40 protein-coding genes (2 of these 40 running past the window's edge) are annotated in these 57671 nt (G+C 32.6%); 14 read left to right on the forward strand and 26 right to left on the reverse strand.

The window, feature by feature from the left end:
* From ABD715_RS08265 to uvrC, 10 genes are all read right to left on the reverse strand, one after another.
* Positions 1 to 149: the beginning of a hypothetical protein gene (locus ABD715_RS08265; RefSeq protein WP_344787685.1), read on the reverse strand. The gene continues 985 nt to the left of window position 1, outside the view; the window shows 149 of its 1134 coding nt (coding positions 1-149); it begins with the start codon at positions 147 to 149; its stop codon lies off the left edge, out of view.
* Positions 150 to 161: 12 nt separating this feature from the next.
* Positions 162 to 2705: a TonB-dependent receptor gene (locus ABD715_RS08270; protein WP_344787686.1), complete on the reverse strand. Its 2544-nt coding sequence runs from the start codon at positions 2703 to 2705 to the stop codon at positions 162 to 164.
* Positions 2706 to 2861: 156 nt separating this feature from the next.
* Entirely contained in the window at positions 2862 to 4481 is a 1620-nt protein-coding gene (gene pgi, locus ABD715_RS08275; protein ID WP_344787687.1) for a glucose-6-phosphate isomerase, read from the reverse strand.
* Positions 4482 to 4485: 4 nt separating this feature from the next.
* Positions 4486 to 5778 (reverse strand): M23 family metallopeptidase, encoded by a 1293-nt coding sequence (locus ABD715_RS08280; RefSeq protein ID WP_344787688.1) that lies wholly within the window; start codon positions 5776 to 5778, stop codon positions 4486 to 4488.
* Positions 5760 to 6683: a tryptophan 2,3-dioxygenase family protein gene (locus ABD715_RS08285; RefSeq protein ID WP_344787689.1), complete on the reverse strand. Its 924-nt coding sequence runs from the start codon at positions 6681 to 6683 to the stop codon at positions 5760 to 5762. Before ABD715_RS08285 ends, ABD715_RS08280 begins: the two co-directional genes overlap by 19 nt.
* Positions 6684 to 6686: 3 nt before the next feature.
* Positions 6687 to 7466, reverse strand: coding sequence for a DUF3108 domain-containing protein (locus tag ABD715_RS08290; protein WP_344787691.1), 780 nt, complete (start codon positions 7464 to 7466; stop codon positions 6687 to 6689).
* Positions 7467 to 7851: 385 nt separating this feature from the next.
* Positions 7852 to 9012: a 4-hydroxyphenylpyruvate dioxygenase gene (gene hppD / locus ABD715_RS08295; protein ID WP_344787693.1), complete on the reverse strand. Its 1161-nt coding sequence runs from the start codon at positions 9010 to 9012 to the stop codon at positions 7852 to 7854.
* 234 nt (positions 9013 to 9246) lie between these two features.
* Positions 9247 to 10404, reverse strand: a complete 1158-nt coding sequence (locus ABD715_RS08300; RefSeq protein WP_344787694.1) for a homogentisate 1,2-dioxygenase — start codon at positions 10402 to 10404, stop codon at positions 9247 to 9249.
* Between the two features lie 201 nt (positions 10405 to 10605).
* Positions 10606 to 12840, reverse strand: a complete 2235-nt coding sequence (locus ABD715_RS08305; protein ID WP_344787695.1) for a patatin-like phospholipase family protein — start codon at positions 12838 to 12840, stop codon at positions 10606 to 10608.
* 48 nt (positions 12841 to 12888) lie between these two features.
* On the reverse strand, positions 12889 to 14685 hold the full coding sequence (uvrC, locus tag ABD715_RS08310) for an excinuclease ABC subunit UvrC (RefSeq protein WP_344787696.1): 1797 nt from the start codon (positions 14683 to 14685) through the stop codon (positions 12889 to 12891).
* 132 nt (positions 14686 to 14817) lie between these two features.
* Here uvrC and ABD715_RS08315 point away from each other — a divergent pair, with 132 nt between their 5' ends.
* Genes ABD715_RS08315 through ABD715_RS08330 form a run of 4 tightly spaced genes read left to right on the forward strand, consistent with a single transcriptional unit; the run spans position 14818 to position 17659 of the window.
* On the forward strand, positions 14818 to 15243 hold the full coding sequence (locus ABD715_RS08315) for an ATP-dependent zinc protease family protein (protein WP_344787697.1): 426 nt from the start codon (positions 14818 to 14820) through the stop codon (positions 15241 to 15243).
* Complete coding sequence (gene rimK, locus ABD715_RS08320) at positions 15240 to 16115, forward strand: 30S ribosomal protein S6--L-glutamate ligase (RefSeq protein ID WP_344787698.1); 876 nt, start codon at positions 15240 to 15242, stop codon at positions 16113 to 16115. The genes ABD715_RS08315 and rimK overlap by 4 nt, the downstream gene beginning before the upstream one ends.
* Positions 16116 to 17096, forward strand: coding sequence for a succinylglutamate desuccinylase/aspartoacylase family protein (locus tag ABD715_RS08325; RefSeq protein WP_344787699.1), 981 nt, complete (start codon positions 16116 to 16118; stop codon positions 17094 to 17096).
* Positions 17096 to 17659, forward strand: coding sequence for a 5-formyltetrahydrofolate cyclo-ligase (locus tag ABD715_RS08330; protein WP_344787700.1), 564 nt, complete (start codon positions 17096 to 17098; stop codon positions 17657 to 17659). The genes ABD715_RS08325 and ABD715_RS08330 overlap by 1 nt, the downstream gene beginning before the upstream one ends.
* On the opposite strand, the gene ABD715_RS08335 is transcribed toward ABD715_RS08330, so the two are convergent.
* From ABD715_RS08335 to panC, 14 genes are all read right to left on the reverse strand, one after another.
* Positions 17656 to 18180, reverse strand: a complete 525-nt coding sequence (locus ABD715_RS08335) for a hypothetical protein (RefSeq protein WP_344787701.1) — start codon at positions 18178 to 18180, stop codon at positions 17656 to 17658. The genes ABD715_RS08330 and ABD715_RS08335 overlap by 4 nt on opposite strands.
* 127 nt (positions 18181 to 18307) lie before the next feature.
* Positions 18308 to 19231: a PD-(D/E)XK nuclease family protein gene (locus ABD715_RS08340; RefSeq protein WP_344787702.1), complete on the reverse strand. Its 924-nt coding sequence runs from the start codon at positions 19229 to 19231 to the stop codon at positions 18308 to 18310.
* A gap of 219 nt (positions 19232 to 19450) precedes the next feature.
* On the reverse strand, positions 19451 to 20224 hold the full coding sequence (locus tag ABD715_RS08345; RefSeq protein WP_344787703.1) for a hypothetical protein: 774 nt from the start codon (positions 20222 to 20224) through the stop codon (positions 19451 to 19453).
* A 145-nt stretch (positions 20225 to 20369) separates the two neighbouring features.
* Positions 20370 to 22259: a hypothetical protein gene (locus ABD715_RS08350; RefSeq protein WP_344787704.1), complete on the reverse strand. Its 1890-nt coding sequence runs from the start codon at positions 22257 to 22259 to the stop codon at positions 20370 to 20372.
* 95 nt (positions 22260 to 22354) lie between these two features.
* Entirely contained in the window at positions 22355 to 22975 is a 621-nt protein-coding gene (locus ABD715_RS08355; protein WP_344787705.1) for a lipoprotein signal peptidase, read from the reverse strand.
* Between the two features lie 105 nt (positions 22976 to 23080).
* On the reverse strand, positions 23081 to 23461 hold the full coding sequence (locus ABD715_RS08360) for a TraR/DksA family transcriptional regulator (protein ID WP_344787706.1): 381 nt from the start codon (positions 23459 to 23461) through the stop codon (positions 23081 to 23083).
* 4 nt (positions 23462 to 23465) lie between these two features.
* Entirely contained in the window at positions 23466 to 26873 is a 3408-nt protein-coding gene (gene ileS / locus ABD715_RS08365) for an isoleucine--tRNA ligase (protein WP_344787707.1), read from the reverse strand.
* A gap of 99 nt (positions 26874 to 26972) precedes the next feature.
* Positions 26973 to 31313 carry a LamG-like jellyroll fold domain-containing protein gene (locus ABD715_RS08370; RefSeq protein ID WP_344787708.1) on the reverse strand — a complete coding sequence of 1447 codons (4341 nt, stop codon included), beginning with the start codon at positions 31311 to 31313 and terminating at the stop codon, positions 26973 to 26975.
* A 384-nt stretch (positions 31314 to 31697) separates the two neighbouring features.
* A complete protein-coding gene (locus ABD715_RS08375; RefSeq protein WP_344787709.1) occupies positions 31698 to 36278 on the reverse strand; it encodes a LamG domain-containing protein in 4581 nt (1526 codons plus the stop codon).
* 357 nt (positions 36279 to 36635) lie between these two features.
* Positions 36636 to 37994: a DNA repair protein RadA gene (gene radA / locus ABD715_RS08380; RefSeq protein WP_344787710.1), complete on the reverse strand. Its 1359-nt coding sequence runs from the start codon at positions 37992 to 37994 to the stop codon at positions 36636 to 36638.
* 44 nt (positions 37995 to 38038) lie between these two features.
* Positions 38039 to 39187 (reverse strand): alpha/beta hydrolase, encoded by a 1149-nt coding sequence (locus ABD715_RS08385; protein ID WP_344787711.1) that lies wholly within the window; start codon positions 39185 to 39187, stop codon positions 38039 to 38041.
* Between the two features lie 95 nt (positions 39188 to 39282).
* Positions 39283 to 40239 carry a lysylphosphatidylglycerol synthase transmembrane domain-containing protein gene (locus tag ABD715_RS08390; protein ID WP_344787712.1) on the reverse strand — a complete coding sequence of 319 codons (957 nt, stop codon included), beginning with the start codon at positions 40237 to 40239 and terminating at the stop codon, positions 39283 to 39285.
* Between the two features lie 6 nt (positions 40240 to 40245).
* Complete coding sequence (gene panD / locus ABD715_RS08395; protein ID WP_344787713.1) at positions 40246 to 40596, reverse strand: aspartate 1-decarboxylase; 351 nt, start codon at positions 40594 to 40596, stop codon at positions 40246 to 40248.
* Positions 40597 to 40609: 13 nt separating this feature from the next.
* Complete coding sequence (gene panC / locus ABD715_RS08400) at positions 40610 to 41464, reverse strand: pantoate--beta-alanine ligase (protein WP_344787714.1); 855 nt, start codon at positions 41462 to 41464, stop codon at positions 40610 to 40612.
* A 185-nt stretch (positions 41465 to 41649) separates the two neighbouring features.
* On the opposite strand from panC, the gene ABD715_RS08405 reads away from it, so the two are divergent.
* From ABD715_RS08405 to ABD715_RS08445, 9 genes are all read left to right on the forward strand, one after another.
* Complete coding sequence (locus tag ABD715_RS08405) at positions 41650 to 42459, forward strand: glycogen/starch synthase (protein WP_344787715.1); 810 nt, start codon at positions 41650 to 41652, stop codon at positions 42457 to 42459.
* 23 nt (positions 42460 to 42482) lie between these two features.
* Positions 42483 to 44243 (forward strand): BamH family beta-barrel-assembly machinery protein, encoded by a 1761-nt coding sequence (bamH, locus tag ABD715_RS08410; protein ID WP_344787716.1) that lies wholly within the window; start codon positions 42483 to 42485, stop codon positions 44241 to 44243.
* 169 nt (positions 44244 to 44412) lie between these two features.
* Positions 44413 to 46260, forward strand: coding sequence for a glutamine--fructose-6-phosphate transaminase (isomerizing) (glmS, locus tag ABD715_RS08415; RefSeq protein WP_344787717.1), 1848 nt, complete (start codon positions 44413 to 44415; stop codon positions 46258 to 46260).
* A gap of 213 nt (positions 46261 to 46473) precedes the next feature.
* A complete protein-coding gene (locus ABD715_RS08420) occupies positions 46474 to 49221 on the forward strand; it encodes a TonB-dependent receptor (RefSeq protein ID WP_344787718.1) in 2748 nt (915 codons plus the stop codon).
* Position 49222: 1 nt separating this feature from the next.
* Positions 49223 to 50800 carry a G-D-S-L family lipolytic protein gene (locus tag ABD715_RS08425; protein WP_344787719.1) on the forward strand — a complete coding sequence of 526 codons (1578 nt, stop codon included), beginning with the start codon at positions 49223 to 49225 and terminating at the stop codon, positions 50798 to 50800.
* Positions 50801 to 50969: 169 nt separating this feature from the next.
* Positions 50970 to 52478, forward strand: coding sequence for a F0F1 ATP synthase subunit beta (gene atpD / locus ABD715_RS08430; protein ID WP_344787720.1), 1509 nt, complete (start codon positions 50970 to 50972; stop codon positions 52476 to 52478).
* Positions 52479 to 52556: 78 nt separating this feature from the next.
* On the forward strand, positions 52557 to 52850 hold the full coding sequence (locus ABD715_RS08435; protein ID WP_344787721.1) for a F0F1 ATP synthase subunit delta/epsilon: 294 nt from the start codon (positions 52557 to 52559) through the stop codon (positions 52848 to 52850).
* A gap of 199 nt (positions 52851 to 53049) precedes the next feature.
* A complete protein-coding gene (locus tag ABD715_RS08440) occupies positions 53050 to 53766 on the forward strand; it encodes a phosphatase PAP2 family protein (protein WP_344787722.1) in 717 nt (238 codons plus the stop codon).
* 31 nt (positions 53767 to 53797) lie between these two features.
* The gene (locus ABD715_RS08445; RefSeq protein WP_344787723.1) at positions 53798 to 55387 is read left to right on the forward strand and encodes an ArnT family glycosyltransferase; all 1590 of its coding nucleotides are present in this window, start codon (positions 53798 to 53800) and stop codon (positions 55385 to 55387) included.
* A gap of 6 nt (positions 55388 to 55393) precedes the next feature.
* Here the strand turns inward: ABD715_RS08445 and ABD715_RS08450 are convergent, their stop codons facing one another.
* Both ABD715_RS08450 and ABD715_RS08455 read right to left on the reverse strand, forming a co-directional pair.
* Positions 55394 to 56275: a lysylphosphatidylglycerol synthase transmembrane domain-containing protein gene (locus ABD715_RS08450; protein WP_344787724.1), complete on the reverse strand. Its 882-nt coding sequence runs from the start codon at positions 56273 to 56275 to the stop codon at positions 55394 to 55396.
* Positions 56235 to 57209 carry a glycosyltransferase family 2 protein gene (locus tag ABD715_RS08455; protein ID WP_344787725.1) on the reverse strand — a complete coding sequence of 325 codons (975 nt, stop codon included), beginning with the start codon at positions 57207 to 57209 and terminating at the stop codon, positions 56235 to 56237. Before ABD715_RS08455 ends, ABD715_RS08450 begins: the two co-directional genes overlap by 41 nt.
* 204 nt (positions 57210 to 57413) lie before the next feature.
* Here ABD715_RS08455 and ABD715_RS08460 point away from each other — a divergent pair, with 204 nt between their 5' ends.
* Positions 57414 to 57671, forward strand: the 5' portion of a protein-coding gene (locus ABD715_RS08460) for an ArnT family glycosyltransferase (RefSeq protein ID WP_344787726.1). It continues 1413 nt past the right edge of the window; only the first 258 of its 1671 coding nucleotides appear in the window; its start codon is at positions 57414 to 57416; the stop codon falls past the right edge of the window.

Genomic DNA, 57671 nt, shown 5'->3' on the forward strand with positions numbered 1-57671 from the left:
TAATCATCTTCAACTAATGTATAGTCAAAATTAGCAACAACCCCCTCTAAAGCCAATTTAGAATCAATATTTTCGTAAATATCATCCATTGGGTTACATGATGTAAACACAAACCCAATTGCTATAAATAAATAAATAAATTTTTTCATGTTTTCTTTTTTTTAAAAATTAACTTTTAATGATACACTATAAGTTCTACCTGAACCAAAATATACTGCAGCATCAGACTCAAGTCCTCCGCTATCTTGAGCATCAGAAATATATTCTGTATTAAACAAGTTATTAATTTTAGTATTTATGTTTGCTTCAAAGTCTCCTACATTAAATGAATGGCTAAATCCAACATCGAAAAGACCAAAACCTGGTGCTTCCCAAACGTCTGGTAAATCTGCAGAGCTTCTACTAGTTACATCAAAATCGGCATACATGTTAGTTGCATAGTTATAATCTACATAAGCCTTAGTTTTAGTTGTAACATCATAAGTTGTACCTAAAGCAAATGTTGTTTGAGCAGAGTTACCTACTTTAATTCCGTCAGCAAAAACTTCTACAGTATCAAATAACTCACCATCTTGAGTAAAGATATCTGCACTTACATCACTTTTCCATTGCCAATCACCAAGAGAAGCCATACCTGTAACAGTTAACTTATTATTTGGTTTATATTTAAAATCTATTTCAATACCTTGGTGTAATGCATCAATACCTAAAATGTTAGCATATAATCTATCTCCATCTGTAGTAGCTGGTAATTCTCTAGATTCTGCTTTATCTAACCATTTAGTATGATATAAGTTTACATTAGCAGATAATTTCTCACTTCTGTAACCATAGCCAATTTCTGCACTAAATACTTTTTCGTTTACAGCATCTTCATTGTAAGTTAACTCATCTTCTTGAAGAAAAACATTAGTTAAAAATGGTGCTTTAGAAAAATAACCAACATTTACAAACACATTATTGTTCATATCTAAGTTGTAGTTACCTCCACCTTTAATACCATAACCAACGAAGTTTACATGATCTGACTCACGATCGTTATCAGGAATGTCTGAACTCATAAATTCCTTTTTGAAATAGTTTGTATTAGACACGTCAGCAGCCATAAACACGTTAATATCATCGTTTACTTGATACTCTGCTTGTCCAAAGAATCCTGTTCTTATGTTGTACCCATCATAATCTTTATTATAACGATCTCCTACTTGTAATGCTTTACCAAAGGCTTTTGTATCGTCTTCATTATCTAAGAAAAACTGTCCTCCTAATAAATCTTCTACTTCGTAATAATGAGATCCTATATAGTATCTTCCATCGAAACCACCAGAAATAACTAATTTATCAGAAATATCATTTTTATAAGTGGTTAATAAACCATACCATTTATGTGAATTAATTGTAGATGAAATGATATCTGTAGATCCTCCAACTCCATTAGCTATATTTTCTTCAACTATAGTGTCAAAATCTATTGGTTGATCTGGACCTCCAAATCTATAATCGTTAGATCCAATTTTAGAACCTTCATCTCTACGACCTCCTCCAGATCCAAAAGAAGCGTATAATGCTGTTGATAATACTGATTGATCGTTTATATTCCATAAATGATTTAAAGACATTTGTGGTTTATGATAAAAGTTATAAGATTGGTGATAAACCTCTCCATTCTTGTAACCCCAATCTTTATTAGCTTTTTGTGGACCTTGTTCTGTTTGGCGTAATTCTCCTATTGTAGAACGGTTAAACCTTTGTCCGTGTTCTTGTTGTGCTCCAAAAGCAGAAAAAGAGATGGTATGTGCATCATTAATTTCTTGAGATAAGTTAATAAAATAGTTATAACCTTCAAACTGCGTACCATCTACATAACCATCACCAGAAATTTTAGAAGCACTTACAGTAGCAGCAAAACCTTTATCAGATAAACCTGTTGAGTAAGTCATTCCGTATTTTAAATAACCATTATTACCAATACTTGTAAAGAAGTTACCACCTTCTTCAACATCAGTAGTTTTTGTAATAATGTTAATTGTACCACCAATAGAAGGCACAGCTACTTTAGAAGCACCTAAACCTCTTTGTACTTGCATTGTAGATGTTACGTCTCCTAAACCAGCCCAGTTAGACCAGTATACACGTCCATTTTCCATATCATTAACTGGGATACCATTAATCATTACCGCAACATTCTCAGAAGAAAATCCACGGATGTTAACCCTTGCATCACCATAACCACCACCCTGTTTAGTAGCATAAATACCAGGTGTAGATTTTAAAATTTCAGGAAATTCTTGTGTACTCAACTTTAAAGCGATATCGGCAGCTTTTACAGTAGAAACCGCAACAGGTGTTTTTCTATCTACAGCTACAGAAGCAATAATTTGAACAGTCTCTAAACCTACTTGGCTAGTCTCTAAAGTTACATTACCTAAAGTTGCATTTCCTGTAAAAGCAATTGTTTTTGTAGTATAACCTACATAAGTTATAACAAGCTCTCCAGAAGTACTCTTAGTTGTTAAAGAAAAGTTACCATCAAAATCTGTAACAACACCATTAGTTGTACCTTTTTCGATAACATTAGCTCCTGGTAATGGCATATTTACACCAGCTTCCATTATAGTACCTGTAATAGTACTTTGAGCCATAATAACCGTGGTAAACAAAAATGCCACAGCTAAGAATAGAAAATTCGTAATTTTTTTCATCATTTATTATTTGAAATTAGTCGGGGCAAAATTACGTATAATCCAAGTTTAAATATTAAGAAAACGTTAACAAATAGGTTAGTTGCTAACAAAAAAAAAGGCATCAGCATTAAAAATACTGAAGCCTTTTTGCTTTTTTACGAAAAATATCACATCGTTTTAAGACATTTTCCTATAATAATTCAATAAGTTATGAGTAGAAGAATCATGTTCATTTACTGCACTATTGTTAAATTCTTGTAAAATTTTAGATGCTAATTGCTTTCCTAATTCAACTCCAAATTGGTCGTAACTATAAATATTCCAAATAATACCTTGCACAAATATTTTATGCTCGTACATTGCTATTAATTTCCCTAAGCTCTCTGGCGACAATTTATTTATAAAAATAGTGTTTGTTGGTTTATTACCTTTAAATACTTTAAAAGGAACAATATCTTCTTTAGTACCTTCTGCGACAACTTCTGCTTCGGTTTTACCATTTAATAACGCTTCGGTTTGCGCTAAAAAGTTAGAAATTAGCTTATCTTGATGATCTTGATTGCCATGTAACGATTTAGTAAACCCAATAAAATCGGCTGGAATTAATTTTGTTCCTTGGTGTATTAATTGAAAAAATGCATGTTGAGAGTTTGTTCCTGGCTCTCCCCAAATTAAAGTTCCTGTTTCGTAATTTACAGGGTTTCCATTTCTATCAATACTTTTACCATTACTTTCCATAATACCTTGTTGCAAATATGTTGCAAATTGATTTAGGTATTGAGAATAAGGAATTACTGCTTCACTTTCGGCTTTAAAAAAGTTATTATACCAAATACTTATTAATGCTAAAACAACTGGTATATTATTTTTAAAATCTTCATTTTTAAAATGGTTATCCATTTTATTGGCTCCATCTAACAAACTAGCAAAATTATTATAACCTACAGCCAAACTAATAGTTAAACCAACCGCACTCCAAAGCGAGAAACGACCACCAACCCAGTCCCACATAGGGAATATATTATTTTCGTCTATTCCAAAATTCTTAACACTTTCTAAATTTGTAGAAACAGCTACAAAATGTTTAGCAATTGCTGTCTCGTTTGCCGATTTTAAAAACCAAGATTTAATAGTATTAGCGTTAGATAGTGTTTCTTGCGTAGTAAACGTTTTAGAAACCACAACAAAAAGTGTTGTTTCTGGATCTAGTTTTTTAATAACCTCGTTAACATGGTCGCCATCTACATTACTTACAAAATGTGTTGTTAAATGATTTTTATAATACTGTAGTGAATCTACAACCATGGCTGGCCCAAGATCCGACCCGCCAATACCAATATTAACTACATCTGTAAATACTTTACCAGTATATCCTTTTCTTTCTCCGTTTATAACCTCGTTAGCAAAGCCTTCTATTTTTTGTTTAGCTTTATATACTTCTGGCATTACATTTTGACCTTCAACATTAAATGTTGCCGATTCTGGTGCACGTAAAGCTGCATGTAAAACTGCACGCCCTTCGGTTTTATTTATTATTTCTCCAGAAAACTGACTCTGTATTGCTTCTTTAAGCTTAACATCGTCTGCCAACTCTAGCAAATAACCTAGTGTTTCTTCGGTTATTCTATTTTTAGAAAAGTCTACATAAAAATCGTCCCATTTAATGGTCATTTTATCTGCTCGGTCTGCATCGTTAGCAAACAAATCTTTCATATGCACATCTTTTACTGCTTCAAAATGAGACTGTAGTTTTTTCCAAGATGGCGTAGTTGTTGGGTTTACGTTTGGTAATGCCATAAAATTAATTTTGTAGTGTAATTTGATTAGTATCTAATGTTTGGTCTAAATTATTATTGTTGTACGGAATAGCATCTAATTTTGTTTTTACAGGCTTAATAAAATCTAAGTATTTCACCTTTAAACTATCTGAAATAGGCTCTGCTTCAGGCAATTTTTGTTTAAACGGATCTACTTGTTTTCCATTTTTCCAGAAACGATAACATACGTGTGGTCCTCCTGTATTTCCTGTCATACCAACCCAACCAATAACATCGCCTTGCTTAACAAATTGTCCAACTTTTACATTACGTTTTTTCATGTGTAAATATTGCGTATCGTAAGTTGCATTATGCCTAATCTTTACATAATTACCATTTCCTCTTGTATAACTAGATTTAGAAACCGTACCATTGGCAGTAGCCATAATTGGTGTACCTATAGCTGCAGCAAAGTCGGTGCCTCTATGCGGTCTTACTTTATAACCATAAACAGCAATGCGTCTTTTTAGGTTATATCTTGACGATATACGCTTAAATTTTACTGGCGCCTTTAAAAAGGCACGACGTAAATTTTTAGCATCTTCTGCAAAATAATCTACAATACCTTTAGTGCTATCTGTTTCAAATTGAAAAGCATAAAAAGGCTCTTTATTATGCTCAAAAAGTGCTGCTTTTACTTCGTGAACACCGGTATAAATAGTATCGTCAATATATTTATCTGTATACAAAACCTTAAACCGGTCTCCTTTTTGTAGCCTTCTAAAATCTATGGTCCAAGCATAAATCTCGTCTGCCATAATGTGTGCTAAACGCTGACTTAAACCTTGCTCTTCTAGGGTTACAGATATATTATTATTAATAACACCGGTGGCTGTTTTTTCTATATATTTAATTGTTTTTTTACTCCTGTAAGCCTTTGTTATAGAGTCTTGAAAGTTAATTACAACATACTCTTCCATGTTTGGCTGGTATATAAAACACTTTGCAACCTCTGTGGTATCTTTAGCGCATAGCACCGTATAAGGCTTACCAACTTGAAGTCTTCTAATATCAAAAGTATCTTTAGCTTTTTCTGCAATATTAAATATAGCAGGATAGCCAACTTTATGGCGCTCTAAAATAACACCAAAACTGTCGCCACTTTTAACAGTATCTCTTTTAACAATATAATCACTTAATTTAAAACCGAATTCGTAGTGTTCTTTTGGCGCAACAATTGCCACCTCTTCTTCTATAATCTCTGGCTGTTTTTCGTCATTTTTACAACCAATAAAACTTAATACTACTAATAATGCTATTAAATATTTCGTCCCCAATCTTCTATTTCTTTATCTGTCCATAATTCTGGGAAAAATATCCTTTTTTGATATTTAGGATGCATGTATTTAACCCATTCGCTTCCCCCTGTTGCCTCGGCAGTTTTTCCATTTATATTTAAATAATGGTTGGCTGTATTATAATGAGCCATTACCCATTTTACGTTTACAGTATAATCGTAATGGCGCATAGCCTCTTTTAAATTTTTATTTTCTTGCGCATCTAAAGGCAACTCTTTGTATTTAGACCACAAATTATTTTTTCCATAAAACTTAGTAAATCTTAAAAACTCATCTTTATACCTATCCTCAAAATCAGAAAGTGTAAATGTTTTTTTACCTGTTTTATAATCTTTACCCGCAGCTTGCCAATATAAATGCTCAAAAGCCTCTTCGTAAGATGCCTCTTTGTTAAAAGAGTCTCTAAAGCGTTTATCTATTAAATTAATAAGCTCTGTAGATGCAAATTCTATTTTTCTGTATTGCGCACTCTGGAAACCACTTGCAGGCGTTAACGTAGTTCTAAACTCGTTGTATTGTTTTACATCCATACCGTCTTTCATAATACTAAAAGACGATGTTAACACATCAAAATAACGACTTATTCTCATTATTTTAGTAGTAAACATCTCTGCACTAACCTCATCGCTTTTTGCTACTTGATCTATCTCGGTAAGTACCATTTTAAAAAGCAACTCGTTTACTTGATGGTACATAATAAAAACCATCTCGTCTGGAAAAACAGTACGCTGCACCTGAAGATTTAATAGAGCATCTGTTTTAATATAGTCCCAATAATTAATGGGTTTACTGTGTAATAACCCTTCTAAATGAACATCTAAATCTTGATCTATTTTTTCGTATTTTTCCTTTAACTGTTTGGTTATGTTAGGATCTAAACTCATTAATTAATTTACTACTATTTTAAACGGATGCTTTAATCCTTTAAAAGACTCTAAGTCTGCTCTTAGTGAGCCTACAGCCAAATCTGCCTTGATTCGCAAAGGTAATTTATTTTTATCTTTCGACACCCAAAGCGTTAAACTTTCTTCCTCTTTAAAAACACGCCCAGCCATAACGTATGGTCTAAATTTTAAAGATTCTACTTTACCAAAATCTGTATTAAGCACTTCTTCGCCTAAATACTGTAATTTAAAACCGTAATTTTCTTCATCGAAAAACATATCTATTTTAACCTCATCTCCAACCTTTAAAATCTCTGTTTTTAAATTATTACGCAAATAATAAAAAGTAGATACCATATCCTGAATATTGGGCTTTGTATCTATAACCATTTTCTTTTTATGCTTAATATTATTTACATAAGCCTTTTGTTTTTGCTGGTCAAAATCTATTACAATATCTTTTGTATGCCCTCCTTCATCAATATTTCTAACAAATCTATATGGTACAATGGTTTGCTTATCAAAATAAGTTTCGTATCTATCTTTAACCTTAAAAAACCATTTTATCATTCCTGTGGTCCACCCTTTACCTACAACATGATACACCTCCTTGTTATTTAACGACTCTTCTTTAACTTGTAATGTAGCATTACCAGCTTTAAGCCAATTACTATAACTCATTTTAAACTTAAACCATTCGCCCTCTTGAAATGCAGACTCTTGTTGAGAAAAAGACACTTGCGAAGAAATAACAAGTAATAATATAAGTAGTATTTTTTTCATCTTGTGTGGGGTATTGTAATGTAACTTTCTAGTCTTACATTTATTGTTTTCGAAAAATAAATTACAATTACTATTCCAAAAATATAAATTTATTATGACACCTACTTACAATTAGAAGCTCTTAACGTTAATTTGTTACAAGAATAATTATTTATGGCGTTACTTTCGCTTTATACCTACAAGACAAAAAACTTGCAGGAAACGCTACAGTCGGGCTATCACTACTCGCTCCCTCCTTAGGTCGGGGAGCTTAAACATACCGTTCTATCCCTAACGCGAACCGTTTACTAATTTTTACTTATGTATACCACAAGGCAATACTTTTTAAAAAATAAAAAACCTGTTTAGCAAAAACTAAACAGGTTTAAATAAAAAAACTATTTTATTAAAGTGTGCCTCTATTTGCCTGCTCTCTTTCAATAGATTCAAAAAGCGCCTTAAAATTACCTGCTCCAAACCCACGAGCACCCATACGCTGAATTATTTCGAAAAACAACGTTGGCCTATCTTCTACAGGTTTTGTAAAAATTTGAAGTAAATACCCTTCCTCATCAGCATCAATCATAATACCCAATGCTTTTAAAGCCTCTATATCTTCTCTTAGTTCATGACTATGCTCTTCTAAACGACCAGGTACTGCACGATAATATTCTTCTGGCGGAATAGATAAAAACTCGACACCACGTGCTCTTAAACTAGAAACCGCTGTAATAATATCGTCTGTAGCCACAGCAATATGTTGTACACCTGCTCCTTCATAAAAATCTAAATACTCTTCAATTTGAGATCGTTTTTTACCTTCTGCAGGTTCGTTTATCGGAAATTTTATTCTTCCATTCCCATTACTCATCACCTTACTCATCAGTGCAGAATATTCGGTATGTATTTGCTTGTCATCAAACGATAAGAAATTCTCAAACCCCATAACGTCTTCGTACCATTTTACCCAAGTATTCATTTCTCCCCAGCCCACATTACCAACCATATGATCTATATATTTTAAACCAACTGGCTCCGGATTGTAATCTGATTTCCACTCTCGAAACCCTGGTAAAAAAGCTCCATCGTAATTTTTACGTTCTACAAACATATGCACCGTTTCGCCATAGGTATAAATACCTGCTCGCACCACTTCTCCATGTTCGTCTTTTTCTACAACAGGTTCCATGTACGATTTTGCGCCTCTGCTTGTTGTTTCTTGGTAAGCTTTTCTAGCATCTTCTACCCAAAGCGCAACTACTTTTACTCCATCACCATGCTTTACAATGTGGTTATTTATTGGCGATTTACTATTTAAAGGCGTGGTTAATACTAGTTTAATTTTATCTTGTTTTAGCACATAACTAACTTGGTCTTTCGATCCTGTTTCTAAACCTTTATAGGCGTAAGATTGAAACCCAAATGCTGTTTTATAAAAGTGTGCTGATTGTTTTGCATTACCTACATAGAATTCTACATAGTCGGTTCCTAAAAGTGGTAAGAAATCTTGTGCGCCTGCAAATATTTTTTCTAAACCGTAGTTTACTGATTTTATGTCTTTACTCATAATATTATGGAATAAAGAAGATAGATTAGAGAAAAAAGATTTTACTAGTGTTTAATTTAAAAACCCTTGATCATTTTTTAAAGTTCTCCAATTTTTTCTTCTTATTTAATTAATTACTCTTTGTAATATATTTTCTTTTGTTTTAATTCTTAAGCCTTAAATCTTAATTTCTTGTAATTATGCCTATCTCTAATTACTTATTTCTCTTTTCTTGCGTCTAAAGTTTTTGGCCTATTACTCCAACCAAGATTTATAATAACTCCCGTCTGCTATTGCCATAGCTTCCTCTGTTAGCATTAGCGGTTTAAACGTATCGACCATTACCGCCAATTCTTCGGTTTTGGTTTTACCAATACTGCGTTCTGTTGCTCCTGGGTGCGGGCCATGAGGTATACCTGCTGGATGCAGAGAAATATGTCCTGCCTCTACATCGTTTCTACTCATAAAATCGCCATCTACATAATACAACACCTCATCGCTGTCTATATTACTATGGTTATATGGTGCGGGAATAGATTGTGGATGATAATCGTAAAGCCTTGGTACAAAACTGCAAACTACAAAAGCATCGGTTTCGAAAGTTTGATGTACTGGTGGCGGTTGATGTATACGCCCTGTTATAGGTTCGAAATCGTGAATTGAAAAGGCATACGGATAATTATAGCCATCGTAACCAACTACATCAAACGGATGCGATGCGTATACCATTTCTATAATATCGTCTTGCTTTTTTACTTTTATTAAAAACTCGCCGCTTTGGTTATAAGTTTCTAATTCTTGCGGTCTTCGCATATCGCGTTCGCAAAAAGGTGCATGCTCTAACATTTGCCCAAACCAATTTCGATAGCGCTTAGGCGTGTATATTGGTCTACGAGACTCGACTATAAAAAGCCTATTATCTTGAGTATCGAAATCTATTTTGTAAATAACGCCTCGTGGCACAAGTAAATAATCTCCATATTTAAAATCGAGATTACCTAACATGGTTCTTAACTTACCTGTGCCTTTGTGCACAAAAATAAGCTCGTCTGCATCGGTGTTTTTATAAAAATAAGCTCTTGTAGATTCTTTTGGTGCTGCTAAAATTATTGCACAATCGCTATTTATTAAAACCGTTTTTCGACTTTCTAAATAATCGTTTTCTGGTTTAACCTGAAACCCTTTTAAACGGTACGATTTTATATTGTTTTTTAATGCTATTTTGGGCGCAACACTATATTGGTTTTTTACTTCTTTTACTTGTGTTGGTCGTTGCTCATGATAACTGTTTGTAGACATCCCGTCGAAACCAATAGTACCAAACAATTGCTCGTAGTACAAACTACCGTCTGGTTTTCTAAATTGTGTATGGCGCTTAGGCGGAATGCTTCCTAGTTTATGGTAAAAAGGCATTTGCTTTGAATTTAAAAGTTAACCCAAAGATTTATTTTGGGTGTAAATTATTAAAAAAATCAATGTATCTAAAGATACAACAAAGCAGACTTATTCTGGGTTTCTCTTGATGAGAAAATGAAGAAATGATAATAAGTCTTGCCAAATAGGTGTCATATAACAACAAATATCGGAATTTTTTTAGAATATTCTAAAAAAACATTAAAACCAAAAGCCTAAATTAAAAAACCAAACGCTCTGACCTTCTTCTGGAGAGTAGCTATACTTTACTTCTATTGGTCCTACGAAAGTATCTAAAGCGTAACCCAAACCGTAGCCTCTATAATCTGGTAAGGTAAACCACTCGCCATTTTCAAAAATATCTTCGCCAACATTAGCCCAGTTAGCTTCAAGAATAATATGGTTGTTTTTTAAAATCTCGTAATCTGCCTTTACCGATGCTTTAACAAAACTATTACCGGTAAGAGATAAAAAATCGTACCCAATAAAAGGAGTAAAATTATTTATTAAATTATTACCATAACCACCTAAAGCAAAATCTAGGGTTTGGGTAGATTTGTCTCCCATTTTAAAACCTCCATTAGTTTCAAAATTCAAAGCTATTTTATTTGAAATACTAAAGGCATAACCTAAGTCTGCTTTAGCTATAGAAAAATTTTCGAAATCGTCATTAAACGCCGATGCAAACAAATATGTATGCACATCGCCATTAAAATAAACACCCTTTGTTGGAAAATACTTATTATCGTAAGTATCTAGTTTTAATTGTGCAAATATGCTAAAGTAATCTGTTTTTTCGAAAACAAAATCTTCTGTCTCGTCATTGTTAATAGTTATTGTTTCAGATTTTAACTCTAAACGTTTATGCTCTCCTCCTAAACTTAATGCAAAATCTTTTTTAATCAATGTTTGCACATAAAGTTGGTTGGTTTGATCTTGCACATCTGCATCAATTTTATTTAAACCTGTACCTTCAATCTCATCATCGTTTAATAATAACTGTGCGCTTATATTTTTATTAAACGTATTAAATCGAGACTTAAAACCAATACTCCAATAAAACCCCTTATCTATTAAATATTCAAAATTATAACGCACGTTATCTCCTAAAATAAAATCTAACGATGCGACATCATTATCAAAAAGCAATCTTTTTTTAGTTAAATTAACCAATACAGCACTTTTATATAAATCGTCATAATGAATACTCGCTTTTATAAAGGTATTGGTTTTTGTTTCTCGTACATCTGCTATTAAATTGTACTCGTCCTCTTTTTGCGTTTTTATAAATTGATACTGAAATGAATCAAAATTATTAGTAGCTATTAAATTATTAACCCCTTTTGTAAAGTTTTCGTAACTAATTTTTTCGTTCGATTTTATCTTTAACTTACCTAAAACATAAGATCTGGTATAGTTGGTAATTCCTCTTATTTTAGAAGAATTAATAATAATACTATCTTGTGGTTTAAAAATTACTTTAGGTTTTGGCGCACTACCAACTAAATTTTTTAAGTCGTTTATTTTAAGCCTAGCTGCGCGCTCGCCTTGCTTAATAATATTAGAACCCTCATCAAAAGAAACAACAGAATACCCAACAATATCTGGCTTAATATAAACATTGGTTTTTTTAACCTTAGATTCCATTGCTTTTATAGACCTAAAATTATTTATTTGAAGTAGCACATCTGGCGCAGATACTAAAGCATCACGTTTTAACAATCCGTCTTGTACATCTACTCCAATAATAACATCCATACCCTTTGCTCTTAACTCGTCTATTGGATAATTGTTTACCACACCACCATCTATTAAAACCTTATTACCAATAGTAACCGGCTGAAACAGTGTTGGCAGCGCTGCACTGGCCATTACAGACTGTGTTAAACTCCCTTTTTCTAGCACTACAGCTTTACCTGTTTCTACATTTGTGGCTATGCAAAAAAATGGAATAGGTAATTTATTAAACTCGTCTACATCGCAAACATGCAGTGTTAATCGAGATAATAAACCAAACGTATTTTGTCCTCTTGAAAGCGCAGAAGGCAGCTTAATTTTAAAATTGTTATAAGGCAAGGTTATAGCATATTTTTCTGAATTGCTACGCTCGTAAAACACTTTAGCAGCTCTAGGTGTATCGTCGTTTATAATTTTATCAAAATCTACTTTTCTAAAAATAGAGTCTATTTGATTTCCAGAATAACCTGCAGAATATAAACTACCAATAATTGCCCCCATACTTGTACCAGCAACATAATCTACCTTTACACCTAAACTATCTATTATTTTTAGCGCACCAATATGCGCCAATCCTTTTGCGCCACCACCACTTAAAACCAAACCTATTTTAGGCTGAGTTTCTTGCTTACTTTTTTGCGCTTTCGCAGAATATATTGCGAAAAAAAATAAGGTTAATATGATTAGTTTTTTATTCAAACTATATGCTATTTATCTTTTTTAAAACTTATTAATATTATGCATTAGCTACTGTTTCTCATTATAAAAATTATAAACCTTATTGGCTCTCGATACGCCAACTACATCTTCCAACTCATCAACCTTGGCATTTGCAACTCGTTTAGCAGACTTAAAATGCCTTAATAATTCTACAACTGTTTTTTCGCCAATACCCGGAATAGTTTCTAACTCTGTATTTAACGCTGTTTTACTTCTTTTATTTCTATGATGTTCTATACCAAAACGGTGTGCTTCGTTACGTAATTGTTGAGTAATTTTTAAAGTTTCGCTCTTTTTATCTAAATATAAAGGAATGGGGTCGTCTGGGTAAAACAACTCTTCCAAACGCTTTGCAATACCTATAATAGCAATAGTACCTCTTAAACCCAAAGCATCCAAGCTTTTTAAAGCTGATGATAATTGCCCTTTTCCGCCATCAATAATTATAAGCTGCGGTAAAGGTTGATTTTCGTCTAACAAGCGTTTGTAACGCCTGTAAACAACCTCTTCCATAGATGCAAAATCGTCTGGACCTTCAACCGTTTTTATATTAAAATGTCGATAATCTTTTTTACTAGGTTTACCGTTTTTAAATACTACACAAGCTGCTACAGGGTGTGTACCTTGAATATTCGAGTTATCGAAACACTCAATATGTCGTGGCTCTTCAGACAGGCGTAAATCAACCTTCATCTGTGCCATAATTCTATTTACATGCCTATCTGGATCTACTATTTTAATCTGCTTAAAGCGTTCCATTCTAAAATACTTGGCATTTCTAAGAGACAAATCTAAAATATGTTTTTTATCGCCTAACTTTGGCACGGTTACTTTTAACTGCTCTCCCAAATCGACTTTAAAAGGCACATAAATTTCTTTAGAGTTTGAGTTAAATCGCTGTCTTATTTCGGTTATAGCCAACTCCAATAATTCTTTATCGGTTTCGTCTAGTTTTTTCTTAATTTCTAAGGTATGCGACCTAATAATAGAACCGTAAGATAGTTGTAAAAAATTAATATAGCCATAACCTTCATCACTCATTATAGAAAACACATCTACATTACTAATCTTAGGATTTACTATGGTAGAACGCGACTGGTAATTTTCTAAAACTTCAATTTTCTCCTTTATTTTTTGAGCTTCTTCAAAACGCATGTCTGCAGCAAGCTCTTTCATTTGTACTTTAAACTGAGATAAAGAATCTTTAAAATTTCCTTTTAAAATTTCTTTTATAGCTTTAATATTTTCGTTATATTCTGCCTCAGTTTCTAAACCTTCGCAAGCACCTTTGCAATTACCTAAATGGTATTCTAAACATACTTTATATTTACCCGCATTTATTTTTTCTTCAGATAGGTTAAAATTGCAATTACGCAAATTGTACAAACCTTTAATTAAATCTAACAAAGTATGCACCGTTTTCCCACTTGTGTAAGGGCCAAAATATTCGCTCCCATCTTTAAAAACACGACGTGTAGAAAACACCCTAGGAAAACGTTCTTTTTTTATACAAATCCAAGGGTAAGATTTATCGTCCTTTAATAAAACATTATACCGTGGCTTATGTTTTTTTATAAGGTTATTTTCTAGCAATAAAGCATCGGTTTCGGTCTCTACAACTATATGTTTTATACGCGCTATTTTTTTTACAAGCACACGCGTTTTACCATTATCGTGATTTTTAGTAAAATACGAACTTACCCGTTTTTTTAAATTCTTAGCTTTACCTACGTATATAATAGTACCTTCTGCATCAAAATATTGATATACGCCAGGCGAATTAGGTAAGGTTTTTATCTGTATATCTATAGTAGGCACTTTCATTAACGTAAAGGTAATTATTTTTAACTTTTAGCAGAAAAATAGTGTTATTATAAATGCATTAAACTTTATTATTATTCTATTTTTATAAACAATTAATTGTATACATTGCGCCACTTTTTAAAAAAGTTTAAAATGAGCAAAAAAATTATTGGACGCACCGATATTGTTGACTTCCCAAAACTTGGATTATTTAATATTGATGTAAAAATTGACACGGGAGCATATACATCTGCCATTCATTGTTCTAAGATTATAGAAGAAGGCAACCAGCTAAAATGTATTTTTAATAGTGATGATCATAAAAATTTTGGAAAAACAGAGATTATCTTCGATACATTTTGGCGCACCAACGTTAAAAGCAGTAACGGATATAAAGAAAATAGATACAAAGTAAAATCTGAAGTTGTATTTTTTGAAAAAACTTATAAGATTAACTTAACTTTAAGCACCAGAAGCGATATGAAATTTCCAGTATTAATTGGAAGACAGTTTTTAAAACTAAAATTTATGGTTGATGTAGATTTAGAAAACGTTTCTTTTAAAACAAAAACAAAATGAATATAGTAATTCTATCTAGAAACCCTCAATTATACTCTACAGAACGATTAGTTGAAGAAGGAGAAAAACGCGGTCATAAAATTGAAGTAATAGATCCTTTAAAATGCGATCTAATTATAGAAAAAGAGAAACCTACAATTTTCTATAAAGACCGTTATTTAAATTACGTAGACGCTATAATACCTAGAATAGGCACCTCTGTTACTTTTTATGGCTGTGCAGTAGTTCGCCAATTTGAAATGATGGGTGTTTTTACCACTGCAACATCCGATTCTATTATAAGATCTAGAGACAAACTGCGCAGTTCTCAACGCCTTTCTAGAGCAGGAATAGGTATGCCAAAAACGGTTTTTACAAACTACTCGCGCGATGTAGAAAAAGTAATTGCTCACGTTGGTGGTACGCCTGTTATTATTAAACTACTAGAAGGCACACAAGGTTTAGGTGTTGTTTTAGCAGAAACTAAAAATGCTGCAGAATCTGTTTTAGAAGCCTTTAATGGTTTAGAGGCCCGAGCTTTGGTTCAAGAATACATCTCTGAAGCTAAAGGCGCAGATTTAAGAGCCCTTGTTGTAGATGGCCAAGTGGTTGGCGCCATGAAACGCCAAGGTAAAGAGGGCGAGTTTCGCTCTAATTTACACCGTGGCGGATCTGCAAAAATTGTAAAACTTAGTCACGAAGAGCTAAAAGTAGCCATGAATGCTGCACAAGCACTTAAACTACCTGTTTGTGGTGTCGATATGCTACAGTCTGCCCGAGGGCCTTTATTACTCGAAGTAAACTCTACTCCTGGCTTAGAAGGTATTGAGGCTGCAACTGGACGCAATATTGCCAAAAATATTATTATCTATATTGAAAAAAACACAAAATAAATGCCCGAAATAAAAAATAATATTTTAACCCTTTTAGGCGAACAAATATTACCCGGCGAAAGCAAAGAGGTTAACTTTGATGTTGCCAATTTGCACACATCTACACCTGTAAATGTACCTTTAATTATAGAACGATCTAAAAGACCAGGACCAACAGTATTATTTACTGCTGGTATACATGGCGACGAGGTTAACGGTGTAGAAATTGTACGTCAAATAATATCTAAAGGCATAAATAAACCAAAGTGTGGCACCATTATTTGTATGCCTGTTATTAATGTTTTTGGATTTATAAATTTAAAACGCGAATTTCCAGATGGTAGAGATTTAAACCGAGTATTTCCTGGTAGTGCCATTGGCTCGCTAGCAGGACGAGTAGCTCATAAATTAACCTGCGATGTTATACCGCATGTCGATATGGTTATCGATTTCCATACTGGTGGCGCAGGCAGATTTAATGCTCCGCAACTTAGATACTCTAAAGACAGTAAAGCGCTAAACGATTTAGCAAAAGTATTTGGAGCTCCGTTTGTTTTATACTCTAAAAACCTACCAAAATCTTTTAGAACTACTTGCTATAAATTAGGCAAACCTTTACTACTTTTTGAAGGTGGAAAATCTTTTCATATAGACGACAACGTTACAAACGCTGGTGTAAATGGCTCTAAACGTATTTTAAAACATTTAGGTATGCTTAGCACAAATTTTAAAGTATCGCACCCTAAAAAACCATGTATTTTTATTGACGATAGCAAATGGAGACGCGCCAAATATTCTGGCATGTTTAAAGCTGTTGCTCCCGTAGGCTCTTATGTGCAAAAACACGACATTTTAGGTAATATTACAGACCCTTATGGCAAATTTAATTACTTTGTAAAAGCCTCGCATGCTGGATATATTATTAATGTAAACGAAGCGCCAATTGTTTATCAAGGCGATGCTCTTTTTCATATTTCTACAACGCTTAAACAATTAAGATAATGACAAAAGTTGAATTACGAAAAAAATACAAAACACTTCGTAACAAGCTATCTATAAACACCATTGAAGATTTAAGCTTAGCGATTGCCAATCAAGCTTTAAAACTCGATGTTTGGCAACATACTTTTTATCATACATTTTTATCCATAGAAGAACAAAAAGAAATTAATACCGACTACCTTTTAAATATTTTATCGGGCAAAGACAAAAACATTTTAATATCTAAAAGTGATTTTAAAACCGGAGAAATGACTCATTTTTTATTAACAGATGGCACGGTTATTAAAAAAAACAGGTATAACATACCAGAACCTGTTGATGGTATAGAAATTTTAAACAACAAAGTTGATGTTGTTTTTATTCCCTTATTAGCTTTTGACACCAAAGGAAACCGAGTAGGCTATGGCAAGGGATTTTACGATCGGTTTTTAACAAAATGCAAACCAGAAACTATTAAAATTGGACTTTCTTTTTTTGAAGCCGAAACCGAAATTACAGATATTTTTGATGGTGATATTGCACTAGATTATTGCGTAACACCCAAGCAAGTTTACACGTTTTAAAAGCAAGGTTTAGAAGAGAGAACACCCATAGTATGGTCGACAGTAAAATTGAATTCTTTATTATCTTTCCCTCTTGTGTATAAGACATAGTACCAATTTCCTGATTTAGTTAATTTATAATGCCCATTTATTTCGCCATTGTAAATTTCGTTGTAATAATCAATAATTGTAGGTTGGGTTCCACCTTCAATGTATTCATTTCTAACAAATTTTAATGGTATAGATTCAGACTGTCCATTGTATTTAATTTTCATAGCCTTATTCGAATTGTTAAAGCCAATCCAAATTTTCTTAGATTTATTATTATTGTTAGTGTAGCAAATGTAATTTGAAATATCTGAGTTAGTATCCTCTATTTCATTAATCACCTTTTTATCAATTTTATTTGCTTTATTTTTTAATTCGTGAGTATGTTGTAGCGTATCAAGGGTTATTTCCTTTTGCTTATTATTTGATTTTTGCCCGCAAGACATACTAATTATAGACAAAATTAAAAAAATTAGTATTAGATCTTTTTTCATGTTTTTTTTGATGAAGTGTGATTTTTGTGGGTGATTAGTTGCGCGGTTAAGCAACTAATTTAGTAAATAATTACAGACCAAGAAAATCCGCGAGGATTTTCGTAAGTAGACGAGAACAAGCAATTACTTATAGCCATTGTTGTAGCCAATTTTTATTTTCGATTATCCAATTTTTTGTCCGTTCAAGATTTTTTAATCCTTTTTCTATATTTTCTAATTGCTTGTTAAAATCCTTTGTTCGGTCAATTTTTCCTGAAAAAACTCTAATTGAGAAACTTTTACTATGTTTTTCAAATTTCGCCCATTTAGGAAGTAGCTCTTTTATTTTAAACTCAACTTCTTCGGGAAAACCTTTAAAAGTTGCATCTGTATTTCCTTGTCCAAGTTTGTGATAAAAAATTATGTTTTTTAATCTGTCGTCATAAAGCATTGGCCAATCGCTATTGTGTGGAACAATATCAGGTTTTTTCATTATCAAGTTTGGATAATTTTTTTCCTTAAATTGCCAATATGAATGCCAAAAATTTTGAACAGGCACAGAGTTTATAGGTTGATAACCTCGTCTTAATTTTTCAGTTGCGATTTGTAATAAATTACTCTTAAATAAATTTCTTTTGCTTCCAACAAATTCAAGTCTTTCGGCAATTATTTCATAAGTCAAATAATTTTCGAAGTCACTTTGGTTTTCGCAATAAAGTTTTGGTGCTATTAATATTGTAAAAGCGTTGTCGCATTCCTTTTTCGTTAAATATTCGTCTGCTCGTTTTAGATAACGATTGAATTGTTCATTTTGGAATGTAGCGTCTAATTTATTTTCTATAAGGACAAATATTTTTTTATCACCTGAGTTGTATGAAAATAAAACATCAGTTTCTCCAAGTCCGAAAGCCGAAATACTTCTCCAAGCTCCATTTACGGAAGTCAAATTCGGAAAGTTAAGTTCTCTTATAAACCATTCGCAAAATGAATTGTCTGTCGATAATTCTTCAAGTAGAATTAAATCAACATCTCTTTCTTGAATTGATTCAACTGGTAAAATGGTTTGTTCCATATTTCGTTTCTCAAATTGGCTACGGTTAGTATATGGAAAGTAGGGCAGTTGATAAGCACTGACTTTCGGGTTTAACACTTAGCTAAATATAAATATTTTGATTTTATCTTTTTTACTATAAACGCCAAATTTTATATTTAGCGGACTTTATTAATATGCACAGAACTTTCGGTTTAACACAAACGCCCTATGTTTTTTATACAGTGTTACCTGCTGGCTTTATTCGGGTTGTTTGCCATATTCGATTAATTTTATATGAGGTAAATTACCTAATTTGTATTTTCTTGATTTTAATTGTTCGACAACCTTTTCTCGTTTTACCCCAAAGTAATTCGATATATAATGATAATGAGGTTGTTTCTTTCCAAGCCAAGTTTCGCGCCCACCTATACTGTCAAATGTTATAAAGAAGCAATGCCAATCATTTCCTTTGTCTAAAAATTGAGCAATTTTCACACTTCTATGTTCTAATGCTTGTTTTAGTTGTCCATCTGAGAGTTCCGTTTCGCCGAAAACTTGAAGTTGTCCATTATCCTTTACTCTGTAAGCATATGGCATTTTTGATAGGTCAATGTTTTTTTGATTAAACTCTGAAGTGTATTGGCTTAAAGTGTATCCGTGTTTTTCAGATGCTTTGAATATAAATGCAGTTACTATTTTTGGAGTTAACACCATTCCTCTTAATAAATCTTCTTGAATGGCCTTTTTTTTGGCTTGTAAAAGGTCAATTAATTTATTTGGAATATTAGTGTTTTCAAATGTTTCTTTATATTTAATCCAAAATTTTACAGCCTTATTAAATAATTTAACATTCTCATCAGATAATTCTTCATTACTGTTTATAACATCAGGTGAAATACCATAATTAAGCATTCGATTGATTATAATCTCTCCTTGATAATGTTCAATTGGGTTTTTGTATTCAAAATCTTCTTGCTGAACTTTAGTTAAAACTTCTCCTGTCTTTTTATTTCTTATTTCGTTCAGTTTCATTTTTTCGTGCTTGCAGCTAACATACATACAACTATAAAATTATCCTACATGCCATAAAAATTTTAAACTTTTAATTAATGCGAATAACTAATCTATAAACTAAAATTATATCACTTTTATACTTATAAGTGTTGTTTGCTTTTGGTTAATTATTACAGTTTTCGCAATACGTGGTACGTAAAAAATCGTCTTCTAATAACTGAAAGGTTACGCCTCCATTTTCTATAGCATTAAACAGTTTACAAAAACGTGTTTTATTCATATTAATAGCATTAAGCATTATGGTTCTGTAATTTAAATCGTTGGTTAAGTTTATATTTACCATGGTTAAATTTAGATAGTAAAACAATAAATTCTCGTCTATATCTATGCTTCTAGCTTTATCTTCTAGCAAGGCTACAGACAAATCGGTATCGGCATAATAGCTAAAAAACTGCGCCAAGCTCAAATAATCGTAATTAGAAAGGGTAAACTTTTTATAGTTATTATTAATATATGCAACAGATTTATCTTTGTTTATATAATCTCTAGCACGCATTAAATTTTCTACTTTTATAATATGATAATTCACCATCATTCTAGATATAAGCGAACCATCTATACCGTAGTTACGCAATACACTTATTTGGTTTTTAAGCTTAATTTCGTCTACCTCTATTGCTTTAAAGCGCCATAACTTTAATTTTACTGCAACAATATTATACTTAACTTCTGCGTCTTTAGGTACTAACTTTTCAAGCTCCAATAGTTCGTTATAAACTATCATGGCTTGCCTAACATTAAGCATATACCTGTACGCCGAGTTTTTATTAAATATTTTAGCAAACTTAGCTTGTTTTGGTATGTTCATTTTTCGTAAAATAGAAGGCGGAGTCTCTTTGCTTTTAAGTTTTTCGAAAATTGAATTTTGAATTTCTCTGGCTTCTTCTATTTTGGATGTTGCAATAGCCTGGTTAAACTTGGTAAGCAAAACATTTGCAGAATCTTGCTTATACTTATCTTTTCTTTCTAATTCTAGCTCTAAAACTGCCTTTCTGTGGTTTTTTAAAATGGGCTCTAATTGAGCAGAAAACGAGCCTACTATTCGCGATTTTACTTCGCTTTTAGACAAACTCGACAAACCTTCGTACTTGGTACCTTTTATATCGTTTAAAAACTCGACCCAATTCTCTGACGATGTTACCTCGGTTTTAATGGTTGGCTTTTGAAACGCCTGTAATGCTGCCACAATACTATTGGCACGAAGTTCTTGCAATTCTATATTTCTAGCCTCTCTACCTTCTACAGACGAATACGCTTTAATGTTTATGGCTTTAATATTAAAATCTGTTAATCGTAGTGAATCGTAAATAGGTTTTATATCTTCTTGCGAATAGTTTGATTTATTTTTTTCGAAAGGTATTTTAAATTTTAACGTTTTATTTCTCATTACAAAACCTTCTTTAAACGAAGAAGACTTTACCTCTTTAGGACTATAAGTTAAAGTATCTAAATACATACCCATATCGAGCAGGTCCCACGGGTACGATTCTAAATCGTAAATGGTATAATACTGGCACAAATTTTTATTACTTAAAAATAAAATATTATACTCTAGCTCGTCGTTAATAAAACCTTCTGGCACCCTACCAACATGTACTCTATATAAATTATCTCCGTTTGGTTTTAAACCACTTCTAAGTTTTTGAGCATACAAGGGTTTTAATAAATAGCCTCGTATTTGGGTACGGTCTACCGTTTCTACATCGCAAGCATATCTATCTTTTAAAACAATATCTACTGCCAAACCATCGCCTGTGTTGGCAAAAAGTATATTAAACCATTTCTTATCATTGGTTTCAAAATAAAGATTATCTCGCTCTCTTTTTATAGAAAATTGAACCTCTTTTGGAGTTTGCCTAAATATTTGAAGACATTGTTGGCATTTTACATCTCTATCGCTTCCAGGAAAAACAATATCGTAAGTATTTTGAGCATTTATAAAAGTTACATGCAATAAGAAACATGCAACAATGAGAAACCGTTTAGAGTTCATTAATTAACGTATTAAAGAGTAATTAAATAAAAACTAAAGATAGTTAATACAATTGAGGTAGAAAATACCTACTAATAAGTAGTTTGCTAAAAGTTTTACTTTTTAGGAAACGCTTTTTTATTAAATACAATAAGTAATATAAAGCCAGAACTAATAGCCATATCTGCTACGTTAAAAACAGGCTCGAAAAAAGTAAAAAATTCTCCACCCATAACAGGAAACCATTCTGGCAAATAGCCTTTATACAAGGGAAAGTATAGCATGTCTACCACTTTACCATGAAGTAAAGAGTCGTAACCTCCTTCACTAGGTAAAAAACTTGCTAATTGCCCATTGCTATCGTTAAATATTACACCATAAAAAACAGAATCTATAATATTTCCCAAAGCTCCTGCAAATATTAATGCTATAGCCAATATTAAAACAACCGAGCTTTTTTTACGTATAGAATCTACTAACCAATAAGCTATACCAAATATAGCTACTACTCTAAACAAAGTTAAGGCTACTTTTGCTGTTCGGTCAGATATAAAAGAAGCAAAATCGCTAATTTTTGTTCCCCAAGCCATGCCATCGTTCTCTATAAAATATATTTTAAACCACGAGAACACTTCTATATTTTCGTGAAGTACAAAATGCGTTTTTACATATATTTTACTAACCTGATCGATTAATAAAATAACAATAATAAGTAAGATCGATTTTTTTAAAGACATTCTATAAATAGATAAGTTATTGCTTTTTCTAGCAACAACAATAGGTTTTAAATAAAAACGTCTCGACTTAAATAGCGAGACGTTTTTAATATAATTTAACGCAGCTTACTGCATGTTTTTTGCTTCGATACTTAAAGTGGCATGTGGCACCAACTCCAAACGTTTTTTGTTAATTAATTTACCTGTTACACGGCAAACACCATAACTTTTATTCTCTATTCTAATTAAAGCATTTTTTAAATCTCGAATAAACTTTTCTTGCCTAATAGCTAATTGCGAATTAGATTCTTTACTCATAACAGCACTACCTTCGTCAAACGCTTTAAACGTTGGCGATGTATCTTCTGTACCATTATTATAATCGTTCATATACGCACTTTTAATAAGTTCTAAATCGTGCTTTGCTTTTTCTATTTTTTCTAGAATTAGCGTTTTAAATTCTGCTAAATCAGCATCAGAATATCTTACGTTTGTTTCTCCTGCCATAATTTTAATGTTTTTTAATAGCCAATTTGGTATTTACATCATCAAAAGCAATATCTATACCACTATTTAATTGGTCTGTTATTTCAAGTTCTTCTGTTAACGTTTCTGCTTTAATATAATCTAAATTATCTGCCACAGCATTAACAATATTTTCATCTTTTTGAATTACAACATCAATTCTATCTGTAACCTCGAAACCTGAATCTTTTCTTAAATTTTGAATACGATTTACAAGTTCTCTAGCAACACCTTCTTTACGAAGATCTTCAGTAATTGTAACATCTAAAGCTACTGTTAACGCACCTTCGTTTGCTACTAACCACCCTTCAATATCTTGTGATGTAATTTCCACATCTTCAAGCCCTAAAGTAATATTTTTTCCATTAACTTCGACATCAATACTTCTGTTTTGCTCGATTTTTTTAATATCTTCTGAACCAAACTGCCTTATTTGATTGGCTATCAGCTTCATATCTTTACCAAAACGTGGTCCTAAAGCTTTAAAATTAGGTTTTATTTGCTTTACAAGTATATCTGAAGCGTCTTCTAACAGCTCAACTTCCTTAACATTAACCTCGTGTTTTATTAAATTTGATACCGCTAAAATCTCTTCTTTTTGTTGTGCACTATCAATAGGAATCATAATTTTTTGAAGCGGTTGGCGCACTTTTATTTTTTCTTTAGCTCTTAAAGACAATACTAAAGACGATATAGTTTGTGCAGCTTCCATTTTACGCTCTAAACTTTTATCTACAAAAGCTTCGTTATACTCAGGAAAATTAGATAAATGTACACTTTCGAAAGCTTCTTTTTTAGATACTGAATTTAAATCTAAATACAACTTATCCATAAAGAAAGGTGCAATTGGTGCGCCTAACTTAGCAATGGTTACCATACAAGTGTAAAGCGTTTGATATGCCGATATTTTATCGGTTTGGTAATCGCCTTTCCAGAAACGCCTTCTGCTTAAACGTACAAACCAGTTACTTACATAATCTTGTGTAAAATTAGAAATGGCTCTAGCTGCTTTTGTTGGCTCGTAGTCTGCGTAATACGCATCTACTTTTTTAATTAAAGTATGTAATTCTGATAAAATCCAACGGTCTATTTCTGGTCGTTCTGCTAAAGGAATATCGGCTTCGGCATAACTAAATTTATCTAAATTAGTGTATAATGTAAAGAATGAATACGTGTTATAAAGCGTACCGAAAAACTTACGTTTTACTTCTTCTATACCATCTAAATCAAATTTTAAGTTGTCCCATGGGTTTGCGTTAGCAATCATATACCAACGTGTTGCATCGGCACCATAGTTACCTAAAGTTTCGAATGGATCGGCTGCATTGCCTAGACGTTTAGACATTTTTTGTCCGTTTTTATCTAACACCAACCCGTTTGATACCACGTTTTTATAAGCAACAGAATCGAAAACCATTGTACCAATAGCGTGAAGTGTATAAAACCACCCACGAGTTTGATCGACACCTTCTGCAATAAAATCGGCAGGAAATGTTGTTCCTTTATCAATTAAATCTGTATTTTCAAAAGGGTAATGCCATTGTGCATAAGGCATAGAACCAGAATCGAACCAAACATCTATTAAATCGCTTTCGCGGTACATTTTTTGTCCGGAATCAGATACTAATACAATATCGTCAACTATATTTTTATGTAAATCTATCTTTGCATAGTTTTCTTCGGAGTTGTTTCCTATTTCAAAATCTGCAAAAATATCTTTAGCTAAAACACCAGCATTAACTGCCTTTTTCATTTCTGTTTTTAACTCTTCAACAGAACCAATACAAAGTTCTTCTTTGCCATCTTCTGTTCTCCAAATTGGCAACGGAATTCCCCAATAACGTGAACGCGATAAGTTCCAATCGTTGGCATTTGCTAACCAATTACCAAAACGTCCATCTCCAGTAGATTTTGGTTTCCAGTTAATACCTGTATTTAACTCGTGCATGCGCCCTTTTACATCTGTAATTTTTATAAACCAAGAATCTAAAGGGTAATAAAGAATAGGTTTATCGGTTCTCCAACAATGTGGGTAACTGTGCTTATATTTTTCAACCTTAAAGGCTTTATTTTCTTCTTTTAATTTAATGGCAATCTCTACGTCTATAGAGCGTTCTGGAGCTTCTCCTTCGTCGTAATATTCGTTTTTTACATACTTACCAGCAAACTCCTTCATTTCTGGTCTAAAACGACCTTGTAAATCTACAAGCGGCACTAAATTATCGTTTTCGTCTTTTACTAAAAGTGGAGGCACTTCTGGTGTTGCTTGCTTAGCAACTAAAGCATCATCTGCTCCAAAAGTTGGTGCTGTATGCACGATACCTGTACCATCTTCTGTAGTTACAAAATCTCCTGCAATTACTCTAAATGCATTTTGAGGATTATCGTTTGGTAAAGCATATGGTAAAAGTTGCTCGTATTTTATACCAACAAGATCTTTTCCTTTAAATTCTTTTACAATATAAAAAGGCACTTTTTTATCGCCTTCTTTATACTCTAAAAGTATTGATGCTTCTTCAACTTGGTTAAATAACTTACCCCCAAATTGTTTTGAAACCAATGGTTTAGCTAGTATTACATTAATAGGTTTAAACGTATATTGGTTATACGTTTTTACTAAAACATAATCAATTTTTGGCCCAACGGTTAATGCTGTATTACTTGGCAATGTCCAGGGTGTTGTTGTCCAGGCTGTAAAATGAATATCGCCTTCGTTTTGTAAAAAATCTGGCAATGTATTTTTTATAGCTTTAAATTGAGCAACAATAGTTGTGTCTGTTACATCTTGATATGCGCCTGGTTGGTTAACCTCGTGCGAGCTTAATCCTGTTCCTGCTTTTGGCGAGTAAGGCTGAATTGTATAGCCTTTGTACATTAACTTTTTAGAGTAAATCTCTTTTAAAAGCCACCAAACAGACTCCATATATTTAGGTTTGTAGGTAACATACGGATCGTCCATGTCTACCCAATACCCCATTTTTTCTGTTAAATCGTTCCACACATCTGTATAACGCATTACTGCCTTACGACAAGCCGCATTATAATCTTCTACAGAAATGGTTTTACCTATATCTTCTTTTGTTATTCCTAGTTCTTTTTCTACGCCTAACTCAATAGGTAAACCGTGAGTGTCCCAACCTGCTTTACGCTTAACTTGGTAACCTTTCATGGTTTTATAACGCGGAAAAATATCTTTAATAGCTCGTGCTAAAACGTGGTGCACACCAGGAAGACCGTTTGCCGATGGTGGCCCTTCGTAAAACACATAAGGTTTATTGCCTTCTCTAGTAGATACACTTTTTTCAAAAATGTTATTTTCTTGCCAATATTGTAGTATCTCGCTTGCTACATTTGGTAAGTCAAGTCCTTTATATTCAGGAAATTTCGCGCTCATTTACTCGTATTTCTTATAAGGTTGCGAATTTAAGGAATTTTGACCTAAAAAAAGCCAAAATATTAATTTTGGCTTTTAGAATATTGTAATAATAGCAAATTAGTTAATTATCAGTTTTTTAGAAAACACTTGATTGTCATCAGACCTAAAGTAAGCAACATAACTTCCGGTTGCTAAAACTGGAATATCTAAACCATTTTCTAAAGTGCTTTGAGATACGTTTTCTAACTCTAAAACAGATTGACCAAGCATATTAACTAAAGCTAATCTTTTTATGGATGAGCTTAATTTTTTAGCATATAATTTTCTGTCTCCACTTAGGTAATAAACAAAATTTTGATCTTGAGACAACTCTTTAACACCTAAAGACTCCTGCTCTGATTGAAATACAATTTCAAATCTATTATTAAATTTTCCTTGAAACGAAGAAAAACGATACGCTGTATTTTTAGTTAAATCGAAATAAGTACCTGTTAAATTATCTTTTAAATATATTTCTTCTTCGTCATCAAAATTCTCTATTTCAGATAATTTAATTTCAAATGAATTATCGCCAGAAGATTTAAAATTTAAAGGCACCACTTTATCTAACTCTACTGCACCATATGCTTGAATATTCATATCCTTTCCATCTAAGTTTAAGTGAATATCGTTATTATTAATATCTACGTTTTCGGCATCATAACCATAATCGTAAGCATCAGAAGTGATGTCACTAAAACCTAAAAGTAATTCTCTATGGGTTTCTGGGCCAGAAACAGATTGCATTTCTAATCGCATCTTTTTAAATACTGCATTATTATTACTGTCTTCTGTTTCTGCTTTTGCAACAGCTTCTTTACTTGCTTTTTTATCGTTTCTATTTTTTAAGAATATAGATCCAGAATTAAAAGATCCGTTGGCATCTGCCTCTTTTATAAAAACACGCTGACTGTTATTAAACTCTACTTTTCCATCTGCAACAATCTCTGTTATAAAAGCCTGCCCCACAGGCAAGTATTTGGTTGGCACTTTTGTACCGTTTTGATTCCCGTTATTTGCACCAGTTATACCTACAAATTGATAAGCACGTATAGCACCCAATTTATTTAATTGTGCATAACCTCCATTATACTCGTTTAGATTGTGAGATGTTCCGCTCCATTGTTGCCATAATTGTAAAACACCATCTATAACACCTTCATTATCGTCTATAAATTTACCTACATCTAAAGCAGATGGATAAGGGTTACCCATTAAATAGGTAGTCTCTGTAACTGTTGGCTCTGAGCCTGCTCCGCCTTTATCTACAACATCCAATAAAATGGTTCCGTTATTTGGCTTACCTTCAAAAATATATTGCTGGTCTGTAGATATACCTGTTCCTTTTTGGGTATAACCTATTCCTGGTTTAATTGGTGTACTTGTTCCTAGTTGTGCCCAATCCCAATACGTTAATCCATTTATAAAAGTATACAACCAATATGTGCTTATAGTACCATTTCCTGTATAACCATTGGTAAACAAACAGTTTAAGCCAGAATTGTCTTTTATTAAATCTAATTTAAAATCGGTGTTATTTGTATTGTTTACAGCTGCATTATTGTTAGATAAATTAGTTGCTCCAACAGCTCCTACTGGAGAAGACCAGTAGTTGTACCAATACGCATTACCTGTTCCTTCTTGTCTTCTTAAAACTCGACCTGTTGACGATGTTACTAAATCGCTGTTTATAGTTTGAATTAATTGCGAATCGTCTTGTAAGTCTAACACTCCATTTAACCCTAAATACCAACTATTTTGCACTTGATTGTCGCCATTAATAGTTAATGTATTGCCATTAGCTACAAATAGCCCTAGATTTTTTACAGCGTGACTTGCATTAACATTATGTTTAATATCAACAATACTCCAATCTTTATTATTAGCAACATCTTCAATGTCCCAAACATCGCCATGTAACCACGTATTTTCTGTAGTCCATGCGCCATTATTTAATGTCTCGTAAGGCATTGGTGCTGTTTGTTCTTGAACTGTGTTTATATTATGAAGCGTAACATCTCTATTATAAATTGAATAATCTTTAGTGGTTGTAGATAAAATCTTTGTCATTGGGTAATAAGCCTGAAGATTAGACCAAAATATAGATTCACCTTTTGAAACAGAGTCGCTAAAATCAACCACATCCTTAGGAATAACCGCCCCTTTTACATTACCATTTTCCTCCTTAATTTCTTGATAAACTATTTGCTGTAATTGATTTGTTGTTAGCGCCTTGTTAAAAACTCTAACCTCATCTATATCTCCATTAAAATGACCAAAACCAGCAACACTTGTATTTGTAGGATACCTACCTATTGTAAATTCTCTTTTAGAATAAATATGCTGCGATCCATTATAATTTTTAGTAATTAATTCTGAGCTTAAATTAGAATCACTTACTGTGTTTAGTAGTTTACCATTAAGATAAAGTTTTAAAGTTTCGGAAGATGAATCAAAAACACCAGCAACATGATACCAAACATCGTTCTCCATTTTTATATTATCGGTTGGCACTGGCTGTACCTGAATATTATTACTTGGATAATTACTACTAGAAGTTACTTGCTTTTGAGTGATAACTATAAATACAGGCGTTCTTCCTTTAGTAATATAAAGACGCATTGATTCCTGACCTGCAATGCTGTATATATTTGCCAAATTACCAGTGTTATTACTTTCAATTTTTACCCAACCCATAACTGTTCCTTCGTTCCAATCTTCAATAAATGGTGCTGCATCAAGGTAGTCATCAACACCATCAAAATCTAATAAAGCTTCTGTAATATAAACATCTATTAAGTCTCTATAATCTAAATCTCCTCCTAAACTTAAATCGCCATCGGTATCTGGTAGAGTAGATAAATCTGAAGGGTCCTCAATATCTTCATTTACATCCCAAAGGGTATCAAAAACACCGTTTGTTTCAAAAGCATTATCTAAACCATCGTTATCTACGTCTAGATTTGTTGCGGTATTTGCCATACCATTTTCTTCTATATCTGGTGTACCATCATTATCACTGTCTAAGTCAAGGTAATCGTAAATACCGTCAAGATCTGTATCTACCACTAGTAATCCAGACCCATAATTATCTGGGATTCCTGTATTAGAATTTATTGTTGTGCTAGGTGCAATGTAACCTAAAGTTGTTTGAGCCTCTACATTATCTGGAATTCCATCGTTATCTGAATCTATGTCTAAAAAATCGAAATCACCATTGCCATCTGTATTAGCAGGAGTTGCTCCTGTATTCGCAGAAGCAGGAATCCCTATTGTTGTTACCGTTGTTCCTATATTTCCATCGGCTTCACCATCGTTATTAGCATCTGTACCACCAGACTCTATTACATCTGTAATACCATCATTATCACTATCTCGGTCTAAGTGGTTTGGAATCCCATCAGAATCGGCATCAAGATTTACACAAACACCTGATGAACTTAAAACACAAAAATCTGAATCTTGATAATTTGGTATACCATCTGTATCATGATCTGCAGATGGGTCTACGCCATTAGATTCGTCTGTATCTTTAATACCGTCATTATCATCATCTAAATCATCTACATCACTTAAACCATCTTTATCTTGATCTATTAAAGTTAAGATAAAAAGTTTTCCATCTCCATGATCTGTTGTTGAAGCTGTTAATTGTGCACGCGTTATAATTGATCCTGTAGGCGCTATATCATCTAAATAAAATATCGCTATACCAATGGTTCCTCTATTTTCTACAACACGATCGCTTAACCAATAATCTGAACCTGCTGGAGGAGGATTTACTGCTCCTGGTGTACCTATATTACCACTTGTACCAGTGCCTCCAAACCCCCACTTTGTAGATGTTTTATTTACAAAAGTTTCTCCTAACGACTGCTCTGCACCACCACCAACGGGAATACCAAAAAATTCGATATGATAACAGTTATTAGCACTACGCTCTGTAATAGCAATAACACCACTAGAACTGGCTATAATACCTGTACCATAAGTTAAAGTCTGCCTTTGCGCTGTAGTATTTTCTTCGGAAGCATAATTATCACAAATGTTTTTACCATTACCAACAGCTTCAAAATAATGGTTTAAATTTAAATCTTGAAAAGCTACTAATGCAGATGCATTCCATGTAGCACTAGCACTTGTTGTTTCTGCATTTGTTCCGTTTAATTTAATATGGTTTGCCCCGTTACCGGTAGTACCTAGTTGGGTCATTTCGTAACCTGTAGGTATTCCATAATCTAAGTATACTATACCATTTACTGTTATACTTTTAATAGTTGCAGGCTGTTTGGGTGTAACTTGCACATCTGCCCATTGAAAACTAACTCCTGTTTGAATACTAGGGGCATTAGTTTGAGCTTTTAATGATGACGTTAGTAAACTAACTGCCAATAAACATAATAATAGGTTTGTTTTCATAATTAATAGATTCTGGGGAAAATCGAAATTAACTAGTTAAAAATTTTTAAATCTCACTAACAGAATATATACCTTAGACCTATTATATTTAAATAAGTCACACATATATAAGCATTTAGTTATCAATAAATAACATATAAAACCTAAACTTGAAACAAGTTTATAGTTTCAATACAAATTAACGACGGAAAAATACCCGTCCTTAAATATGAAGCAATAGTAAGCAAATTATCGATTAAAAGCAATAAAACTCGATAAAACATACATTTTAAAGCAATAATTTAACCTTTAAACGCTAAGGCTTACTAAAAAAGTGAAGAATATACAAATACTAGCCTTAGTGCTTACAACAGCAAAACAAGGCTAATATTTAAAATATATGTATTAATTTATAATCAATTTTTTAGAAAATACTTGATTATCATCAGATCTAAAATAAGCAACATAACTTCCTGTTGCTAAAACTGGAATATCTATACCATTCTCTAAAGCGTTTTGGGATACGTTTTCTAACTCTAAAACAGGTTGACCAAGCATATTAACTAATGCCAATCTTTTAATTGAGGCTTTTAACTTTTTGGCATATAATTTTCGATCTCTATTTAAGAAATACACAAAATTTTGATTGTGTGCTATTTCTTGAACACTTAAAGATTGCTGCTCTGATTGAAATACAATTTCGAATCTTTTATTAAACTTACCTTGATCTGAGGTAAAGCTATAAGCCTTATTTTCTGTTAAATCGAAATAAGTGCCAGTGAAGTTATCTTTTAAATATATTTCTTCTTCGTCATCAAAGTTTTCTATCTCTGATAATTTAATTTCAAATGAATTACTACCTGATGATTTAAAATTTAATGGCACCACTTTTTCTAGATCAACTTCGCTATAAGCTTGCATATTCATATCTGTGCCTTCTAAATCTAAATGAATATCATTATTATTTATATCGACATTTTCGGCATCATAACCATAATCGTAAGCATCTGTTGTTTGCTCGCTAAAACCTAAAAGCAGCTCCCTATGTGTTGAAGGTCCTGATATAGATTGTAATTCTAAACGCATTTTTTTGAAATTTTCGACATCATCGTTTTCCAACTTACCAGAAGTACTTTTACCTGTGTTTTTAGAATTACCCTGCTTTAAAAATACAGATCCTGCATTGTAAGTTCCGTCGACATCTGATTCTTTTATAAAAACACGCTGATTATTATTAAATTGTACAGACCCGCTCTTAACAATTTCTGTTATAAATCCTTGGCCAACTGGAAGGTATCGAGTAGGTACTCTTGTACCACCTTGCTCTCCGTTTGTACCACCTTTAAGTCCTACAAATTGATAGGCACGAGTTGCCCCTAATTTATTTACTTGCGCATAACCACCATTATAATCGTTTAAATTATGAGACGATCCGCTCCATTGTTGCCAAAGTTGCAACACACCATCTATTACTCCTTTATTATCGTCTATAAACTTATGGATATCTATAGCCGATGGATAAGGATTACCCATTAAAAAAGTAGTTTCTGAAACAGATGGCACAGAGCCCGCCCCTCCTTTATCTTTTGCATCTAATAAAATAGTACCATTATTAGGCTTCCCTTCAAAAATGTACTGCTGTGCTGTTGGCACACCTGTTCCTTTTTGAGTATAACCTACACCTGGTTTAATTGCTGTACCTGTAGACAGTTGTACCCAATCCCAATACGTTAAACCGTTTGTAAAAGTATACAACCAATAGGTACTAATACTGCCACGACCTGTATAACCTGGTGTAAACTGCCAATTTAAACCAGAGCCATCTTTTAACGCACTTAATTTAAAGCCCGAATTATTAGAATTATTTAAAGCCGAATTGTTATCTATTAATTTAGAAACACCAGGTTCCCCTACTGGAGAAGACCAGTAGTTGTACCAATACGCATTACCTGTTCCTTCTTGTCTTCTTAAAATTTTACCAGAGGCCGAAGTTACTAAATCGCTATTTTGAGTTTGTATTAATTGAGAATCGCCTTGTAAATCTAGAGTTCCATTTAACTCTAAATACCAAGTGTTTTCTATAGAATTATCGCCAGTAACCTTTAGCGTATTTCCCTCTTCTATAATTAACCCTAATGTTTTAAGAGATTGAGAAATCTCTACATCGCTGGCTATATTAACAATACTCCATTCTTTACTACTTGCAATATCTTTAACATCCCATACATCGCCATGTAACCAAGTATTTTGCATACTCCAATCTGCATCTTCTACCGTTACAAATGGCAACGGTGCTGTTTCTTCTTGTTTTGTATAAATATTATGCAATGTAGCATGCATTTTATTTTGAGAATAATCTATGGTTTTTCTATCTATAAAATCGTCTCCCATTTTATAATAAAGCTTCAAGTTATTCCAGTTTACTTTATTACCTGTAGCAACATCTTCTACATGTTTTGCCACCACTTGACCTTGTACATATCCTTTATCTTCTTTAATTTCCTGATAAATTATTTGTTGTAATTGCGTTTCTGTAAGTGCAACATTAAATACTCTAACCTCGTCTATCCATCCTTTAAAATAATTAGAAATATCTCCAGACTTTATTAAACCACCTATATTAAAAGAGTTATTACTACGAGATAACGTAGATGCGCTCCCTTTCTCTTCATATTTTTTTTCTCCATTAAGAAATAACTGTATTAAACCTTTGTTATAAACCAAGGTTACATGTTGCCATGTTTTTGAACTGTTAAGCCACAAACTATTAGTAAAAGCTCCATTACTACCTTGCTTAAATAATTCGCATTTTAAAGTACCATTTTGAGTAATTTCTAAAACTCCTTTTTGACCTATAATACCAGCATTTTCTTGTTTAACCGTATTGGGTTTTACCCAAAACTGCAATGTTAATTCTGGCCAGTTATTTATATTAAATGCGCTTGGAGCTTTAACCACATCGTTTACTCCATCAAAATCTACAACTAAAGGACAGTTATTTACAGAAGCATTAGAGCTACTTCCCTTTTGTTGCCCGTTAGGTTCTAAATAATCTAGCAAACCATTTTTATTAGCATCTGCTCCTTTATTAAAATTATCGTAAACATGAGTACTACCACCATCCATACTTAAATCTGCAACAGTATCGTCTATAGTAAAACCACCATCGCCCTCTAGAGCATCTGGGCAACCATCGGCATCGCTATCTAAATCTAAATAATCTAGAATACCATCGCCATCGGTATCGTAACAAGCACTTGCAAAACCTTCATCAAAATTAGCATCATTATCCATACTTACTACAAACGAGTAGGTACCTGCTTCTACTTCAACCTGCTCTTTTACAAAAGTCCATGGTGTTGTTGTAGAAATACCTCCTACAGATTTAAAAGAAATTTTACCAGAATCGGCTATCAATGCTCCTGCATCACCTTTATTTCCTGTAAAAATTCTTAATCTACCAGAACCCGTTCTTCCATCTCTAGGAGAAAAATACCCTCCGTAAACTAACTTAGATTTATAATTTACTGTAAATGTTTGATAAAAATCGTTGGATCCGCTGGCAATATCTAAGTAATACTGATCTTCTCCATCTCCAGTAGATGGATTGGCATCTTCAAATGGGCCTCCATTTAAATAATTATAACCTCCAGCACCATCAACCCTAATGATATTAGATTTATCGCCTCCTCCTAAAATCCAAGGCGAAATATCTACATTAATATTATTACCAAATTTAAGTCCTGTTTTGTTGTTAAAACCACTATCAGACAGTAAGTTTGTACACTCATTATCATCTACAATACCATCATTATCATCATCAATATCTACAGAATCTAAAATTCCATCTCCGTCTGTGTCCCTATCTGGTTCTGCAGTTCCTCCTCCATCTCCACCTCCGGTATCAGGATCTTCGTCTGTTATATATTTAATTTTATAATCTTCTACTTCACCAGATTTATAATTTAAATCGCAAGATGTAAACTTAGTATTGGAGCCCTCTACAACAGCAATTCTAATTACAGAATTATTGGCTTTAACCGTACTTGGAATAGGAATACTAATAGGCACATCAATCGTTTTTGCATTTCGTTGCCTTGTTGTATTTCTTACTTTGAATAAAAAACGTTCTCCAGAATCTTCAAAATCGTCGTCAATATCTTCGTTAAAATTTAACCAAACAGCCAAAATATTAGTACTAGTATTCCAACCATCTAACGACACAGTAACAACTCCGTTTAGTGTTTTACCAACTTTTACATCTATAGCTGGTAACGATGAAAAATAATTATAGTTTCCTGTCTGTTCTGTTGTTTCATGTTCTAAATCTCCTATAGCAACCTTAGAAATTCTATAAATATTCCAACCACCAACATTTTTAGGTTTACAATACTCTGGGTTATAAGCATCTTGCGGATTGGTGTTTTTTGATATAAAATTGATATTATAATCTTCTACCTCGCCTGCCTGATATTTATAATCGCAAGAGGTAAAATTAGTACTCTTGCTTGTTCTAAAACCAACACGCATTACTGATGCACCCAGTTTAGCTGTATTAGGAATTGGAATGGAAATAGGAATTTCTATAGTTTTATCGTCTTGTTTATTTGTTCTATCTTGAATGGTATATGTAAAACGCTCTCCACTATCTTCAAAGTCATCATCAGAATTATTAAAGTTCATCCATACCACTAAAGTATTTACTCTTTTATTCCAACCGTTAAGTTTAACTGTTACCGTTCCGGTTAATGTTTCTCCCACCAAAATATCTGCTGTAGGTAAAGACGAAAAATAAGTGTAACTACCCGTGTTTTCTTTGGTAGAGTTATTAATGCTCCCTATAGATACATTAGAAATAGTATTATTATTAAACGTACCTATATTGGCAGGTTTACAATATTGTGCATACACATTATTAACTATAAATAATTGAAAAATTAATACAGGCAAGCACCAATTTCTAATCTTAATATAATTTGCTGTCATAACTTAATTGTTTGGGGTCAACTAATGTAAACTAACATGCTTATTATAAATACATTTCTATAATAAGCGTTTAACCTTTTGTTAAATTTAAAAACGACTTATAGCGAAACTAAACTGTGAGAGAAGAATATTTTCTATTTTAAAAAGAGAGATTTAAAATATTTTTTTTAAACTTTTACAAGATTACTTTAAATAACTGAAAAAAACAACAAAAAACACGATTAAAAGTATTTTTAATCGATAAAAAACATTTTTTACTTTGTTTTTATTAAATTCTTTAAAGCAGAAAACATTTAAAATTGAATGTTTTAAGCGTAAAATTTTAAGATTACAGAAAAACAAAAAGCCATTTATAGCTTATACAATAAACCCAACCAAATCTTCTATTTTAGAAATTAACTGAATTTTGATAACCGTATTTTTAAGAGAAATCTTATTGTATTTGGAAACAAAGATAGTAGAGAATCCTAATTTTTCGGCTTCTAAAATACGCTGCTCTACACGTTGTACAGGTCTAATTTCGCCAGAAAGCCCGACCTCTGCTGCAAAACAAAAATCTTTTTGTAAAGACATATCTTCGTTTGATGATAAAATAGAAGCAACAACAGCCAAATCTATCGCAGGATCGTCTACGGTAATACCGCCAGTAATATTTAAAAACACATCTTTTGCTCCTAAACGGAATCCTGCTCGTTTTTCTAAAACTGCCAATAACATATTTAATCTTTTAGCATTAAAACCTGTAGCACTACGTTGCGGTGTACCATAAACAGCTGTACTTACCAAGGCCTGAACCTCTATCATTAAAGGACGCATACCTTCAAGTGTTGCAGCAATAGCATTACCTGATAGCTCATCGTCTTTTTTAGAAATTAATATTTCGGATGGGTTAGAAACCTCTCTTAAACCAGAACCTTGCATTTCGTAAATCCCCAATTCGTTGGTAGACCCAAAACGATTTTTATTAGCTCGCAATATTCTAAATACATGATTACGATCGCCTTCAAATTGCAAAACAGTATCGACCATATGTTCTAAAATTTTTGGTCCAGCTATATTGCCATCTTTAGTTATGTGCCCAATTAATAAAACTGGAGTTGCGGTTTCTTTAGCAAACTTTATAAGCTCTGTTGTACATTCTTTAATTTGAGAAATACTACCAGAAGAAGACTCTATGTAATCGCTGTGTAAGGTTTGAATAGAATCTATAATAACAATATCTGGCTCTAAAGCTTCAATTTGTTTAAATATATTTTGAGTTTTGGTTTCGGTTAGTATATAACAATTATTATTGTTAGGATTAATACGCTCTGCACGCATTTTTATTTGCTTCTGACTTTCTTCGCCAGAGACATATAGCGTTTTATATGGTAATTTTAAGGACACCTGAAGCAACAAAGTACTTTTACCAATACCTGGCTCGCCACCTAATAATGTTAACGACCCCGGAACAATACCTCCACCTAAAACACGATTAAATTCGGCATCAAAAGTATCTAATCTTGGTTCTTTAGAGACATCTATATCTTTAATTCTTAATGGCGTAGAGGCTCTCTTTTTTACTGATGTTGGTGTTTTCCAATCGCTTTTTTCTGGCTTTTGAATAACCTCTTCTACAATGGTATTCCACTCTTTACAAGCTGTACATTGCCCTTGCCATTTTGCATATTGATTGCCACAACTTTGGCAAAAAAAAGTAGTTTTTACTTTAGCCATTTAAAAGGATAAAAATTAGATATTGTGTTAATTCTGTAATTAATTTAGTAACCAAAGTCCTGCTTAATAGAATCTGCCTTTTCTAGCATTAAGTCTTTAGTAATTCCTGCTATTTCGCTTAAAGAATACGCAGATTGATATGTTCTCATTGCCTTTTTAGGCTCGCCAGTTTCTTCGTAAAAACGAGCTAAATAATAACTACCTAAAAGTGTTTCTGGATATTGCTTTCTAGCCATTTTACCTAATGCTTCAAAATACTCGTAAGTTTCATTTTTTTCTATCGCAGCAGAAATAGCTTTAAAATCGTTAATTAAAACTTGCTTATCTATTCCAAATAAATCTGCAATAGTTTGATACTTTTCTTCAAGATACAAGACCGGAGAAATCTCTAATTCTAAAATTGTTTCTTTATATTCTTTTTTAGAAATAGGTTGGTAAATACTAAAAATATTTTCTATAGCATTTGGTAAGGCATGAGCTGGTACAGAGTAATGTGTTGGACCTTCGAAATTATTAAAACTATAATGTAAATTATCGTTATCTACAGCAGAAATATCTGTATTTAATACTGTAGTCATTTCTTTTATAGACTTTGCATCGTTATCAGTATGTGCTAAATAATAAAATATTTTAGACTGTAGTTTACCTAATTGTTCTGGTATATAATCTAACATATTTGGAGCTAATTCTGGACTAATAACAATATAAGCATTAAATAATGGTTGCGATTTTAACAAGTAGTAATTTATAAAATTAGCGGTTTCTCCATGTCCCACAGCAATTTTAAAATTACCAACTCTATATTTTTTTTCTATATGAGGGATTAATTCGAAACCTATAAATTCAAAAAAACTAGCACCAGTTTCTACAGGCAAAGAGTTTTGTTCAGAATATAAACAATCGTCGTATCTTTTATCAAACTGATTAACACCTACAACAATGGCTTCTGGCATGTCTTCCCAATACGAATAATAATCTGTATTTCCCGCCACAGCTTCAAACATATAATCGCCATCTAAAACAACAAATAAAGGATATGTTTTATTTGTATTTTTCTCGTATCCTCTTGGTAATTGAATTTTAAGCTGACGTGATTCTCCTAGTTTTGAAGACTCTATAGTTTCGTATTTAACTTGTGCTTCTACAAAATGTATAGATAATAGAAATACTAATACTGAAAATAAATGCTTCATTTTAAATGCTTAATTAGGGGTTTATAATGGCAAGGTAAGAAATAAGCCAAAACTTATCAAAAAGGAATAGGTGTTCAAAAAAATTATATTTAAAATCAGGCTTTCTTCCGATTATAAATAGGCAAATAAATTAACGAAAGTCCGCCAAAAATAATAATCATTAAAGTTTGCGCAGCCCACATAATCCATCCAAAAGCTATACTAGGCTCTTCTGCAATTCCAAAAATAGAAAATGCTGCATATATAGCTAACGGATACGAGCCAATACCACCGTTTGTAGCAGCAATACTAAAACTAGCCGATATAAAACCTATTAAAATGGCACCAATAGATACGCCTTCTAACTCTGTAATAGCAAACGATGTTATGTAAAACATAAGTAAATACATAGTCCATATAAACAATGTATGGAAAATGTATGCCCATTTTTTTTTCATTTTAAAAACACTTGTGGCTCCCTCTATTAAACCCGCAACTAAGTTTTTAAGCTTTAATGCTATTTTAGATTTGCTTTTTTTTATAAAACAGAAAAAAACAACAGCCAAAACCGAAAGAATAAATGCACCTATAACAATTTTACTTAGATTAAATTTTTCGATTAAAAAACCATATATAAAATCGAATTGAAGACATAAAGTAACAACAATAATACCAAGCATTACTATTAAATCTGCAATACGCTCTGCTACAATGGTTCCAAAACCTTTTTCAAAAGGCACACCTTCGTAGTTTGTTAAAATAGTTGCTCGTGCCACCTCTCCTGCTCGAGGAATAGTGTAGTTAATTAGATATGTTGCAAAAACTGCCATGACACTATTGGCAAATTTAACCTTATAGCCCATTGGCTCTAACTGAAACAACCAACGATATGCCCGCGATAAATGACTTAACAAACCTAAAAACATGCCTAAAGCAATCCATGTATAATTGGCTTTTTTAGCATAAATTAACAGCTCTGAAACAGACACTTTAGACAGTGAGTAAAGCACTAAAAAAACTCCCAAAACTAGTGGGAGTGTAATTTTTAAAACGTTAGCTGTTTTTTTATTCAATGCCTGTTATTTTAACAAGTTTGTTGCTTCGTCTGGAAAAACCAACGATGGTTTAAAAACTTTAGCTTCTTCTATATCCATAGTGCCATAAGTTATCAAAATAAGCACATCTCCAGGAGAAACTAACCTAGCAGCTGCACCATTTAAGGTAATCTCGCCACTATTTCGGGGTCCAGGAATAGCATAAGTTTCTAACCTTGCTCCGTTATTATTATTAACTATTTGTACTTTTTCACCTTGAATAATATTTGCAGCATCCATTAAATCTTCATCGATAGTAATACTACCTATATAATTTAAGTCTGCTCCGGTAACTTTTACCCTGTGAATTTTAGATTTTACTACTTGAATTTGCATGTGGCAAAGGTAATTAATTTAATGCGATATTATCAATAAGTCTAATATCATCTGCATATACAGCTATAAACGCTCTATATGCTTTTTTGTTAGATTTTCTTTTTACTGTTTTTAAAGTCTCGACATCTGCTATTATAAAATATTCTAATTCTAAAAGATTATGTTTAGCAAACTGTTTCTCAACCCATTCTGTTACTTTATTAGCACTTTTTGTGCCAAAATGCTTTTTGGCAGTTTTAAGCGTTTTATAAATAAATGGAGCTGCGGTATTATACTCTGGTTTTAACCTAGTATTTCGAGAACTCATAGCCAATCCACTAATCTCTCTGTGTATAGGACAACCTATTATTTTAAGAGGCATATTGTACTTTTCTACAAGTTTTTTAATAATTGCCAATTGCTGAAAATCTTTCTCTCCAAAATAAGCATTATCTGGCTCTATAATTTCGAAAAAACGTTTAACTATTGTACCAACACCGTCAAAATGACCTTTTCTAAATCGCCCTTCCATTTCAAACTCTAAGCCATCAAAATCAAAAGATTGAGACACCGTATTCCCTTCGTAAATATCATCAACTGTAGGCGCATAAACAACAATATTGTTTGCACTTAACGTTTCTAATAATACAACATCGTTATCTAAAGTTCTAGGATATTTTTCTAAGTCTTCGCTATTATCAAACTGCGTAGGATTAACAAAAATACTAACCACAACTTTATCGTTATTATTTAAAGCTTCTTGAACCAAAGCTAAATGCCCTTGATGTAAAGCACCCATAGTTGGCACAAAACCAATGGATAATTCTTTTGCCTTATAGGCATTAATACCTGCAATAACAGCCTCTTTATCTGTAAAAACTTTTAACATTTAATAAAATTTTAACGCGTGCAAACTTAATATTTTACAACGAATTTGCATAAATTTTTGTACTTTTGCGTGTTTTTTATCTTGAATTTTCAAAATCAAGACATATTTTCCAGCTATGACAATGGTACATTTTTTGCTATAGAATGTTCTAAATATGACAATTAAAAGACAATAAAATAGAATATATGAAAGATAAGAGGATATTATATGTATCATCTGAGGTAGTACCTTATCTACCAGAAACCGAAATTTCTTCAATGTCTTTTGAGGCACCAAGAATGGTAAATCAACAAGGCGGTCAAATTAGAATTTTTATGCCTAGATATGGAAATATCAACGAAAGAAGGCATCAATTACACGAAGTTATTAGACTCTCAGGAATTAACTTAGTTATTAACGATTTAGACATGCCTCTTATTATTAAAGTTGCATCTATACCTAAAGAACGTATTCAAGTTTATTTTATTGATAACGAAGAGTATTTTAAAAGAAAAGCAACATTAACAGATGAAAATGGAGAATTATTTTCTGACAATGATGAACGCGCTATCTTTTTTGCTAAAGGCGTTATAGAAACTGTTAAAAAACTTAATTGGGCTCCAGACGTAATACATGTGCATGGTTGGCTTGCTGCTTTATTACCTCTTTATTTAAAAGAATATTATAAAGACGAACCTTTATTTAACGAGAGTAAAATAATTACCTCTGTATACAATCAAAGCTTTAGCAATACGTTAAACAAAGACATGTTTAACAAAATTAAATTTGATAACATAGACGAAGGCGCTATTAAAAGCTTAGAAGAACCGTCTTACACCAATTTAATGAAAATTGCTGTGGACTACTCTGATGCTTTAATAGTTGGTTCTGAAGAAATTCCAGAAAACCTAGACACCTATATTAAAGAATCAGAAAAACCTGTTTTAGAGCACAAAAGCAAAGAAGAGTTTGGAGAAGCATATACAGACTTTATTAACACAGAAGTTTTAAGCTAGTACTTACCTACCTTTTTAAAGTTATGAGAAGATTATTTAAAGCCCTTAAATACGTTAGTTTATTTCTTTTAATTGCATTTGCTATTGTAGCTTGCGACAAAGAATATAACTCTATTGATAGTGAGGTTCTAGGAGAAGAAAACACTAATTTTAATGCGAGCAAAACCGAATTTAAAATATTAGCTTACAACAAAAAATTAGACTCGCTACAAATTAACAATTTAGGTTCTAGTTTGCTTGGCTTTTATAACGATCCTATTTACGGAGAAACTACAGCTAGCCTTATTACCCAAATAACTCCAACAACAACTAATCCAGATTTTGGAACTGGCACTGTTATAGATTCTGTAATTTTAAATATTCCTTATTACAGTAGAGCTACTGGCGAGGTTAACGACGAAAGCATACCAATTTACACTATAAGCGATTCTATTTTTGGAAACGAAAGTGCGCCTATAAAGCTAACAATTTACAGAAACAACTATTTTTTAAGAGATTTTAATCCTAATTCTGAAACAAATACCGCACAGAATTATTACTCTAATGCATCAAACGCAGATAAGGCAAACAACTATGCTATAACAGAAAACTCTATAATTAATTTTGACGATCACAAAGGAGAGGTTATTTATGAGTCAAACGCTTCTGGCTACAAACCTAGCGAAAAAGCTATTGTATTGGTTACTGGTTCTGGAGATACCGAAGCAAAAACAGCTTCTGTACCTGCACTTAGAATTAATTTAGCCGAAGACGATGATAAAAAGGCTTATTGGATGTCTACCATTATAGCAAAACAAGACCAACCCGAATTAAGTAACTCTAATAACTTTATAAATTATTTTAGAGGCCTGTATTTTAAAACAGAGGCTATAAATGCTGACGGGCAAATGATAATGCTTAACACTAGCTCTACAGATTCTAAAATAACCATTTATTATTCTAAAGACTCTACTGTTAGCGGAGAAACAACTCAAGCTACTTATGTATTAAGTTTTACAGGAAATAAAGTCAATCCTTTTATAAACACTTACTCTCAAAATCTACAAAACGGAGATAGAACTATAGGAGACGAAAAATTATACCTAAAAGGCACAGAAGGCTCGATGGCTGTTGTAGATCTATTTAACGGTCTAGTTAATTGTGAAGAGAGTAATACTCAAGACACTGCTTTAGAATGTTTCAAAAAAACATACCGTCAATTAAACGAAGACAATTACATACTTAAAAGCGGAGAGTCAATTGAAGAAATAAACGGTGTTGAATACATTACCAAGAATGGAAATTTTGTTTTAAAACGTTTAATAAACGAAGCTCAATTGGTTATTTATGAAGATGAAGAAAACGTTTCTGTTGATGATGAAACCCATGAATTTGATAGAATTTATGCTTACGATATAACAAATAACCAACCTACACTTGATTATTTATTCGATGCGACAGACAATACAGCTAACCCAGAATTTTCTAAATTTGTTAGTTTAGGTGTTCGCACCAAATACGAAGATACAGATGGCGAACATTATAAATATAAAATAAGAATTACAGAACACCTTAATAGTATACTTGTTAGAGACTCTACAAATACAAAACTAGGTTTAGTATTATCTAATAATGTAAATACAACAAGTAATTCGAACATATTAGAAAGTAATGATATTGTAACCGGAGTCCCTGCAGCATCTGTTTTAAGTCCGCGCGGAACCGTTTTACATGGCAATAATGATAATGTAATAGATAATAGAAAAATGAAGCTAGAAATCTATTCAACAGAACAAAAAGAATAAAAACAACTTGTAATAAGTAAGTTATACAAGTAACTAAAAGTGTACTAATTATAAATTTTGTGAATTTTGTCGTCTAAAACACCTAATTCGTATAATAATTTATAATTAATACACTTTTATTTTTCATATTTGCTCAGCTATTAACAAAACCCAAATAAATTATACGCATATGTGTGGAATAGTAGGATATTTAGGACCTAGAGACGCTTACCCAATTGTTATTGAAGGATTAAAACGCTTAGAATATCGTGGATACGATAGTGCAGGTATAGCCTTGTTTGATGGAACAGACCTTAAGGTCTCTAAAACAAAAGGAAAGGTTGTCGATTTAGAAACGCAAGTCGAAAAAGAAATTACCAAACATGGAAACATGGGCATTGGCCATACAAGATGGGCAACTCATGGTGTACCAAACGATGTAAACTCGCACCCACACTCTTCAAATTCTGGTGACTTAGTAATTATTCACAACGGAATTATTGAAAATTACGAATCGCTTCGTAAAGAATTAACTTCTAGGGGTTACACTTTTAAATCTGACACAGATACAGAGGTATTAATAAACCTTATTGAAGACGTTAAGAAAAAAGAAAAAGTAAAACTTGGTAAAGCTGTGCAAATTGCCTTAAACCAAGTTATAGGCGCTTACGCTATAGCTGTATTCGACAAAAATAGACCTGGCGAAATAGTAATAGCTCGTTTAGGTAGCCCGCTTGCTATTGGTGTTGGTGAAGACGAATTCTTTATTGCTAGTGATGCATCTCCTTTTATAGAATATACTAAAAATGCCATTTATTTAGAAGATGAAGAAATGGCTATTATTAGAGAAAACAAAGACATTAAAATACGTAAAATTAAAGATGATACTTTAGTTGCGCCTTACATACAAGAGCTTCAAATTAATTTAGAGCAGATTGAAAAAGGAGGTTACGATCATTTTATGCTTAAAGAAATATATGAGCAACCAAAAGCAATAAACGACACTTACAGAGGAAGATTATTGCGAGATGAAGCTATTATTAAAATGGCTGGTATAGAGGATAACATGAAAAAATTCCTTAATGCCAACAGAATCATTATTGTCGCTTGTGGTACATCATGGCACGCAGGATTGGTTGCAGAATATATTTTTGAAGATTTAGCAAGAATACCAGTAGAAGTAGAATATGCTTCAGAGTTTAGATACCGCAACCCTGTTATTACAGAAAACGACATATTAATTGCAATCTCTCAATCTGGAGAAACAGCCGATACTTTGGCTGCTATAAAACTAGCTAAGTCTAAAGGCGCTTTTGTATTTGGTGTTTGTAATGTAGTTGGATCTTCTATCGCTAGAGAATCTGACGCAGGTGCATACACACACGCTGGACCAGAAATAGGAGTAGCTTCAACAAAAGCTTTTACAACTCAAATAACAGTTTTATCGCTTATAGCATTACGTTTAGCTAGAGCAAAAGGAACTATTTCTAGCTCAGATTACCGCCATCATTTATTAGAATTAGAAATGATTCCGGGCAAAGTAGAAGAAGCCTTAAAATCTGACGCATTAATTAAGTCTATTTCTCAAGTATACAAAGATTCTCCTAACTTCTTATATTTAGGAAGAGGTTATAATTTCCCTGTTGCGTTAGAAGGTGCTTTAAAATTAAAAGAAATTTCATACATACACGCAGAAGGCTACCCTGCTGCCGAAATGAAACATGGCCCTATTGCCTTAATTGACGAAAACATGCCTATTGTTGTTATAGCAACTAAAAAAGGACATTACGAAAAAGTAGTTAGCAACATTCAAGAAATTAAATCTAGAAAAGGTAAAATTATAGGTATAGTTACAGAAGGAGATGTTCAAGTAAAAGAACTTGCAGATCACGTTATTGAAGTTCCAGAAACATTAGAGCCTTTAACACCTTTATTAACAACAATACCACTACAACTTTTATCATACCATATTGCTGTTATGCTAAATAAAAATGTTGACCAACCACGTAACCTAGCAAAATCTGTTACAGTAGAATAACAAATATTTTTTATTATATTTAATCCTCATTATTTTAATCGAAATAATGAGGATTTCTTATTTTAAAGCATTCTTTTTACCAAGAAAACAAAAATTAGATGCTTTTTTTAAAGAAAATGCTATGCATGCATAATTTTTTTTTATACATTTATATCCTGTATTATTTTTATTTAAATAAATACTTCTCTAACCACTAAATTAATCTTAAACATAATGAAGACAATTCTCCCCTTTTTACTGTTGCTTTTTTGCGGGGTTTCCTACGCTCAAACAACTATTACTGGTACAGTCGTTGACGATAGTAGCCAACCAATACCTGGTGCTAACATTATAGTTGTAAACACCTCTACAGGAACAGTTACCGACTTTGACGGTAATTTCACTCTTACCTATGGCCAGAACCCTCCTTTTTCTATACAAGCAAGTAGTGTTGGTTTTGAAACAGTAACTGTAGAAGTACTATCAAAAAACCAAAAAATTGATATTGTACTAAACGAAGGCACATCATTAGATGCTGTAGTTATTTCTGCATCAAGAACACCTGAACGTATATTTGAATCTCCTGTAACAGTAGAACGACTTGGGCTAAAAGAAATTAAAAATACAGCCTCTGCCGATTTTTATGATGGTTTAGAGAACTTAAAAGGTGTAGATGTTAACACCAATAGTTTAACATTTAAATCTGTAAACACTAGAGGTTTTGCAACATTTGCTAATAATCGTTTTATGCAATTAGTAGATGGTATGGATAACTCAACTCCTGCTTTAAACTTCCCTATTGGAAATTTAGTTGGTATGACCGAAACAGATGTTTTAAGTGTAGAACTTTTACCTGGCGCCTCTTCTGCCTTATATGGTGCCAATGCTTTTAATGGTATTTTATTTATGAGAAGTAAAAACCCATTCGATCATCAAGGCATAAGCACTTCAATAAAAAAAGGTATAACATCGCAGAAAGCTTCTGGAGATAACGAATATACAGATGTAAGCATTCGTGCTGCCTATAAGTTTAGCGATAAATTTGCAGCGAAAATAAACTTTGGATATTTAAAAGGAACAGATTGGGCTGCGATTAGCGAAGTAGATAAAACAACTCCTGGAGGCACTAGAGCAGATATAAACTACGATGGTATTAACGTTTATGGAGACGAAGTATCTACAAACTTAAAAAAGGTGGTTGAGAGTGATGACTTTTTATCAAAACTTCCCAACCCAGCATTAGCAGACTTAGTACCACATGTTGTAGTAAGTAGAACAGGATATAATGAGAGAACGCTAACAGATTATAATGCGCAAAGTATAAAATCTGATTGGGGCTTATATTTTCGCCCATGGGAGAACGATTTCGAAATATCTTATGTAGGTAAAGTGGGAACAGGATCTACAATTTACCAAGGTACAAACCGATACAATATCGATAACTTTTTCCAAGAGCAACATAAAATAGAAATTAGAAACGATAATTTCTTTTTAAGAGGATACGTTGTATCTGATAAAGCTGGAGACTCATACGACATGGTTTTTACAGGTATTAATATTAATAGAGCTTGGAAAGATGACGAAACTTGGTTTGGAGAATATACAGGAGCTTTTATAACAGCAACATTAGGTGGTGCAAACGAAACTCAAGCCCACGCTGCTGCCAGAGCAACTGCAGATAACAATAGATATTTACCAGGATCAGACGATTTTAAAAATGCTTTTAACAGAAGTATTAATGATCCAGATCTGTCTACAGGTTCAAAATTTCAAGATAACTCAAAATATTACCACGCTGATGCTAATTATAACTTTAGCCATTTAATAGATTTTGCAGACATCCAAGTTGGAGGATCATACAGAAAATACAACTTAAACTCATCTGGAACGATATACACAGATCTAAACGGACCCATTACATATTCAGAATTTGGAATTTACACACAAATTCAAAAATCTATTGAATTAAATGAAGAAATGGAATTAAAACTAACAGGCTCTGCACGTTATGACAAATCAGAATTTTTCGACGGTTTTTTATCTCCAAGAATTTCTGCTGCTTTAACACTTAATAAAGACCATAATATTAGAGCATCTGTACAAACAGGGTTTAGAAATCCAACAACCCAAGATTTATTTATTGGCTTAAATGCAGGTAGAGCCATTTTAGTAGGTTCTGCGCCAGATAATTTAGACCGCTACACACATACAGATGGTATTTATACACAAACTGGTCGAGTAGCTTACGAAAACTCATATACTGCTAGCTCTGCTGCTGCATTAGCCGAAACAGGAAACCCAGCAGTTTTAGAAATTGCAAATCCAGATATCGTAAAACCAGAGCAGGTAAGCTCTGCAGAAGTTGGATACAGAGGTAAGTTTAGTAATATTATTGTCGACTTTAGCGCTTATTATAATAGCTATAAAGATTTTATTTCTCAAGAAGTAGTTGTTTCGCCATACTATGGTACTGTGGGAGATGGCTCACTTTCTGTACAAGCTCTTGCTAACGATGATTTTCAAGCTTACAGTACATACACTAACTCTCCTGCCGATGTTAACTCTTATGGAGCTTCGATAGGAGTATCAACTAAAATATTTAAAGATTTTGATTTAAGCGGAAGTTATACATACGCTAAACTAGATTTTAACAGAGAAAAATATCCAGACTTCACGACAAACTTTAATACGCCAGAACATAAATTTAAGGCTTCTTTTGGAAACACAGATTTATTTGAAAACTTTGGTTTTAATATTGCCTATAGATTTAGTGATGACTATTTCTGGGAAGCAACTTTTGGAAACGGAATAGTTCCAGAATTCCATACCGTAGATGCTCAAATAAACTTAAAAGTACCTAGCATGAAATCTATTTTTAAAGCAGGAGCAACTAACCTTTTAGGCAAAGAATACTTTACTGCATTTGGTACAGGTCATATTGGATCTATGTATTATGTTTCTTGGACAATTAATAACTTATAAGATGAAAAAGACAATTATAAACCCAAAATATATTTACCTTTTAGCAACCCTAATTGGTTTTACTGCCTGTAACGAAATTGACGATGTTTTAGCAGACAATAATATGCAAGAAAAAATGCTACCCGAATTAACATCGGGCACTGCAGATTTCTCAAATTATGTTTCTATTGGAGCTTCTTTTACTGCCGGATTTACAGACAATGCATTATTTATTAACTCTCAAATAAATTCTTTTCCTAATATATTAGCAAATCAATTTGCAAATGCAGGAGGAGGCGATTTTACACAACCTTTAATGAGTGATAACTTTGGAGGATTAGCAGCTGGTGGAGCAAGAATTACAGAACCACGTTTAGTTTTTAATGGCTCCGGACCTGCAGGCTTAGAGTCTTTAATAGGGCCTGTAACTGTATCTACAGATATTGTTCTTAATAAACCAACTGGACCTTTTAATAACATGGGAATTCCTGGGGCAAAAAGCTTCCATTTATTATCCGATAGTTATGGAGATCTTGCAGGTGTTGGCTCATATGCCAATCCTTATTTTGTAAGAATAGCATCTAGCTCTAGCGCAACAGTAATTGAAGACGCCATGGCACAAAGCCCTACATTTTTTACACTTTCTGAGATTGGAGGTAACGATGTTTTAGGCTACGCCCTATCTGGAGGAGATGGTCAAGACCGAAAAGGAGATTTTGATGTTAGCTCTTATGGTGTAAACGACATTACAGATCCAACTATATTTGGTAACGTATTTAATGGCTTAGTAACAAATTTAACATCAGGAGGGGCTAAAGGTGTAGTAACAAACGTACCTTACATTACAGATTTAGCACATTTTACAACAGTACCACACAACCCTATCCCTTTAGATGCAGCAACAGCAGGTTACTTAAATAGCGTTGCAGCTTACGGTGCCTATAATGCAGGAATAGTAGATGCTTTTGCTTATTTAGTAGCAAATACTCCTATGACACAAGAAATGGCTGATGCAGAAATTTTAAAAAGAACAATTACTTTTGAAGCTTCTACAACTAATTCTGTAGTAATTATGGATGAAAGCTTAACAGATTTAACAGCTCTAAACCCACGCTTAATAAGCATGAGACAAGCTACAGAAAATGATTTATTTGTTTTACCCGCATCCACATTTATTGGTACAGAAGCTGTACCTGGAAATGCACAAACGGTAAACGGAGTTGCTATTCCTTTAGCCGATAAATGGGTTTTAACTCCAGAGGAACAAGAAGAAATTAAAAATGCTACTGATGCCTACAATGCCATAATTAGCACTACAGCCGATACCAATGATAATATAGCTTTAGTAGACTTAAACGCTATGCTTAAAGAATTGGCATCTACAGGTATTACCTATGGAGACTATAATTTAAATGCAAGCTTAGTTACAGGAGGTGCTATTAGTTTAGATGGTGTGCACTTAACAGCTAGAGGATACTCTTATATGGCTTTTAAATTTTTAGAAGCCATCGACAATAATTTTGGTTCTAATTTTATAGATTCAGGTAACATACCTAATCCTGGAGATTACCCAACAAATTATTCGCATACATTACAATAATATTTAACAAAATAGTTAAGCAAAAAACACCTTTATTCATAAGGTGTTTTTTTATTCCAAAAAACCTACAAAAACAACTTCTTTTTTAAAATTAAAACTCATATCTTTGCACGCGAAAACAAAATGCGTTTTCAATCAATTAAATCGCATAATATTAAACATATAAGTAATGTCTAAAGTTACAGGTAAAGTTGCACAAATAGTTGGCCCAGTTATCGATGTAGAATTCGGAGCAGGTTCAGAACTTCCAAAAATTTATGATTCATTAGAAATTAAAAAAGCAGACGGTACGCTATTAGTACTAGAAGTTCAATCTCACATTGGTGAAGATACAGTTCGTACTATTGCGATGGACTCTTCTGATGGTTTAAGTAGAGGAACTGAAGTTACAGCAACTGGTGCTCCTATACAAATGCCAATTGGAGGCGATGTATATGGTCGTTTATTTAATGTAATTGGAGATGCTATTGATGGTTTAGGTGATTTACCTAAAGCTGGAGATGCTGGCTTACCAATACACAGACAAGCTCCTAAATTTGAAGATTTATCAACTTCTACTGAAGTTTTATTTACGGGTATTAAAGTAATCGATTTAATTGAGCCTTATGCAAAAGGTGGTAAAATTGGATTATTTGGTGGTGCTGGTGTAGGTAAAACAGTATTAATTCAGGAATTAATTAACAATATAGCAAAAGGTCACGGTGGACTTTCAGTATTTGCTGGAGTTGGAGAAAGAACTCGTGAAGGAAATGACCTTTTAAGAGAGATGTTAGAGTCTGGAATTATCAAATATGGTGATGACTTTATGCACTCTATGGAAGAAGGCGGATGGGATTTATCTAAAGTTGACAAATCTGGAATGAAAGAATCTAAAGCAACTTTCGTATTCGGACAAATGAATGAGCCTCCTGGAGCACGTGCACGTGTTGCATTATCTGGTTTAACTATTGCCGAGTATTTCCGTGATGGAGCTGGCGAAGGACAAGGAAAAGATGTACTTTTCTTTGTAGATAACATTTTCCGTTTTACACAAGCTGGATCTGAGGTATCTGCATTACTTGGTCGTATGCCTTCTGCTGTAGGATACCAACCAACATTAGCAACAGAAATGGGTGCAATGCAAGAGCGTATTACTTCAACAAAAAGAGGATCTATTACATCTGTACAAGCGGTATATGTGCCTGCGGATGATTTAACAGATCCTGCTCCTGCTACAACCTTTGCTCACTTAGATGCAACAACAGTATTATCTCGTAAAATTGCTGAGCTAGGTATTTACCCTGCGGTAGACCCATTAGATTCTACTTCTAGAATCTTAACTGCTGATATTTTAGGAAACGAGCATTACGATTGTGCTCAAAGAGTAAAAGAGTTATTACAACGTTATAAAGAATTACAAGATATTATTGCCATATTAGGTATGGAAGAATTGTCTGAAGAAGATAAAATGGCTGTAGGTAGAGCAAGACGTGTACAACGTTTCTTATCTCAACCTTTCCACGTAGCAGAGCAATTTACAGGTATACCTGGTGTATTAGTTGATATTAAAGAAACTATTAAAGGTTTTAATATGATTATGGATGGTGGTTTAGATCACTTACCAGAAGCAGCATTTAACCTTAAAGGTTCTATTGAAGAAGCTATTGAAGCAGGTGAGAAAATGTTAGCTGAAGCCTAAAACTTAGTCTAAAGTTACACAGTTTAAAATATTAATTAAACTGCAAACTAAAGACTGCAAACTGAAGACTTAGAAAATATGTATTTAGAAATTGTATCACCCGAAGCGACTTTATTTAGTTCAGAAATTGATTCTGTAGTTGTTCCTGGTATTAGTGGTGAATTCCAATTATTAAAAGATCACGCTCCTGTTATTTCACTTTTAACAGAAGGCATAATAAAAATTCACACGCACACTCAATCTCATTTAGATTTTGACAACTTACACGGTACTATCGTTGCTCATAATGATGACGATAAAATACTTACTGTAAAAATCAATTCTGGTACTATTGAATCAAGAGATAATAAAATAATTGTTTTAGCAGACTAAAACTTTTATTATTTAGAATATTAAAAACGCGAAGCTAAGCTTCGCGTTTTTTTGTGCTTAAACTTTAGGAAAAGTGCTAATATATATAAAAGATATCCTAACATTTTTTTAAAGTATTCTCCTGTTTTTTAACGCTATATCAAATTAAGTATAACAAAAGGGTAAACTACGTTTAGTCTTTTCGATATATATTAGCAACATGAAAACAGCTAGATATCAAGTAATTACTCCATTTATTATTATAGGTGTACTTTTATTACCTTTTCTACTTATACCCAAAGATGAAAGTCTTTTAATTATAAATGGCTGGCACTCTCCTAGTAAAGATTTAATATTTAAAAACGTAACTTGGTTAGGCGAGGGATTTATGATTTTTTGCTCCACTATACTTTTATTATTTAAAAAAACGAAATGGTTTTTTGTTTTCTTAATAGGTTTATTAGTACATATTCTTCTTATTCAAATAAATAAACAGTTTTTATTTAATCATATTTATCGCCCTTACATTTACATGCAGTCTCTAAACAAGATAGATTTATTACACTTTGTAGATGGTATTAAAATAAGAAAAGCTGTAAGTTTTCCTTCTGGACATACAACCGGGGCAACTTTTGCTGCAGCCTTTATTACACTATGTATAAACTCTAAAAGACTGTCTTGGTTTTTGGCTATAGTTGCCATTATGGTAGGCATATCTAGAGTATATTTAGCACAACATTTTTTTATTGATATTTATTTCGGGTATCTTTTCGGGACATTCTCGTCCCTTATTGGTTATATATTGTATAACAAAATAATTATAAAAGCGAAGTGGACCGAAAGTTACCCCCTTGCTTTACTACCTAAAAAAGTAAAAATAGGTGTATTAAAACATGCTTTTACTAGAAGTTTACGCTCTTCTTTTAGATTGTTTTAAAAAACTAAACTAACCTCTTTATTCCAACTACTTGGCTACCTACATACACAAACACAAAGACCTATTTCTTGTTTTTTTAGGAAGTATTATTTTATGTTTAATTGGTTCTGGAGCATATCCTATTTACATTCTTGATGAAGCTAAAAATGCAGAAGCTGCCAGAGAGATGCTTAGTAAAACCGAATTTATTGTTCCTACTTTTAATAACATTTTAAGAACAGACAAACCACCACTGCATTATTATTTTATGATGCTTGGTTACAAAATATTTGGAATTGGTGCTTTTGGAGCACGATTTTTCTCTGGTATATTTGGAGCACTAACTATACTAACATCTTACTTTTATATCGCTAAATTTGCTTCAAAGCATTTGGCTCGGGTTTTCACTATTTTATGCTGGTCATCCATTTTTTTTATTCAGGAATTTCATCTGGCTGTTCCAGACCCTTACCTCATCTTTTTCATTAGTATTGGTTTATGGTTGTTTTTTGATTTTTTTAATACAAAATCGAAAACAGCCTTATGGTTTATGTACGTTGCCTTTGCATTAGGTACGTTAACCAAAGGCCCTGTTGCTGTTGCTTTACCGGGTTTAATTTGCTTATTATTTTTAATATCTAAAAAAAAGCTAAATCTAAAAGAACTTTTAAGCTACAAGCCCCTTATAGGGCTCTCTATTTTACTCGTAATTAGCTTACCATGGTATATTGCTGTACATATAGAAACAGCAGGCGCATGGACCAAAGGCTTTTTTCTAGATCATAATTTAAATAGATTTGGAAGTAAAATGGAAGGGCATGGTGGTATTTTTTTAATTACATGGGCTTTTGTTCTTTTAGGCTTAATGCCTTTTTCTTTCTTTGTTTTTTACGCTTTTAAACACGCTTATACTCTAAGAAAAGAGAATACACTTCTTTTATTTTCTACAATTGTATCTATTGTGTTTATTGTATTTTTTAGCATATCTGGAACCAAATTACCCAATTACACCATGCCTTGCTATCCATTTTTAGCCTTAACTATCGCTACTACTCTAAAAGATGTTTACCAAAGCGGTAAAAAAAACAACCATATTACTACGGTTATTATTTTAATAACAATTTTAGCCATTGCTTTGCCTATTGCTAGCAAATTTGCCCTACTGCAAGATAAAACATTAAAAACGGTAAGTAATGTTGCTTACTGGCTAATACCAACCTCTGTAATAACCTCTATAGGAGCCTATTTTTACTTTTACAATAAGCTAAAAAAAGCTTTTTTAACTATAGCTATAGGATGGATTATTATTGCGCCAATTCTATTTTTAGCCATATACCCTCAATTAACAACCCAAAACCCCGTAGAAAAGGCACAAAGCCTTATTAAGAACAAAAAACATATTGTAGCCTATAAACGTTTTGATGCTGCTTTTCCTATTAATTTTCAAAAAACCTTCAAAATAATTAAAACTCAAGAAGAAATCACCTCGTTTTTTAATCAGTTTCCAAACGGTTATCTTTTAACCAATGACAGAAAAATTTCTCCTCTAGAAAATAGATCTGATATATATAAGTTTTTTGAAGGTAAGGCTCTTTTTGAATCTCACACGACTAGAATCTATAAAAAGAAGACCAATAAATAATATGCTTTAAGATTTTACTAAATCTTGTTTAATATAAAAACTTGATTTTTTAAAATGAAAAACAATTCCGAATAAAGAAACAAAAGCTGTAATAGCAGAAAACAACAAGCCTATTGTTACTGCTACTGTAGAATTGAAAAGAAACCAAGATGAAGCTTGATAAAAAATAATCTCTCTTACTCCTATTCCAGAAAAAGAAAAAATGGATAATACCGAAGAGATTAAAAACACTAACACATATAACAAGAAATTATCTAAATTAGAAATAGCTGCAAGTAAAAAAATTACAGATGCACACTGTAGCACTTGTACAACTATAGACTGTAATAAAGTTAACCAATACACATTAAAAAAAGACTTAAACATATATTTAACAAACAAGAAAGAAATTAAGACTCCTAAAATTAACAATATAGGCAAAATCCATCTTAAGTTTTCTTGAATAACAAACGGAATAAATGCAGCAAAAAGCAATATTAAAACACCAATAGCTGTTAAGCCCATAAATCGATCTATAAAAATGGCACCAGTTAATTTTTTTACAGGCCAATTAAATGCTTTATTAAGTTTAAATACTTTGTAAGCATCTCCACCTATACCTCCTGGAATAAAAAAATTGTAAAACATACCTATTAGGTATAAAATATAATTACTTACAGGGTTTAACAAAAAACCTGTAGCATAAAACAAAACGAGTAATCTTTTAGCAGATACCCACTGCGAGCCTACAAACAATACCAAGGCTAGTACTAAAAAAATTATGTTAACGCGCTTTAAAGTATCACTAATTTGAGAAAAGGGAATTCTTGTAAAAACCAAATACAGCAAAAAAACGGTAATCGTAATTTTAAGAAGCGTGTAGAATAGGTTCTTTTTCTTTGGTTTCAAAAGTATTTATTTTTCTAATATTATAAGGCGTTTTCTTTTGCGACTCGTAATAAGTTCTCATTAATAAATCTGTTACGATACCAATAGTAAAAAACTGAATTCCGACAAGAATAAGTAAAACCCCTAAAATTAATAAAGGTCTGGTACCAATATTGTTACCCATTAACTTTACAGCTATAAGGTATAAATTAATTAATAAACCAATACCAAAAAACAACATACCAATATTGCCAAATAAATATAATGGTTTTTGTAAATATTTACGCTGAAATATAATAAGAAACAAATCGTTTACAACTTTAAAAGTACGTCCCAAACCATATTTAGAAACACCGTATTTTCTTGCATGATGCTTTACAGGCACTTCTGTAATACGCGCACCATCAATATGGGCATTAAGTGCAATAAACCTATGCAATTCTCCGTATAAAGGAATGCCTTTTGCTGTTTCTGAAGTCATTACCTTAAGAGCACAACCAGCATCTGTAATATGAAGATTTGTAGCTTTTCTAATAATATAATTGGCTATTTTAGAGGGTAACGTTCTTACAAAATTGTCTTTTCTCTTTTGACGAATTCCTGTAACTAAATCCCAATCTTCGGTTATTGCTAGCTGTAGCATTTTATGAATGTCCGATGGATCATTTTGCATATCTCCATCCATAGTTACTATATAATCGCCTTTTGCATATTCTATCCCTGCTGCCAAAGCAGAACTTTGCCCGTAGTTTCTCTTTAACTCTATAAGAACAACTTTTGGGTTTTTTAAAGACTTAATTTCTTGCCTTGAATTATCGCTAGAAAAATCATCAACATAAATAATTTCATATTGATAATTTTTCAATCCATCTTCTATCGCTTCAGTTAAAAGACTTATGTTTCCTTCTTCATTATATATAGGAACAACTACAGATAACGACTTAGATATATGCATATTACAGTACAATTTAAGTATCAAATTTAAAAACAAGACTTAAACTTAATATTTGGTAATTGATAAGAAAATAACAAGAAAACCTATGCTAATGTTATCTGGATTATAAAAACGTTAAGAAACCGTAACCTACTGTTTTGCAAAACATAGGCGCTGTAATTTTGATAAAATTACAGCTTACTAAACTCTAATTTTCTATAAAGAATGAACCCACTTCTTATAAAAAAAGATTACATACTATTATATATATTACTTGCCATTGTATATTTAACAGGCCTTTGGATTCCTTTAATGGAAAACGACTCTGCACAACATGCAACTATGGCCATGCGCATGTATTTAGAAAACGATTTTGTAAATATTTATAAAGGTGGTAAAGATTATCTAGACAAACCACATATGCACTTTTGGTTAGCTGCATTTTCTTTTAAATTATTTGGTGTTTCGCATTGGGCATATCGT

Source organism: Postechiella marina, from assembly GCF_039538365.1.
In the GTDB taxonomy this organism is placed as follows: Bacteria; Bacteroidota; Bacteroidia; order Flavobacteriales; family Flavobacteriaceae; genus Postechiella; species Postechiella marina.

What these genes read in the sequence shown, in the direction of transcription:
- ABD715_RS08455 (WP_344787725.1), bottom strand. Translation starts at nt 57,209, where the DNA reads ATGCATATATCTAAGTCGTTATCTGTAGTTGTTCCTATATATAATGAA.
- ABD715_RS08290 (WP_344787691.1), bottom strand. Translation starts at nt 7,466, where the DNA reads ATGAAAAAAATACTACTTATATTATTACTTGTTATTTCTTCGCAAGTG.
- hppD (WP_344787693.1), bottom strand. Translation starts at nt 9,012, where the DNA reads ATGAGTAAAGACATAAAATCAGTAAACTACGGTTTAGAAAAAATATTT.
- ABD715_RS08325 (WP_344787699.1), top strand. Translation starts at nt 16,116, where the DNA reads ATGCCCGAAATAAAAAATAATATTTTAACCCTTTTAGGCGAACAAATA.
- radA (WP_344787710.1), bottom strand. Translation starts at nt 37,994, where the DNA reads ATGGCTAAAGTAAAAACTACTTTTTTTTGCCAAAGTTGTGGCAATCAA.
- ABD715_RS08360 (WP_344787706.1), bottom strand. Translation starts at nt 23,461, where the DNA reads ATGGCAGGAGAAACAAACGTAAGATATTCTGATGCTGATTTAGCAGAA.
- ABD715_RS08335 (WP_344787701.1), bottom strand. Translation starts at nt 18,180, where the DNA reads ATGAAAAAAGATCTAATACTAATTTTTTTAATTTTGTCTATAATTAGT.
- ABD715_RS08355 (WP_344787705.1), bottom strand. Translation starts at nt 22,975, where the DNA reads ATGTCTTTAAAAAAATCGATCTTACTTATTATTGTTATTTTATTAATC.
- ABD715_RS08370 (WP_344787708.1), bottom strand. Translation starts at nt 31,313, where the DNA reads ATGAAAACAAACCTATTATTATGTTTATTGGCAGTTAGTTTACTAACG.
- ABD715_RS08420 (WP_344787718.1), top strand. Translation starts at nt 46,474, where the DNA reads ATGAAGACAATTCTCCCCTTTTTACTGTTGCTTTTTTGCGGGGTTTCC.
- ileS (WP_344787707.1), bottom strand. Translation starts at nt 26,873, where the DNA reads ATGAGCGCGAAATTTCCTGAATATAAAGGACTTGACTTACCAAATGTA.
- ABD715_RS08385 (WP_344787711.1), bottom strand. Translation starts at nt 39,187, where the DNA reads ATGAAGCATTTATTTTCAGTATTAGTATTTCTATTATCTATACATTTT.
- glmS (WP_344787717.1), top strand. Translation starts at nt 44,413, where the DNA reads ATGTGTGGAATAGTAGGATATTTAGGACCTAGAGACGCTTACCCAATT.
- ABD715_RS08425 (WP_344787719.1), top strand. Translation starts at nt 49,223, where the DNA reads ATGAAAAAGACAATTATAAACCCAAAATATATTTACCTTTTAGCAACC.
- atpD (WP_344787720.1), top strand. Translation starts at nt 50,970, where the DNA reads ATGTCTAAAGTTACAGGTAAAGTTGCACAAATAGTTGGCCCAGTTATC.
- uvrC (WP_344787696.1), bottom strand. Translation starts at nt 14,685, where the DNA reads ATGAAAGTGCCTACTATAGATATACAGATAAAAACCTTACCTAATTCG.
- ABD715_RS08350 (WP_344787704.1), bottom strand. Translation starts at nt 22,259, where the DNA reads ATGAACTCTAAACGGTTTCTCATTGTTGCATGTTTCTTATTGCATGTA.
- ABD715_RS08340 (WP_344787702.1), bottom strand. Translation starts at nt 19,231, where the DNA reads ATGGAACAAACCATTTTACCAGTTGAATCAATTCAAGAAAGAGATGTT.
- ABD715_RS08270 (WP_344787686.1), bottom strand. Translation starts at nt 2,705, where the DNA reads ATGATGAAAAAAATTACGAATTTTCTATTCTTAGCTGTGGCATTTTTG.
- ABD715_RS08315 (WP_344787697.1), top strand. Translation starts at nt 14,818, where the DNA reads ATGAGCAAAAAAATTATTGGACGCACCGATATTGTTGACTTCCCAAAA.
- ABD715_RS08440 (WP_344787722.1), top strand. Translation starts at nt 53,050, where the DNA reads ATGAAAACAGCTAGATATCAAGTAATTACTCCATTTATTATTATAGGT.
- ABD715_RS08405 (WP_344787715.1), top strand. Translation starts at nt 41,650, where the DNA reads ATGAAAGATAAGAGGATATTATATGTATCATCTGAGGTAGTACCTTAT.
- ABD715_RS08285 (WP_344787689.1), bottom strand. Translation starts at nt 6,683, where the DNA reads ATGAGTTTAGATCCTAACATAACCAAACAGTTAAAGGAAAAATACGAA.
- ABD715_RS08330 (WP_344787700.1), top strand. Translation starts at nt 17,096, where the DNA reads ATGACAAAAGTTGAATTACGAAAAAAATACAAAACACTTCGTAACAAG.
- ABD715_RS08435 (WP_344787721.1), top strand. Translation starts at nt 52,557, where the DNA reads ATGTATTTAGAAATTGTATCACCCGAAGCGACTTTATTTAGTTCAGAA.
- panC (WP_344787714.1), bottom strand. Translation starts at nt 41,464, where the DNA reads ATGTTAAAAGTTTTTACAGATAAAGAGGCTGTTATTGCAGGTATTAAT.
- panD (WP_344787713.1), bottom strand. Translation starts at nt 40,596, where the DNA reads ATGCAAATTCAAGTAGTAAAATCTAAAATTCACAGGGTAAAAGTTACC.
- rimK (WP_344787698.1), top strand. Translation starts at nt 15,240, where the DNA reads ATGAATATAGTAATTCTATCTAGAAACCCTCAATTATACTCTACAGAA.
- ABD715_RS08375 (WP_344787709.1), bottom strand. Translation starts at nt 36,278, where the DNA reads ATGACAGCAAATTATATTAAGATTAGAAATTGGTGCTTGCCTGTATTA.
- bamH (WP_344787716.1), top strand. Translation starts at nt 42,483, where the DNA reads ATGAGAAGATTATTTAAAGCCCTTAAATACGTTAGTTTATTTCTTTTA.
- pgi (WP_344787687.1), bottom strand. Translation starts at nt 4,481, where the DNA reads ATGGCATTACCAAACGTAAACCCAACAACTACGCCATCTTGGAAAAAA.
- ABD715_RS08345 (WP_344787703.1), bottom strand. Translation starts at nt 20,224, where the DNA reads ATGAAACTGAACGAAATAAGAAATAAAAAGACAGGAGAAGTTTTAACT.
- ABD715_RS08300 (WP_344787694.1), bottom strand. Translation starts at nt 10,404, where the DNA reads ATGCCTTTTTACCATAAACTAGGAAGCATTCCGCCTAAGCGCCATACA.